54 protein-coding genes, 1 other RNA gene and 1 pseudogene (2 of these 56 running past the window's edge) are annotated in these 56,049 nt (G+C 64.2%); 38 read left to right on the top strand and 18 right to left on the bottom strand.

Annotated features, from left to right (window positions below; all coding sequences use genetic code 11):
- Positions 1–142, top strand: the 3' portion of a protein-coding gene (locus tag PVU19_RS19310) for an ion transporter (RefSeq protein ID WP_050661329.1). The gene continues 650 nt to the left of window position 1, outside the view; the window shows 142 of its 792 coding nt (coding positions 651–792); its start codon lies beyond the left edge, outside the window; the stop codon is at positions 140–142.
- Here the strand turns inward: PVU19_RS19310 and PVU19_RS19305 are convergent.
- A complete protein-coding gene (locus PVU19_RS19305; RefSeq protein ID WP_050661424.1) occupies positions 127–1,092 on the bottom strand; it encodes a GlxA family transcriptional regulator in 966 nt (321 codons plus the stop codon). The genes PVU19_RS19310 and PVU19_RS19305 overlap by 16 nt on opposite strands.
- Positions 1,093–1,179: 87 nt before the next feature.
- On the opposite strand from PVU19_RS19305, the gene PVU19_RS19300 reads away from it, so the two are divergent.
- From PVU19_RS19300 to PVU19_RS19245, 12 genes are all read left to right on the top strand, one after another.
- Positions 1,180–2,430 carry a sarcosine oxidase subunit beta family protein gene (locus PVU19_RS19300; protein WP_050661330.1) on the top strand — a complete coding sequence of 417 codons (1,251 nt, stop codon included), beginning with the start codon at positions 1,180–1,182 and terminating at the stop codon, positions 2,428–2,430.
- A gap of 49 nt (positions 2,431–2,479) precedes the next feature.
- On the top strand, positions 2,480–2,767 hold the full coding sequence (locus PVU19_RS19295) for a sarcosine oxidase subunit delta (protein WP_050661331.1): 288 nt from the start codon (positions 2,480–2,482) through the stop codon (positions 2,765–2,767).
- Positions 2,764–5,697, top strand: a complete 2,934-nt coding sequence (locus PVU19_RS19290; protein WP_050661332.1) for a sarcosine oxidase subunit alpha family protein — start codon at positions 2,764–2,766, stop codon at positions 5,695–5,697. Before PVU19_RS19295 ends, PVU19_RS19290 begins: the two co-directional genes overlap by 4 nt.
- Entirely contained in the window at positions 5,690–6,256 is a 567-nt protein-coding gene (locus tag PVU19_RS19285) for a sarcosine oxidase subunit gamma (RefSeq protein WP_050661333.1), read from the top strand. The genes PVU19_RS19290 and PVU19_RS19285 overlap by 8 nt, the downstream gene beginning before the upstream one ends.
- Positions 6,257–6,325: 69 nt before the next feature.
- A complete protein-coding gene (gene pheS, locus PVU19_RS19280) occupies positions 6,326–7,399 on the top strand; it encodes a phenylalanine--tRNA ligase subunit alpha (protein WP_050661334.1) in 1,074 nt (357 codons plus the stop codon).
- A gap of 256 nt (positions 7,400–7,655) precedes the next feature.
- The gene (locus PVU19_RS19275; protein WP_050661335.1) at positions 7,656–8,072 is read left to right on the top strand and encodes a BLUF domain-containing protein; all 417 of its coding nucleotides are present in this window, start codon (positions 7,656–7,658) and stop codon (positions 8,070–8,072) included.
- A gap of 275 nt (positions 8,073–8,347) precedes the next feature.
- Positions 8,348–9,478: a TRAP transporter substrate-binding protein gene (locus PVU19_RS19270; RefSeq protein WP_050661425.1), complete on the top strand. Its 1,131-nt coding sequence runs from the start codon at positions 8,348–8,350 to the stop codon at positions 9,476–9,478.
- A 78-nt stretch (positions 9,479–9,556) separates the two neighbouring features.
- Positions 9,557–10,141: a TRAP transporter small permease subunit gene (locus PVU19_RS19265; RefSeq protein ID WP_050661336.1), complete on the top strand. Its 585-nt coding sequence runs from the start codon at positions 9,557–9,559 to the stop codon at positions 10,139–10,141.
- Positions 10,138–11,559, top strand: coding sequence for a TRAP transporter large permease (locus PVU19_RS19260; protein WP_050661337.1), 1,422 nt, complete (start codon positions 10,138–10,140; stop codon positions 11,557–11,559). The genes PVU19_RS19265 and PVU19_RS19260 overlap by 4 nt, the downstream gene beginning before the upstream one ends.
- Complete coding sequence (locus tag PVU19_RS19255) at positions 11,549–12,892, top strand: amidase (RefSeq protein ID WP_050661338.1); 1,344 nt, start codon at positions 11,549–11,551, stop codon at positions 12,890–12,892. Before PVU19_RS19260 ends, PVU19_RS19255 begins: the two co-directional genes overlap by 11 nt.
- A gap of 15 nt (positions 12,893–12,907) precedes the next feature.
- A complete protein-coding gene (locus PVU19_RS19250; RefSeq protein ID WP_162838250.1) occupies positions 12,908–13,066 on the top strand; it encodes a hypothetical protein in 159 nt (52 codons plus the stop codon).
- Between the two features lie 3 nt (positions 13,067–13,069).
- A complete protein-coding gene (locus tag PVU19_RS19245; protein WP_050661339.1) occupies positions 13,070–14,032 on the top strand; it encodes a 2-hydroxyacid dehydrogenase in 963 nt (320 codons plus the stop codon).
- 9 nt (positions 14,033–14,041) lie between these two features.
- On the opposite strand, the gene PVU19_RS19240 is transcribed toward PVU19_RS19245, so the two are convergent.
- Complete coding sequence (locus PVU19_RS19240) at positions 14,042–14,992, bottom strand: GlxA family transcriptional regulator (RefSeq protein WP_050661426.1); 951 nt, start codon at positions 14,990–14,992, stop codon at positions 14,042–14,044.
- Positions 14,993–15,119: 127 nt separating this feature from the next.
- On the opposite strand from PVU19_RS19240, the gene PVU19_RS19235 reads away from it, so the two are divergent.
- The 5 genes from PVU19_RS19235 to PVU19_RS19215 are packed head-to-tail and all read left to right on the top strand — an operon-like array spanning position 15,120 to position 20,354.
- Positions 15,120–15,824: a GntR family transcriptional regulator gene (locus PVU19_RS19235; RefSeq protein WP_050661340.1), complete on the top strand. Its 705-nt coding sequence runs from the start codon at positions 15,120–15,122 to the stop codon at positions 15,822–15,824.
- Between the two features lie 8 nt (positions 15,825–15,832).
- Positions 15,833–16,750 carry a dihydrodipicolinate synthase family protein gene (locus tag PVU19_RS19230; protein ID WP_050661341.1) on the top strand — a complete coding sequence of 306 codons (918 nt, stop codon included), beginning with the start codon at positions 15,833–15,835 and terminating at the stop codon, positions 16,748–16,750.
- Positions 16,751–16,753: 3 nt separating this feature from the next.
- Positions 16,754–18,250: an aldehyde dehydrogenase gene (locus tag PVU19_RS19225; RefSeq protein WP_050661342.1), complete on the top strand. Its 1,497-nt coding sequence runs from the start codon at positions 16,754–16,756 to the stop codon at positions 18,248–18,250.
- Positions 18,250–19,017, top strand: coding sequence for an NAD(P)-binding domain-containing protein (locus PVU19_RS19220; protein ID WP_050661343.1), 768 nt, complete (start codon positions 18,250–18,252; stop codon positions 19,015–19,017). Before PVU19_RS19225 ends, PVU19_RS19220 begins: the two co-directional genes overlap by 1 nt.
- Positions 19,014–20,354 (top strand): NAD(P)/FAD-dependent oxidoreductase, encoded by a 1,341-nt coding sequence (locus PVU19_RS19215; protein WP_050661344.1) that lies wholly within the window; start codon positions 19,014–19,016, stop codon positions 20,352–20,354. The genes PVU19_RS19220 and PVU19_RS19215 overlap by 4 nt, the downstream gene beginning before the upstream one ends.
- 92 nt (positions 20,355–20,446) lie before the next feature.
- Here PVU19_RS19215 and PVU19_RS19210 read toward each other — a convergent pair whose 3' ends face one another.
- Complete coding sequence (locus PVU19_RS19210) at positions 20,447–22,000, bottom strand: trimethylamine methyltransferase family protein (RefSeq protein ID WP_050661345.1); 1,554 nt, start codon at positions 21,998–22,000, stop codon at positions 20,447–20,449.
- A 315-nt stretch (positions 22,001–22,315) separates the two neighbouring features.
- Here PVU19_RS19210 and rbfA point away from each other — a divergent pair, with 315 nt between their 5' ends.
- Genes rbfA through PVU19_RS19190 form a run of 4 tightly spaced genes read left to right on the top strand, consistent with a single transcriptional unit; the run spans position 22,316 to position 24,955 of the window.
- On the top strand, positions 22,316–22,711 hold the full coding sequence (gene rbfA, locus PVU19_RS19205) for a 30S ribosome-binding factor RbfA (protein ID WP_050661346.1): 396 nt from the start codon (positions 22,316–22,318) through the stop codon (positions 22,709–22,711).
- Complete coding sequence (locus PVU19_RS19200; protein WP_050661347.1) at positions 22,698–23,447, top strand: phosphodiester glycosidase family protein; 750 nt, start codon at positions 22,698–22,700, stop codon at positions 23,445–23,447. The genes rbfA and PVU19_RS19200 overlap by 14 nt, the downstream gene beginning before the upstream one ends.
- Before the next feature lie 36 nt (positions 23,448–23,483).
- Positions 23,484–24,389 carry a tRNA pseudouridine(55) synthase TruB gene (gene truB / locus PVU19_RS19195; protein WP_050661348.1) on the top strand — a complete coding sequence of 302 codons (906 nt, stop codon included), beginning with the start codon at positions 23,484–23,486 and terminating at the stop codon, positions 24,387–24,389.
- Positions 24,386–24,955, top strand: a complete 570-nt coding sequence (locus PVU19_RS19190; protein WP_050661349.1) for a DUF1643 domain-containing protein — start codon at positions 24,386–24,388, stop codon at positions 24,953–24,955. Before truB ends, PVU19_RS19190 begins: the two co-directional genes overlap by 4 nt.
- A 9-nt stretch (positions 24,956–24,964) precedes the next feature.
- Here PVU19_RS19190 and PVU19_RS19185 read toward each other — a convergent pair whose 3' ends face one another.
- The 6 genes from PVU19_RS19185 to PVU19_RS19160 all read right to left on the bottom strand — a co-directional run bounded on the left by PVU19_RS19185 (position 24,965) and on the right by PVU19_RS19160 (position 31,469).
- Positions 24,965–25,807 carry a dienelactone hydrolase family protein gene (locus tag PVU19_RS19185; protein ID WP_160316344.1) on the bottom strand — a complete coding sequence of 281 codons (843 nt, stop codon included), beginning with the start codon at positions 25,805–25,807 and terminating at the stop codon, positions 24,965–24,967.
- A gap of 147 nt (positions 25,808–25,954) precedes the next feature.
- Positions 25,955–27,412, bottom strand: a complete 1,458-nt coding sequence (locus tag PVU19_RS19180) for a DegQ family serine endoprotease (RefSeq protein WP_050661351.1) — start codon at positions 27,410–27,412, stop codon at positions 25,955–25,957.
- A 174-nt stretch (positions 27,413–27,586) separates the two neighbouring features.
- Positions 27,587–28,153, bottom strand: coding sequence for a PqiC family protein (locus PVU19_RS19175; RefSeq protein ID WP_050661352.1), 567 nt, complete (start codon positions 28,151–28,153; stop codon positions 27,587–27,589).
- A 3-nt stretch (positions 28,154–28,156) separates the two neighbouring features.
- Positions 28,157–30,223 (bottom strand): PqiB family protein, encoded by a 2,067-nt coding sequence (locus PVU19_RS19170; RefSeq protein WP_050661353.1) that lies wholly within the window; start codon positions 30,221–30,223, stop codon positions 28,157–28,159.
- Entirely contained in the window at positions 30,220–30,873 is a 654-nt protein-coding gene (locus tag PVU19_RS19165) for a paraquat-inducible protein A (RefSeq protein WP_050661354.1), read from the bottom strand. The genes PVU19_RS19170 and PVU19_RS19165 overlap by 4 nt, the downstream gene beginning before the upstream one ends.
- Positions 30,852–31,469 carry a paraquat-inducible protein A gene (locus tag PVU19_RS19160; protein ID WP_050661355.1) on the bottom strand — a complete coding sequence of 206 codons (618 nt, stop codon included), beginning with the start codon at positions 31,467–31,469 and terminating at the stop codon, positions 30,852–30,854. The genes PVU19_RS19165 and PVU19_RS19160 overlap by 22 nt, the downstream gene beginning before the upstream one ends.
- Before the next feature lie 309 nt (positions 31,470–31,778).
- Here PVU19_RS19160 and PVU19_RS19155 point away from each other — a divergent pair, with 309 nt between their 5' ends.
- From PVU19_RS19155 to PVU19_RS19130, 6 genes are all read left to right on the top strand, one after another.
- Entirely contained in the window at positions 31,779–32,279 is a 501-nt protein-coding gene (locus PVU19_RS19155; RefSeq protein ID WP_050661356.1) for a type III secretion system chaperone family protein, read from the top strand.
- A 44-nt stretch (positions 32,280–32,323) separates the two neighbouring features.
- Positions 32,324–33,139 carry a pyrroline-5-carboxylate reductase gene (gene proC / locus PVU19_RS19150; RefSeq protein WP_050661357.1) on the top strand — a complete coding sequence of 272 codons (816 nt, stop codon included), beginning with the start codon at positions 32,324–32,326 and terminating at the stop codon, positions 33,137–33,139.
- Positions 33,132–33,470, top strand: a complete 339-nt coding sequence (locus PVU19_RS19145) for a tRNA-binding protein (protein ID WP_050661358.1) — start codon at positions 33,132–33,134, stop codon at positions 33,468–33,470. Before proC ends, PVU19_RS19145 begins: the two co-directional genes overlap by 8 nt.
- Positions 33,467–34,423 (top strand): 2-hydroxyacid dehydrogenase, encoded by a 957-nt coding sequence (locus tag PVU19_RS19140; protein WP_074785047.1) that lies wholly within the window; start codon positions 33,467–33,469, stop codon positions 34,421–34,423. The genes PVU19_RS19145 and PVU19_RS19140 overlap by 4 nt, the downstream gene beginning before the upstream one ends.
- Positions 34,424–34,550: 127 nt before the next feature.
- The gene (locus PVU19_RS19135) at positions 34,551–35,681 is read left to right on the top strand and encodes a beta-ketoacyl-ACP synthase III (protein WP_050661359.1); all 1,131 of its coding nucleotides are present in this window, start codon (positions 34,551–34,553) and stop codon (positions 35,679–35,681) included.
- 116 nt (positions 35,682–35,797) lie between these two features.
- Positions 35,798–36,256: a hypothetical protein gene (locus tag PVU19_RS19130; protein ID WP_050661360.1), complete on the top strand. Its 459-nt coding sequence runs from the start codon at positions 35,798–35,800 to the stop codon at positions 36,254–36,256.
- Between the two features lie 6 nt (positions 36,257–36,262).
- Here PVU19_RS19130 and PVU19_RS19125 read toward each other — a convergent pair whose 3' ends face one another.
- The 4 genes from PVU19_RS19125 to PVU19_RS19110 form a co-directional block, all read right to left on the bottom strand.
- A complete protein-coding gene (locus tag PVU19_RS19125) occupies positions 36,263–36,592 on the bottom strand; it encodes a DUF1294 domain-containing protein (RefSeq protein ID WP_050661361.1) in 330 nt (109 codons plus the stop codon).
- 51 nt (positions 36,593–36,643) lie between these two features.
- Positions 36,644–37,237, bottom strand: coding sequence for a recombination mediator RecR (gene recR / locus PVU19_RS19120; RefSeq protein ID WP_050661362.1), 594 nt, complete (start codon positions 37,235–37,237; stop codon positions 36,644–36,646).
- Between the two features lie 70 nt (positions 37,238–37,307).
- On the bottom strand, positions 37,308–37,652 hold the full coding sequence (locus tag PVU19_RS19115) for a YbaB/EbfC family nucleoid-associated protein (RefSeq protein ID WP_050661363.1): 345 nt from the start codon (positions 37,650–37,652) through the stop codon (positions 37,308–37,310).
- A 100-nt stretch (positions 37,653–37,752) separates the two neighbouring features.
- Entirely contained in the window at positions 37,753–39,519 is a 1,767-nt protein-coding gene (locus PVU19_RS19110) for a DNA polymerase III subunit gamma/tau (RefSeq protein WP_050661364.1), read from the bottom strand.
- Between the two features lie 147 nt (positions 39,520–39,666).
- Here PVU19_RS19110 and PVU19_RS19105 point away from each other — a divergent pair, with 147 nt between their 5' ends.
- Entirely contained in the window at positions 39,667–40,149 is a 483-nt protein-coding gene (locus tag PVU19_RS19105) for a protein-tyrosine phosphatase family protein (protein WP_050661365.1), read from the top strand.
- 23 nt (positions 40,150–40,172) lie between these two features.
- Here the strand turns inward: PVU19_RS19105 and ffs are convergent.
- An RNA gene (gene ffs, locus PVU19_RS19100) (signal recognition particle sRNA small type) lies at positions 40,173–40,269 on the bottom strand.
- A gap of 247 nt (positions 40,270–40,516) precedes the next feature.
- Positions 40,517–42,151: pseudogene (locus PVU19_RS19425) on the bottom strand (bifunctional 2',3'-cyclic-nucleotide 2'-phosphodiesterase/3'-nucleotidase); the annotation flags it as partial.
- 316 nt (positions 42,152–42,467) lie between these two features.
- Here PVU19_RS19425 and nudC point away from each other — a divergent pair.
- Both nudC and PVU19_RS19075 read left to right on the top strand, forming a co-directional pair.
- The gene (gene nudC / locus PVU19_RS19080; RefSeq protein ID WP_050661367.1) at positions 42,468–43,439 is read left to right on the top strand and encodes an NAD(+) diphosphatase; all 972 of its coding nucleotides are present in this window, start codon (positions 42,468–42,470) and stop codon (positions 43,437–43,439) included.
- 54 nt (positions 43,440–43,493) lie between these two features.
- Positions 43,494–43,961 carry an SRPBCC family protein gene (locus PVU19_RS19075; RefSeq protein ID WP_050661368.1) on the top strand — a complete coding sequence of 156 codons (468 nt, stop codon included), beginning with the start codon at positions 43,494–43,496 and terminating at the stop codon, positions 43,959–43,961.
- Between the two features lie 16 nt (positions 43,962–43,977).
- On the opposite strand, the gene PVU19_RS19070 is transcribed toward PVU19_RS19075, so the two are convergent.
- Positions 43,978–44,673, bottom strand: a complete 696-nt coding sequence (locus PVU19_RS19070; RefSeq protein ID WP_050661428.1) for a GntR family transcriptional regulator — start codon at positions 44,671–44,673, stop codon at positions 43,978–43,980.
- 152 nt (positions 44,674–44,825) lie between these two features.
- Here PVU19_RS19070 and PVU19_RS19065 point away from each other — a divergent pair, with 152 nt between their 5' ends.
- A complete protein-coding gene (locus PVU19_RS19065; RefSeq protein WP_050661369.1) occupies positions 44,826–46,256 on the top strand; it encodes an NCS1 family nucleobase:cation symporter-1 in 1,431 nt (476 codons plus the stop codon).
- 57 nt (positions 46,257–46,313) lie between these two features.
- Here PVU19_RS19065 and PVU19_RS19060 read toward each other — a convergent pair whose 3' ends face one another.
- On the bottom strand, positions 46,314–47,156 hold the full coding sequence (locus PVU19_RS19060) for a prephenate dehydratase (protein WP_050661370.1): 843 nt from the start codon (positions 47,154–47,156) through the stop codon (positions 46,314–46,316).
- Positions 47,157–47,275: 119 nt separating this feature from the next.
- Between PVU19_RS19060 and PVU19_RS19055 the strand changes: the two genes are divergently transcribed.
- From PVU19_RS19055 to PVU19_RS19035, 5 genes are all read left to right on the top strand, one after another.
- Entirely contained in the window at positions 47,276–48,460 is a 1,185-nt protein-coding gene (locus PVU19_RS19055; protein ID WP_274789839.1) for a c-type cytochrome, read from the top strand.
- A gap of 160 nt (positions 48,461–48,620) precedes the next feature.
- Positions 48,621–50,561 (top strand): extracellular solute-binding protein, encoded by a 1,941-nt coding sequence (locus PVU19_RS19050; RefSeq protein WP_152911577.1) that lies wholly within the window; start codon positions 48,621–48,623, stop codon positions 50,559–50,561.
- Positions 50,562–50,579: 18 nt separating this feature from the next.
- The gene (locus PVU19_RS19045) at positions 50,580–51,674 is read left to right on the top strand and encodes a microcin C ABC transporter permease YejB (RefSeq protein WP_050661373.1); all 1,095 of its coding nucleotides are present in this window, start codon (positions 50,580–50,582) and stop codon (positions 51,672–51,674) included.
- Between the two features lie 7 nt (positions 51,675–51,681).
- Complete coding sequence (locus tag PVU19_RS19040; protein ID WP_162838251.1) at positions 51,682–52,788, top strand: ABC transporter permease; 1,107 nt, start codon at positions 51,682–51,684, stop codon at positions 52,786–52,788.
- On the top strand, positions 52,785–54,389 hold the full coding sequence (locus PVU19_RS19035) for an ABC transporter ATP-binding protein (protein WP_050661375.1): 1,605 nt from the start codon (positions 52,785–52,787) through the stop codon (positions 54,387–54,389). The genes PVU19_RS19040 and PVU19_RS19035 overlap by 4 nt, the downstream gene beginning before the upstream one ends.
- Here PVU19_RS19035 and hemN read toward each other — a convergent pair.
- A complete protein-coding gene (gene hemN, locus PVU19_RS19030) occupies positions 54,386–55,741 on the bottom strand; it encodes an oxygen-independent coproporphyrinogen III oxidase (protein ID WP_050661376.1) in 1,356 nt (451 codons plus the stop codon). The two genes, PVU19_RS19035 and hemN, sit on opposite strands and share 4 nt — an antisense overlap.
- Positions 55,742–55,813: 72 nt before the next feature.
- Here hemN and fnrL point away from each other — a divergent pair, with 72 nt between their 5' ends.
- Positions 55,814–56,049, top strand: the 5' portion of a protein-coding gene (fnrL, locus tag PVU19_RS19025) for a transcriptional regulator FnrL (RefSeq protein ID WP_050661377.1). 511 nt of this gene lie beyond the right edge of the window; 236 of the gene's 747 nt are visible here — the first part of the coding sequence; the start codon lies at positions 55,814–55,816; its stop codon lies beyond the right edge, outside the window.

The raw sequence follows: 56,049 nt of genomic DNA, 5'->3' as shown, positions 1-56,049 counted from the left end.
CGGTCTCATCGTCAACTCGATGCAGGACGCGCATCACGCCGAGGACGCGGAAAAGACCGACACCTACCGCGACGAGGTGCTGACGCGACTGGGGGACCTTGAGGCGCTCATTCGTGAGCGGCGCGATCAGGACGAGCGATAGCGCGACGGCGGCTGCCCGTATTCCGCGCGGTAGGCGCGCGAGAAATGCGACGAACTGGCAAAGCCGGTGGCAAGCGCCACCTCGGTCAGTGACAGGGCCGAATTGCGCAACAGGTTGCGCGCCTTTTCGAGCCTGAGGCGACGGTAATAGCCATGGGTGGTCTGGCCAAGATGCTGCCGGAACACCCGGTTGAGCTGTCGCGGCGAGAGCCGGGCGATCTGCGCCAGATAAGGCAGAGATAGCGGATCGGCGATATTGCCCTCCATCGCCTCGACCGCATCGAGAATTGCCGGGCTCTGGGTGCCGACACGCTCCACCAGGCTTGAGCGTTGCGGGCCGGTGGGCGGGCGGATTTCGGTATGCATGAACCAGTCGCTGACCTCACGCGCGAATGCGCGGCCGTGATGGCTGGCGATGAGTGCGTGCATCATGTCCATTGGCGCGGTGCCGCCCGCGCAGGTCATCCGGTCGCGGTCGATGACATAGAGCGTGCGCTCGATGCGCAGATCGGGCGCGACCTCGGCCAGGGCTGTGGCATATTCCCAATGCACGGTCATCCGCCTGTCGCCCATAAGCCCGGCGCGCGCCAGGATGATCGGCCCGCCCGAGACACCACCCAGCACCACGCCCGCCCGCGCCTGACGGGCGAGCCACGGGGTAAGGGCGCGGGCCGGGTAGGTGGCCGGGTCGCCCCCCGCCACGATAAAGAGATGATCGAGGTGGAGATCGTCAGCGAGCGTCGCCTCGGGCCTGACCTGTGCCGCGCCGGAACTGCACACCGGGTCAGGCGTCGGGGCGATATGGATCACCTCGTAGAGCGTGCGCCCCGCCAGCAGGTTGGCGGCGCGCAAGGGTTCGACCGTGGCGGCGTGCGACATCAGCGCGAAACCGGGGATCGGCAGGATGCCGATTCGCTGCGGGCCGGGGGTGTGTCGGGCAGGTTTGTCCATATTCATCATCTAAATGACTGTTTGGGGCAAGTATAGCCCCCGCAGATCGGCCATGATCACGCCAGAGCGAGCCACAGGACAGACCCGATGCGCTATTCCGCCTTGAAAATCCTCCGCGAGGGGCTGACCGGCAACAAGGGCTGGACACCCGCCTGGCGCGACCCGGAGCCGAAACCCGAATACGACATCGTCATCATCGGCGGCGGCGGGCATGGTCTGGCCACCGCCTATTACCTCGCCAAGGAGTTCGGGCTGCGCAATATCGCGGTGCTGGAAAAGGGCTGGATCGGGTCGGGCAATGTCGGGCGCAACACCACGATCATCCGCTCCAACTACCTGCTGCCCGGGAACGAGCCGTTCTACGAGATGTCGCTCAAGCTGTGGGAGGGGCTGGAGCAGGATTTCAACTACAACGCGATGGTCAGCCAACGCTCGATCCTGAACCTCATCCATTCGGATGCGCAGCGCGATGCCTTCGTGCGGCGGGCCAACGCGATGTTTCTGGCCGGGGCCGATGCGGAACTGGCCGATGCCGATCAGTTGCGCGCGGAACTCCCGTTTCTCGATTTCGACAATGCCCGCTTTCCGATCAAGGGGGGCCTCTATCAGCGGCGCGGCGGCACGGTGCGGCATGACGCGGTGGCCTGGGGCTATGCGCGCGGTGCCGATGCGCGGGGCGTCGACATCATCCAGAATTGCGAGGTCACCGGGTTCGACATCGAAAACGGCAAATGCCGGGGTGTCGAGACGACGCGCGGGGCCATTCGCGCGCGAAAGGTAGGGGTTTGCGTGGCGGGCTCCTCCGGCCGGGTGATGGCGCTGGCGGGGATGCGCCTGCCTATTGAGTCGCACGTTCTGCAGGCCTTCGTCACCGAGGGGCTGAAGCCTGTGCTTCCGGGCGTCATCACGTTTGGGGCGGGGCATTTCTATGTGAGCCAGTCGGACAAGGGCGGGCTGGTCTTTGGCGGCGATATCGACGGCTACAACTCCTACGCGCAGCGCGGCAACCTGCCGGTGGTCGAGGACGTGGCCGAGGGCGGCATGGCGATCATGCCGATGATCGGGCGGGCGCGGCTGTTGCGCAGCTGGGGCGGGATCATGGACATGTCGATGGACGGCTCGCCCTTCATCGACCGCACCCATATCGACGGGCTCTATTTCAACGGTGGCTGGTGTTACGGCGGCTTCAAGGCGACCCCGGCGAGCGGGTTGTGCTATGCCCATCTGCTGGCCAAGGACGCGCCGCATCCTGTGGCGACGGAAATGCGCCTCGACCGGTTCGCGCGCGGGCATCTGATCGACGAAAAGGGCATGGGCAACCAGCCCAACCTGCATTGAGGGCGCGCGCCATGCTTCATCTTGCCAAAAATATTCAAGGGGCACCGGCATGATCATCAAACACCCGCTTTTGGGCCCGCGCGATGCCGCCGAATTCGTCTACCTGGGCGATGCCGCGCTGATCGACCGGCCCGACTGGCAGGCAGAGGACGCCGCCGAGGCCTTTCACGCCTATGGGTACCTGCGCGATAACCCGGCGGGGGCGCATCAAGAGCTTTGGTATCACGAGCAGGGCGACCGGTCCTGGCTGGTTGTGACGCGCGACACGGTGAGCCACGAGATCACGGCGGTGGAATTGGCCCGCGACGTGGCGCGTGCCCGGGGACGGGGTCGATGAGCCAGATCCATCGCATCAAGGGCGGGCTGATCGACCGCGCGACAGAGATCAGCTTTACCTTCAACGGCAAGGCGATGCGCGGGCATCCGGGTGACACGCTGGCCTCGGCGCTTCTGGCCAATGGGCAGCGGCTGGTGGGGCGGTCGTTCAAGTATCACCGCCCGCGCGGCATTTTCACCGCCGGGTCGGAAGAGCCCAACGCGCTGGTGGAGCTGCGCAAGGGGGCCGCGCAAGAGCCCAATACCCGCGCCACGGTGGCCGAACTCTTCGACGGGTTGAGCGCGCGCAGCCAGAACCATCGCGGATCGCTCGAATTCGATCTGATGGCGGTGACGGATTTGTTGTCGCCGTTCCTGTCAGCGGGATTCTATTACAAGACCTTCATGTGGCCGCGCGCCTTTTGGGAAAAGCTGTATGAGCCTGCGATTCGCGCCTCTGCCGGTCTCGGGCGGCTATCGATGGAGGAGGATCCCGACACTTACGACAAGGGCTATCTGCATTGCGACCTGCTGGTGATCGGCGCGGGGCCTGCCGGGCTGATGGCAGCGCGGGCGGCGGCGCGGGCGGGCGCGCGGGTGATCGTGGCGGACGAGGATTTCGTCCTGGGCGGGCGGCTCAATGCCGAGACGCTGGAGGTGGACGGCGCAGCCGGGGCCGATTGGGCCGCCGGTGTCGTGGCCGAACTGGCGGCGATGGAAAACGTGCGCCTGATGCCGCGCAGCACGGTCTACGGGGCCTATGATCACGGGGTTTACGGCGTGCTGGAGCGCTGCACCGATCATCTGGCGTCCAGTGGCGGCAAGCCCCGGCAGGTGCTGTGGCGCGTCTATTCCCGGCACGCGGTGCTGGCGGCTGGCGCGACGGAACGCCTGATCGCCTTTGGCAACAACGACCGGCCCGGCGTGATGCTGGCCGGGGCGGTGCGCGCCTACGCCAATCGCTGGGGCGTGGCCCCGGGGCGGCGCGTCGCGGTCTTTACCAATAACGACGACGGCTGGCGGACCGCCGCAGACCTTGCTGCCAAGGGCGTCGAGGTGCCCGCCGTGATCGACACGCGCGATGCGCCCGCCGTCTGCGATGTGCCCGGCGCGCGTCATGTGCGCGGTGCGGCGGTGATGGACACGAAAGGGCGCAAGGGGCTGCGGCAGATCACGCTGACCGACGGGCAGATGATCGACGTCGATTGCCTCGCCGTGTCGGGCGGCTGGAACCCGAATGTGCACCTGACCTGCCATCAGCGCGGGCGGCCGGAGTGGCGCGACGATCTGGCGGCGTTTGTGCCGGGGCGCGATCTGCCGCTCGGCATGGTGGTGGCGGGCGCCGCCAATGGCGCGATGACGCTGGCGGCGGCGCTGCGCGAGGGCCGCGCGGTGGCGGAGCGTCTGGGCTATGCCGACAAGGGCGATCTGCCCCGCGCCGAGGACGAGCCGCGCGACTGCGCGCCGGTGTGGCATGTGCCGCAGAGCCGGGCGCGCGCCTGGCTCGACCTGCAGAACGACGTGACCGTCAAGGACGTGAAGCAGGCGCATCAGGAAGGCTTTCGCGCGGTCGAGCATCTCAAGCGCTACACCACGCTGGGCATGGCCACTGATCAGGGCAAGACGGCGAATATCCCGGCGCTTGCGATCATGGCAGACTGCACCGGCCGGACCATCCCCGAGACCGGCACGACGATCTTTCGTCCGCCCTATACGCCGGTGCCCATCGGCGCGCTGGCGGGCCGTGCGCGGGGCCGCGATTTTCGGCCCTATCGCCTGACGCCGTCGCATCGCTGGGCCGAGGCCAATGGCGCAACCTTTGTCGAGGTGGGCAACTGGCTGCGGGCGCAATGGTTCGCGCGGGAGGGCGAAAAGGGCTGGCGCGATTCGGTGGATCGCGAGGTGCTTATGACGCGCGGGTCGGTCGGCATCTGCGACGTGACCACGCTGGGCAAGATCGACATTCAGGGACGTGACGCGGGGGAGTTTCTGAACCGGGTCTATTGCAACGGGTTTGCCACGCTGGCGGTGGGCAAGGTGCGCTACGGGCTGATGCTGCGCGAAGACGGGATCGCCTATGACGATGGCACCACCGCGCGGCTGGGCGAGCATCATTACGTGATGACCACCACCACTGCCAATGCTGTGACGGTGTTCCGGCGGCTGGAGTTTGCGCGGCAATGCCTGTGGCCCGATCTGGATGTGCATCTTATTTCCACCACTGACGGCTGGGCGCAATTCGCCGTCGCCGGGCCGAACGCGCGCAACCTGTTGCGCAAGGTGGTGGACGAGGCGCATGACTTGTCGAACGAGGCGTTTCCCTTCATGGCCTGCGGTGAGGTCACGGTCTGCGGCGGGATGCCCGCGCGGCTGTTTCGGATCTCCTTTTCAGGCGAGTTGGCCTATGAGGTCGCGGTGCCCGCGCGCGATGGCAATGCCATGATGGACGTGCTGATGGAGGCGGGCGCGGAGTTCGACGCCGTGCCCTACGGCACCGAGGCGCTGGGCGTGATGCGGATCGAAAAGGGGCATGCGGCGGGCAATGAGCTGAACGGTCAGACCACGGCGCATAACCTCGGGATGGGGCGGATGGTCAGCCGCAAGAAGGACTGCATCGGCAACGTGCTGTCGCAACGCCCCGAGATGCTGCGCGAGGATGCGGTCAAGCTGGTGGGGTTCCGCCCGATGGATCGCGCGACGGGGCTGATTGCCGGGTCGCATTTCATCGGGCAGGGGGATGCCGCGACGATGGAGAACGATCAGGGCTGGATGTCCTCGGTCGCCTATTCGCCCAGCCTCGGGCATTCCATCGGGCTGGGCTTTCTCAAGCGGGGGGATGCGCGGATGGGCGAAATCCTGCGCGCAGTGAGCCCGGTGCATGGCAGGGAGATGGAGGTCGAGGTGGTCTCGGCGCATTTCATCGACCCGGACGGGGAGCGGTTGCGTGGCTGAGTATACCTTGCAGGCAGAGCCGCCATTGGCGGGCACGGAGATGGAGATTGCGGGCGTGCGACTCTGGGCGCCCGCCGATCTGGCGCTGGTGTCGCTGGCGCTGCCTTTGGGGGGCGAAGCGGCGGCAGAGCAGGCAGTTAAGGACGCCTATGGGCTGGATTTTCCCGAGATCGGCCGGTCGGCTCTGGCCGGGGACGGCACGCGGCTTATCCGGCTGGCCCCGGATCTGGCCTTTGCGCTCTTTATCCATGCGACACCCGATGCCGAGCGTGTAGTGGCGGAGCGGTTGAAGGGTGCGGTCTATACCACCGATCAGACCGATGTCTGGGTGGCGCTGGCCCTTTCGGGCCCGAATACACGCCGCGCGTTGGAGCGGATTTGCCCGATTGACCTGCACCCGGAGGTGTTTGGCGTGGGTCACGCCGCGCGCACGGTTATGGAGCATCTGGGCGTCTTGATCCTGCGCACGGGGGAGGATGACTACCTACTTTTGTCGGCGAGTTCCTCGGCCAAATCCTTCCTGCATGCGGTCGAGGTGTCGCTGCGCAATATCGCGTGACCGCCCCACATGCTTGCACGCACGCGCAAGGCGCGGTAACTCGCCCCTGACATCAGCGGGATAAGAGCCATGAACGATCTGCGGGACAAATATCTGACGGCGATTGCCAATGCGGGCGACGAGTCCGCGCTCGAGGATCTGCGGCTCCAGGCCGTGGGCAAGAAGGGCGAGATCAGCCTGAAGATGCGCGAGCTGGGCAAGATGACGCCCGAGGAGCGGCAGGTGGCGGGCCCGGCGCTCAATGCCTTGAAGGACGAGATCAATTCGGCACTGGCGGCCAAGAAAGAGGCGCTGGGCGATGCCGCGCTCGATGAGCGGCTGCGGGGCGAATGGCTGGACGTGACGCTGCCGGGGCGGCCGCGCAGGCAGGGCACCATCCATCCGGTGTCTCAGGTGACCGAAGAGGTCACGGCGATCTTTGCCGATATGGGCTTTGCCGTGGCCGAGGGGCCGCAGATCGAGAGCGACTGGTACAATTTCGACGCGCTGAACATTCCCGGCCACCACCCGGCGCGGGCCGAGATGGACACGTTCTATACGCATCGCGCGGACGGGGATGACCGGCCGCCGCATGTGTTGCGGACCCATACAAGCCCGGTGCAGATCCGCACTATGCAGGCCGAGGGCGCGCCCATTCGGGTGATTGCGCCGGGCCGTGTTTACCGCGCGGATTACGACCAGACCCACACGCCGATGTTCCATCAGGTCGAGGGGCTGGCGATTGACCGCGATATCTCGATGGCCAATCTCAAATGGGTGCTGGAGGAGTTCGTCAAGGCGTTCTTCGAGGTGGATGACGTGGAACTGCGGTTCCGCGCCTCGCATTTCCCGTTCACCGAACCCTCGGCCGAGGTGGATATCCGGTGTTCGTGGGAAGGTGGCACGCTCAAGGTGGGCGAGGGTGATGACTGGCTGGAAATCCTAGGCTCCGGCATGGTGCATCCGAAGGTGCTTGAGGCCGGGAATATCGACCCGAACGAGTGGCAGGGCTTTGCCTTCGGGATGGGGATCGACCGGATCGCGATGCTGAAATACGGGATACCGGATTTGCGGGCGTTCTTTGATTCAGACCTGCGCTGGCTGCGGCATTACGGGTTCGCGAGTTTGGACGTGCCGACGTTGCATGGTGGGTTGTCGCGGTAACTCAAGCCGCGCCATCGTATGTCCGCGGGCAGGCGATCCGACGGTCGTGCAAAGCACTTTATATCAGCCAAATCCGTGAAAGCCCTCATCGACGTGCTTACTTTGACAAATCGCCTGTCCGGGGGGCGGACATGCGATGGCGCGGCGGGCTTCGCCCTCGATTCCGCGCTTGGTTTGCTAATGTGTGGCGGTTCTCTTTCTCGCATCGACAGGCCGCCGCAACCCCTCTAGGCTCTGCTTGAAAGGGAGTCGCCTCATGTCGCTGACCCAGCTTGTTTATGCCTCGCGGCCCTTCGGGTTCGATCAGGCGACGCTCTCGGCGATCCTGATGGATGCGCGACGGGCCAATGCGCGGGACGATATCACCGGCGCGCTGATCGCGCGGCATGATCTCTACCTGCAACTGCTGGAAGGGCCGCGCGACAAGGTCGAGGCGGCCTATCAGCGTATCCGCCATGACGACCGTCATGTCGAGGTCACGCGGCTGGTGGAGCGGACCATAGAGACCCGGCTGTTTCCCGGCTGGGCGATGCGCGACGATCCGGCGCAAAGCTGGGTCTGGAGCATCGAGGATGTGCGGGGCGGCGCGATCGAGCGGACGGACGTGGCCGAGGTGCTGGGGTTCTTCCAGCGTCTCGCGGATCAGGGCGTGGTGCCGACGCGCGAGGCATGACGCCGGGCGGTGGACTAATTGCAGCTTATGCGAGAAATAATTGAAGATTTCACCAGCCAAGGCTGTGTATGCTGGGCGCGAATTGGGGTGAAAACCCAGGAAAACCGCTGAATCAGGGCCTTTGGTCAGATTATCTTACCAGAATACTTGTTTTTGCATCGCCAATCCTTACGATGGCCTGCGTGTGGTAGGCATTCAGCACCGAATCGCCTTTGCAACTGACGTGCGCCTGCCATCCGACACGATTGATGCATACGCATAAATGGGAGGATAACATGACAGATAAGGCGAAGTTTGACCGCCGTTCGTTCCTGCGCCGCGCAGCGGTAGGGGGACCGGTGGCGGCTGCGAGCACGCTCGCGGCACCGGCGGTATTGGCGCAAGCGCCGATCGTGCTGAAAATGCAGACATCCTGGGGTGCCGGGAACATCTGGCAGGAATTCGCACAGGACTATGCCGACCGGGTGGAGGAAATGTCCGGTGGCCGTCTCAAGATCGACGTGCTGCCCGCGGGCGCCGTCGTGGCCGCGTTCCAGGTGCTCGATGCCGTGAATGACGGTGTTCTCGACATCGCGCATTCGGTGCCGGTCTACTGGTACGGCAAGAACAAGGCCGCCTCGCTCTTTGGCACCGGCCCGGTGTTCGGCGGTTCGGCCACCACGATGCTGAGCTGGTTCTACGAAGGTGGCGGCAAGGCGCTCTATGACGAGCTGACCCAGGATATCCTGGGCATGGATGTCGATGGCTATCTCGGCTTCCCGATGTTCGCGCAGCCCTTCGGCTGGTTCAAGGACGAGGTGAACACCGCCGAAGACCTCAACGGCTTCAAGTATCGCACCGTGGGCCTTGCGGCGGACCTGCTGCAGAGCATGGGCATGTCGGTGGCACAGCTTCCGGGTGGCGAGATCGTCCCCGCGATGGAGCGTGGCGTGATCGACGCGTTCGAGTTCAACAACCCGTCCTCGGACAAGGATTTCGGCGCGCATGACGTGGCGAAGAACTACTACCTGTCCTCCTACCACCAGGCATCGGAAAGCTTCGAGTTCCTGTTCTCCAAATTCACCATGGAAGAGCTGGACCCCGATCTGCGCGCGATCCTGAAATACGGCGTCGAGGCCGTGTCGACCGCGAACACCGCCAAGGCGATGCGTCGTTACTCGGCCGACCTCAAGTGGCTGCAGGAAGAGGCCGGTGTCACCGTGCACCGCACCTCGGAAAACATCCTGGCGGCACAGCTCGACGCATGGGACAAGCTGATCCCGGAACTGGAGCAGGATCCGTTCATGAAGAAGACCCTCGACAGCCAGCGTGCCTGGGTCGAGCAGGTCACCTTCTATGAGCTGATGAACGCGCCTGATCTGGAGCTGGCCTACGATCACTATTTCCCGGGCAAGCTCAAGCTCTGAGTTCGGGCAAAGACCTGATTGAAACAGGCCCCGGCGCAGAAAACGCCGGGGCCGCTTTCCAACTAACGGGGGCATCTCGTGATCGGTTTCATACGCTTCGCTGACAGCCTGTCGGCCTGGTTTGGCAAGGCTTTCGCCTGGCTCATCATCCTGATGTCGGTGGGCACCGGCTATGAGGTGGTCTCGCGCTATCTCTTCAATGCGCCGACGGCCTGGGCGCTCGATGTGTCCTTCATCATGTACGGCACGCTGTTCATGATGGGTGGTGCCTATACGCTGTCGCGTGGCGGGCATGTGCGGGGTGATTTCCTTTATCGCCTGTGGCAGCCGCGCAACCAGGCCAAGATCGACCTGGTGCTCTATATCCTGTTCTTCTTTCCGGGCGTCACCGCGTTGATCTTTGCAGGCTGGAAATATGCCGCAAAGTCCTGGTCCTATGGCGAGGTGTCGGTCAACAGCCCGGCGGGCGTGCCTATCTACCAGTTCAAAACGGTGATCGTCGCTGCCGGTATTCTGCTGTTCATTCAGGGGCTGGCGCAGGTGTGTCGCTGCATCCATTGCATGCGCACAAATGAATGGCTCCCCGCTGACGAGGATGTCTTCGAGACCGAAGACCTGTTGATGCAAAAGGCCGCCGAGGCCGAAAAGGACGCACATCCATGACCGATCCGCAAATCGCCCTGATGATGCTGGGCCTGTTCATCGTCTTCGTGTTTCTGGGCTTTCCGATTGCCTTCACGCTCATGGCCATGGGCATCGGCTTTGGCTATTATGCCTATTTCGAAGAGCGCCGGATGTGGCGCGAGTTCAACCGTCTCGATGAAACGGTGGCCACCACATGGGATCAATGGTCAACCTGGATTGAGGGATTCTTCAATAACCGAATATTCGATCTATTCGTGAACCAGACATTCACGGTGATGTCGAACGAGGTTCTGACCGCCGTGCCGCTGTTTTTGTTCATGGGCTATATCGTCGAACGCGCGAATATCGTGGACCGGCTGTTCTCGACGCTGAACGTCGCGGCCAAGAACATGCCCGGCTCGATGGGTGTGGCCGCATTGATCACCTGTGCACTGTTTGCGACCGCCACCGGCATCGTCGGCGCGGTTGTCACGCTGATGGGCCTGCTGGCGCTGCCAGCGATGCTCAAGGCGCGGTATGATCCGTCGTTCGCCTCCGGCATCATCTGCGCAGGTGGCACGCTGGGCATTCTCATTCCGCCCTCGATCATGCTGATCGTCTATGCGGCGGCCTCGAACGTGTCGATCGTGCGGCTTTACGCGGCGGCGCTCTTGCCCGGGCTGGTTCTGGTCGGGCTTTACCTGACCTACGTGATCGGGCGCGCGATCATTCAGCCCTCGGTCGCGCCAAAACCCAGCAAGGAAGAAGTACCCGACATCCCGATGACCAAGCTCATCCTGATGATCGTGACCTCCTTCGTGCCGCTCGCGTTTCTCATCATGGCGGTGCTCGGCTCGATCCTGTTTGGTCTGGCGACGCCGACAGAAGCGGCCTCGATCGGCGCGCTTGGCGGGATCTTCCTCGCCTTCGTCTACCGCGCGATGACATGGCAGCGGATGCGCGAAAGCGTCTATCTCACGGTGCGCACCACGGCGATGGTCTGCTGGCTCTTTGTCGGCTCCTACACCTTTTCGGCGGTGTTCTCCTATCTGGGCGGCGAGCATATCATCTCGGAATTCGTGCAGGGGCTGGATCTGAGCCCGCTGGAATTCCTGCTTCTGGCACAGCTGATCATCTTCCTGCTCGGCTGGCCGCTGGAATGGTCCGAGATCATCATTATCTTCGTGCCGATCTTCCTGCCGCTCCTGCAGTTCTTCGAGGTCGATCCGCTGTTCTTCGGCATCCTCGTGGCGCTGAACCTGCAAACCAGCTTTCTGACGCCACCGATGGCGATGTCGGCCTATTACCTCAAGGGGATCGCGCCACCGGAGATCAAGCTGACGCAGATCTTCTCGGGCGTGATGCCGTTCCTGTTCTGCGTCTTCATCTCCATGGCGCTGATGTACATCTATCCGCAGATCGTCTTCTATCTGCCGGAGCTGATGTATGGCGGATAAGATCGACATGCTGAGCCTGGACGCTTGCGCCTTGCGCGAGCGTCTGGCCTCGGGCGCGATCAAGGCTGTTGAACTGATCGAGGCTTGCATCGCCCGTATCGAGGCGCGTGAACCCGAGGTGCAGGCCTGGGCGTGGTTCGATCCCGACTTTGCCCGCCATCAGGCCAAGGCGCTTGATGCGCATCGGCAGGCGGGGCGGCCGGTCGGTCCGTTGCACGGGGTGCCGGTGGCGCTCAAGGACGTGATCGACACCGCGAAGATACCGACCGAGAACGGTTGCGCGCTGGATCAGGGGCGCGTGCCGATCAAGGATGCGGCCGTGGTCGAACGGCTGCGAGCGGCAGGTGCGGTGATCATGGGCAAGACGGTCACGACCGAACTGGCCTTCATGCAGGCGGGCAAGACCCGCAATCCGCATAACCCCGCGCATACGCCCGGCGGCTCGTCCTCGGGGTCTGCGGCGGCGGTGGCCGACGGGATGGTTCCGCTGGCCGTTGGCACGCAAACCGGTGGGTCGGTGATCCGGCCTGCGTCTTTCTGCGGCGTGACCGGGTTCAAGCCCAGCTTTGGCGCGATCCCGCGCAGCGGCGTGCTGATGCAATCGCCAACGCTCGACACCGTGGGGGTGTTTGCCCGCACGCCTGCCGATGCGGCGCTCCTTTCGGAGGTGCTGTTCGGGCATGATGCGGGGGACACGGCCACAGCACCGCAGCCCACCCCGGCCTTGCTGAACACCGCGCAGTCGAAACCACTGGTGAAGCCGGTCTTTGCATTTGTGAAACCGCCGGGCTGGGACGAGGCTGACCCGCAGTTGCACGCCGCCTTCGACGAACTGGCCGAGGCGCTAGGCGAGCAGGTGTTCGAGGCCCCGCTGCCCAAGGCGTTCGAGGAGGCCGCCGAGGTGCGCGAGCGCATCAATTTCGCGGAAATGGCACGCTATTACTACCGCTATGGCAAGCAGATCGACGCGCTCGGCCCCCGCACGCAGGAGGCACTGACCAAGGGCAACGCGATTCTCGCGCGAGATTATCTTGCGGCGCTTGACTGGCCGGATGTGCTCTATGCCGGGCTCGACGAGATATTCGAGCGCTGCGACGCGATCTTGTGCCCCGCCGCCACCGGACCCGCGCCCGAGGGGCTGGAGTTTACCGGCGACGCGATCTTCAACGGGCTTTGGACACTGACCGGCGTGCCCGCCGTGACGGTGCCTGCCTTCACCGCCGAGAACGGCCTGCCGATGGGTGTGCAGTTGGTCGCCGCGCGCGGCCAAGACGCACGGCTCTTGCGCACGGCGAACTGGTTTCAATCCTGGCTGCTCGAGGCCGGGGAATGACGAAAGGATGATGACATGAACAGGCTATTGGCGCTTTTCGCCTTCGTGGTGCTGGCCGCGTTTCTCTATATCCTCGCCAGCGAGATCGGCGAGACCGACCTGTGGATCGTGACGGTGTTCGCCGCCGGGCTCGCGGCCTATGATTTCATAACCTCCAGCAAAAACAAGAGCTGAGCCATGTCCAAGAAGGTGATCTGGATTCCGCGCCGCCTGTCGGATGCGACGCTGGAGCGTGCGCGCCGCGATTATGAGGTGATCGTGAACGAGGCGGATACACCCGGCAGTGCCGAGGATATCGTCGCGATGAGTGCGAAGGTGGATGGGATCATCCCCTGCCATTCCGAGCATTTCAGCGCGGATGTGGTGGCGCAGCTTGATCCCCGGTTGAAGATCGTGGCGAACCATTCGGTGGGTGTCGATCACTGCGATCTCGACGCGCTGAAAGGCGCAGGCGTGGTGGTGACGAACACGCCCGATGTGCTGTCGGATGCCACCGCCGAGATCGCCATGCTGCTGATGCTGGGCGCGGCGCGCCACGCGGTGCGCGGCGATCGGCTGGTGCGGCAGGGCGAGTGGGACAGCTGGTCGCCTTCCTTCATGGTGGGCAAGCAGATGACGGGCGCACGGCTGGGCATCGTGGGGATGGGTCGGGTCGGTCGCGCCTTTGCTGAAAAGGCGCGCGGCTTCGGTATGGAAATCCATTACCACAACCGCTCGCGGCTTGCGCCGGATGTCGAGCAGGGCGCTGTTTTTCATGAGGACGTGGAGAGCCTTCTTGAGGTTGCCGATTTCCTGTCGCTGCATTGCCCGGCGACGCCCGACACGGTCGATTTGCTGAACGCTGAGCGTATCGCCAAGCTGCCCAAGGGTGCGGTCGTGGTGAATACCGCGCGCGGCGCGCTGGTCGATGAAGACGCGCTTTTGGCCGGGATCGAATCGGGCCACATCGCCGCCGCTGGGCTCGATTGCTTCAAGGTCGAGCCGGGCGGTAACCCGGCCTTCGCGGCGCATGAGAACATCTTCATGCTGCCCCATATCGGCAGCGCCACGCGCGCGACGCGCGACGCGATGGGGTTTCGCGCGCTCGACAATCTCGACGCGTTCTTCGCGGGGCATGAGCCGGGTGACCGTCTGGTCTGAGGTACTGGGTCAGCTCAACCGTCCGCGCTGCTGCATCGGGGCCACGCCATAGGCCGCGCGGTAGACGCGGGAGAAATGGCCGGAACTCTCGAACCCGCAGGCCAGTGCGATCTCGATCACCGACGCCTCGGTCTGGATCAGCAGGTGGCGCGCGCGCTCGAGGCGCAGGTCCATGAAATATTTCTTGGGCGAGGTGTTGAGGAACTTGCCGAAGAGCCGCTCCAACTGACGTGTTGAAATGCCGATCTCGGCGGCGATCTGCGCGGGGCTGAGCGGCTCCTCGATGGTCTCGCGCATGCGCTGGATGGCACGGGTCAGGTGGACGTTGCGGATACCGTTGCGAGATTGCAGCGAGACGCGCTGTGCCGCCGTCGCCTCGCGCGCGGCGCTATAGACCATCTGGTCGGCCACCGCCATCGACAGGTCCGCGCCATGATCGCGCTCGATGAGGTGAAGCATCAGATCCGCCGTTGCAGTGCCGCCTGAGGCGGTGAGGTGCCGCTCGTCGGCCACGAACACGTTGCGCACGAGATTTACCTCGGGAAAGCGCTCCATGAAACTGTCGTGGAATTCCCAGTGGATCGCCGCCTTCATGCCGTTGAGGAACCCGTCCTCGGCCAGGATCCACGCGCCCGAACACAGCGCCCCGATGGGCGTGCCGTGCCGTGCCTCGCGGCGCAGCACGGTCATCAGCGGCTTGGTCAGATGTGCGCGCATGTTGATCCCTGAAAGGAGGAACAAGCGGTCGCATTTGGGCAGGGTTTCCAGCCCGTGATGCACCAGCGTGACCGAGCCGTTGGAGCAGGTCGCACTCTTTCCGTCCTCTGACGCGAAGGACCAGCGATAGAGCGTCTCGCCGCTCAGGAGGTTGGCGATGCGCAAAGGCTCCACCGCGCAGGAAAATGCGAGATGCGAGAATTCCTCGACCAGAACAAAGGTGAAATGCTGTGGTGCGATCATGGCATGTCCATCGGCGGCTGTGACCTGTCTGGCGATGATCTTATGAAAACACAAGAATTATTCATTGCGTATACAAATTGTATATTATAGAAAGCAAGGTGAAATTCACGCCAGAGGAGGCCCGGACATGGCCGCCAAAGACCGCAAGACCACGCTTGCGACGCATCTCAGACACGCGATTCTCACCACTGCGCTCCGGCCCGGTGACGATCTCGACGAGGCCGCGCTCTGCGCCGAGTTCGACCTGTCGCGCACCCCGGTACGAGAGGTGTTCCGCGAATTGGCGGGGCTTGGCTATATCGACCTGCGCGACAATCGCGGGCCGCGAGTCGCGGACCTGTCGCATACCACGCTGCGCGATTTCTTCCTTGCCGCCCCGATGATCTACGGGGCGATCCTGCGGCTTGCCGCGCACAACGCCTCCGAGGTCCAGATCGCGGCACTGCGCGCCGCACAGGAAAGGTTCCGCGCCGCGCTGCGCACCGGTGCCACCGCTGACCGCACGCTCGCCAATAACCGCTTTCACGAGATCACCGGCGAGATGGCGGGCAATATCTATCTCCTGCCGTCGTTCCACCGGTTGCTGATCGACCATGCGCGCATTTCAATGACCTTTTACCGCCCGGAAAACACCACCATGGCCGATAACGTGGCTGAGGCCAGCCGTCAGCATGACGCGATCATCGCGGCCATCGCGGCGCGGGACGAGGCGCAGGCCGCGCAACTGGCCGAGGATCACTGGAACCTGTCGCGCCACGAGATCGAACGCTTCGTGATGCCTACGGCTCTTGATGTGCCGATGGGCCGCCTCACCCGCTCCAGCTCCGCATGAGGACCGCCATGACGCCACTCTTTCGCTTTGACGGAATCTATACCCCGGTCATCACCCCCTATTACCCCGATGGCACGGTGAACCGTGACGCCTTGGGTGAGGTGATCGAGCACCTGATCGCCAGCGGTGTGCATGGGATCATCACCGGCGGCTCGACCGGTGAGAACTATGCCCAGACCGTGGCTGAGCGGGTGGAATTGGCGCGGCTCACGCACGGTATGATCCGGGGGCGTGTGCCGCTGGTGATGGGCACGGGCGCGATGCTGACCAGTGACTCCATCGCCTTGGCGCAAGCTGCGCGCGAGATCGGGGCGGATGTGATCCTGCTGGCCTCACCGCCTTATGCCGTGCCCACGGACCGCGAGAATGCGCTCAACGCGCTGGCCATCGACCGGGCGGCGGACCTGCCGGTGATGCTCTATAACTATCCCGGCCGCACCGGCACGATGATGGGCGAGGAGTTTCTCGACAGGGTAGGACGTAGTCGCAATTTCTGCGGCATCAAGGAAAGTTCCGGCGATATCAACCGGGTGCATCTGCTGGCCCGCGATTACCCACATATCCAGATGGGCTGTGGCATGGACGATCAGGCGTTGGAATTCTTTGCCTGGGGCGCGCCGTTCTGGGTCTGCGGCGGATCAAATTTCCTGCCCGCCGAGCATGTGGCGCTTTATCAGGCCTGCGTGGTCGAGGGTGATTTCGCCAAGGGGCGGCGCATCATGTCGGCCATGTTGCCGCTGATGCATGTGCTGGAGCAGGGCGGCAAGTTCATCCAGACGATCAAGCATGGCGTGACCACGAGCGGCATCGACGCAGGCGAGGTGCGCGCCCCGCTGAAAGGCCTGAACAAGGACGACAAGCGCGCATTGGCACAAGTGGTGCGCGTGCTGAAAACCACCATCGCAACCATCACGGCGGAGGGCTGAGATATGAGCTTGCTGACACGCGACGAATATGCGGCCATTGCCGCCACGCTTGACCTGCCCACGGGGGCGTTCATCGACGGCGGCTACCGCCCGGCGATCTCGGGCAAGACATTTGCCACGCTGAACCCCGCCACTGGCGAGACACTGGCCGAGATCGCCGCCTGCGGCGCCGAGGACGTGGATTTTGCCGTGACCAAGGCGCGCGCGGCGTTTGACGATGGCCGCTGGTCGCGCCTGCACCCCTCTGTGCGCAAGGAGGTGCTGATCCGGTTTGCCAAGCTGATGACCCGCAATGCGCGGGAACTGGCGGTTATGGAGAGCCTCGATTCGGGCAAGACGATCTACGATTGCGAGACGGTGGATGTGCCCGAGACGATCCATTGCCTGAAATGGCACGCCGAGGCGGTCGACAAGATCTACGATCAGGTTGCCCCTGCCTCGGACGATCACATCGCCATGGTGCTGCGTGAACCCATCGGCGTGGTGGGCCTTGTTCTGCCGTGGAATTTCCCGTTGCTGATGCTGGCGTGGAAGATCGGCCCGGCGCTTGCGGCGGGCTGTTCGGTGATCGTGAAACCGGCGGAGGAGACCAGTCTCACGGCGTTGCGGGTGGCTGAACTGGCGCATGAGGCCGGACTGCCGCGCGGGGTGCTCAATGTGCTGCCCGGCAGCGGGCCGGAGGTGGGCGAGCCCTTGGGCCGTCACATGGATGTCGACATGGTCAGCTTCACCGGCTCCACCGTGACCGGCAAGCGGTTCCTCGGCTATTCAGCGCAATCGAACGCCAAGGAAATCGTGCTCGAGATGGGCGGCAAGAACCCCGCCATCGTCATGGACGACGCCGAGAACCTCGACCGTGTCGCGGCGCATATCGTGCAGGGCGCGTTTTGGAACATGGGCGAGAATTGCTCGGCAACCTCGCGGCTCATCGTGCATCGCGACGTCAGGGAGGCGCTCTTGTCACGGATCGAGGCGCATGCCCGCGAATGGGTGGTGGGCGACCCGCTCGATCCCGAGACTCGCGTCGGCGCGCTGGTGAGCGAGGGGCATTTTGCCAAGGTCTGCGGCTATCTCGATCAGGCGGAGAGTATCGTGTTCGGCGGCAAGGCTGAAAAGGGCTTTGTCGAGCCGACGGTGGTGATGCTGCCGGGCAACGATCACCCGCTGGCGCGCGAGGAAATCTTCGGCCCCGTGCTGAGCGTGATAGAGGTGAGCAGCTTTGACGAAGCCATTTCGGTGGCCAATGACACCGATTACGGCCTCTGCGCGGCGCTCTTCACCGCCAATGCCAAGCGCGCGCTGCGCGGCGCGCGGATGCTGCGGGCGGGGACCGTGACGGTCAACAGCTTTGGCGAGGGCGATATCTCGACGCCCTTTGGTGGCTACAGGCAATCAGGCTTTGGCGGGCGCGACAACGGGCTGCACGCCCATGATCAGTATACCCAGGTGAAAACCATCTGGCTCGATCTGGCGGATGATGCGGATGAGGCGGTGTCCTGATGGCGCGGATCGGATTTCTCGGCACGGGTGCCATCGCCGAGGCGATGGTGCGCGGGTTGGACGGTGCCGGGCACGACATCCTCGTGTCCGAACGCAACGCGGCGACGGCGCAGCGGCTCGCCGGTGACTTTGCCGGAGTGTCTGTTGCTACCAATGCAGAGGTGGTCGCGCAGTCGGATATCGTGATCCTGTGCCTGATGTCCGGCATCGCCGAGCGGGTACTGCCGGACCTGCCGTTCCGCGCCGATCACAAGGTGATCTCGGTGATGGCCGACATGCCGCGTGACAGGCTGGCGGCGCTGATCCCGGATGTTGCCGATCTGAGCCTGACCATCCCCCTGCCGTCCATCGCGACGGGCGGCTGCCCGCTGCCGGTCTGGCCGGATACCGGCAGCGTGCGGGCGGTGTTCGGCGCCCGCAACCCGGTGATCGCCGTCGAGAGCGAGGCGGCGCTCAACGCGCATTTCGGGGCCTGCGCCGTGTCGCTTCCGGTGATGGCGTTGCTGCGTACCGGGGTCGACTGGCTCGCCGCGCAGACCGGGGACCGGACCGGCGCCGAGATTTACGTGACCGCGATGTTCGGGGCCTATTTTGCGGCGATGCGCAAGGATGGGTCCGGCGGCATCGACACGCTGATGGCCGATCTGGGCACCGAAGGTGGTCTGAACGACAGCCTGCGCAACACCATGGTGCAGGCCGGTGCCCCCGATGCGCTTCTGGAGGGCCTCGACGGTCTGCGGGAGCGTTTGGGATTGCCACCGGCATGAACGCGCACCGCGCCAGACGGCTGCCCGCGCATCTTGGGCCAGCGGCGTGGAACGCTATCCTCGGGCCACAGGGGGCCGCGCATCCACTGGAGGGTGACGCCACCGCCGACTTCGCGGTGATCGGTGCGGGCTTTGCCGGGCTGTCCGCGGCGCGGCGGCTGACCCAGCTTGCGCCCGGCGCGCGCATCGCGCTGCTGGAGGCGGGCCGTGTGGCCGAGGGGGCGGCGGGGCGCAACTCGGGCTTCATGATCGACCTGCCGCATGACTTGACCAGTGAGGATTATGCCGGGGCGGGCGATGACCGGGCGATGATTGCGCTCAACCGCATGGCGCAGGATTTCGGGCGTGCGGCCGTGGAGGAATACGGCATCGCGCCCGCGTATTTCGACCCGGCTGGCAAGGTCAACGGCGCGGCGAGCGCGGCCGCGCATGCTCATAACGAAAGCTACGCACGCCACCTCACGAGCCTCGGGGAACCGTCCGAGATGCTCGACGCGCAGGCGATGCAGGCGCTGACCGGCAGCGCGCATTACCGCTCGGGCCTCTACACCCCCGGCACGGTGATGTTGCAGCCCGCGGGCTATGTGCGCGGGCTGGCGGACGGGCTGCGGCGCGCCGGTGTGGCGCTGCATGAGCAGAGCCCCGTCACCGCCCTCACCCGGCAGGGCGGGGCGTGGCAGGTCGAGACACCCAAGGGGCGGCTGAGCGCGGGCAAGGTGATATTGACGGTGAATGGTCATCTCGAAAGCTTCGGCATCGCGCGCGGACGGCTGATGCAGGTGTTTCTCTTTGCCACCATGACGCCCGAGCTTGATGCAGAGACGCTTGCCCGCCTTGGCGGTCAGCCGCGTTGGGGGATTACGCCGTCGGACCCGATGGGCACCACCCTGCGCCGCATCGACAGCGCGCAGGGCGGCGACCGGATCGTGACCCGCACCTGTGCTGTGCTGCGGCCCGGCATGGTGGCAACCCGTGCCGACATGACCCGCGCCGCCCGCGTCATGCAGCGCAAGTTCGATCAGCGGTTTCCGCAGCTTTCGGGCATGCGGATGGAACACGCCTGGGCGGGACATCTGTGCCTGAGCCTCAATGGGGTGTCGGTGATGCGCGAGATCGAGCCGGGGCTATATGCGGGTTGCGTGCAGAACGGTCTCGGCACCGCGCGGGGCACGCTGACGGGCATGGGCGCGGCAGAGCTTGCCTGTGGTGAGACCAGCGCCATCACCCGCCATTTCACCGACCATGCAGAGCCCAAGCGCCTGCCGCCGCAACCCTTTGCCGAGATCGGGGCCAATGCGGTGCTGCGCTGGAAGGAATGGCGCGCGGGCGCGGAGTGAAAGAGGGGGCGCTGCCCCCGCCGCGCCTTCGGCGCGTCTCCCCCGGAATATTTCAGGCAAGATGAAGCCCCGAAAACGGCCCGGTGAGGGGCTTAATACTCCTGGTTGAGCGCGTCGGCGGCGGGGATTTCGCGTTCGCGCCGCGCGATATAGTCGAGCAGCGCCTCGTTCAGGCCCGCGTCGAGTGTCGGTTCCTCATAGGCGTCGAGCAGGCGGCGGGCGTGGATGAGGGCGCGTTCGGTGGTCTCTTTTGATCCGTCCGCGGCCCATTGCTCGATCGAGTTGTTGTCGAAGAGGTCGGGCATGAAGAAGGCGGTCTGGAAATTCTCCTGCGTGTGCGGATGGCCGAGGTAATGCCCGCCGGGTCCGACATCGGGGATCGCTGCGAGCGCGGCGTCGAAATCGCCCCAGTACGGGCCGGAGGCCATGCGATGCGCCATGGCGCATTGCTCGGCATCCACCACGAACTTGGCGACGGAGCAGTGCATCCCCGCCTCGTTCCAGCCAGCTGAATGCCAGATATAATTGGCACCGGCATGGATCACCGCCGAGAGGGTCGTCGCACTCTCATAGCCCGCCTGTGCATCAAAGGTCTTGGCCCCGCCCAGCGTGTTGGAGGTGCGCCACGGCACGCCGTAGAACCGGGCCATCTGGCCGATCATGAAATTCATCAGGGAAATCTCGGGCGTGCCCGCCATCGGCGCGCCGGACCGCATCGATACGGTCGAGAGATAATGCCCGTAGATTGCCGGGCAGCCGCGCCGGATCAGCTGTGTGTAGGCCAATGCGCTCAGCGCCTCGGCATTGAGCTGCGCCACGGTGGCGGGGACGGAGGCAGGCGTATTCGCCCCGCCAAGGACAAAGGGCGAGCAGAGCACCGGCTGATTGCGTCGGCAAAACGCGCGCATCGCGCCCAGCATCGTTTCGTCCCAGACCAGCGGGGAGTTGCCGTTGCAATTGCCTGTGGTGACCGGGTGCTCCTCCATGAATGCCTCGCCAAAGAGGATCGCGCACATCTCCATCACGTCCTCGGCATTCCTGGGACTGGTGGTCATCCCCATGAAGGTCTTGTCCGAGTGTTTCATCGACGAATAGGTGATCCGCAGGTGCCGCTGGCTGATCGGGTGATCGTAGGGCTCCACGATGTGATGCGCCGATGAATGGAGCGCGGGCATCATGTGGCTCAGCTTGTGGAACATCGCCAGATCGTCAAGCGTGGGGTTGCGGCGCACATCGTCTAGGTCACGCAGATAAGGCGCGCCGGTCATCGGCACGAAGATCGAATGCGGCCCGCCGAGGCGGACGTTCTTTTGCGGATCGCGGGCGTGATAGGTGAAATCCGCAGGGATCGTGGCAATGAGGTCGCGCACGAGGCCACGGTCGGGATGGACACGCTCGCCCACGACCTTGACCCCTGCGCGCCTCCAATCCGCAAGCGCGATCTCGTCGCGAAAGACCACACCGACGTTTTCGAGGATGTCCATGGAGGCCGCATCAATGCGCGCGATCTGGTCGGGGTCCATCACCTCGCAGGTGGGCAGGGCGCGGGTCAGTCCGGGGAGCATGTCGACGTTCGGCGCGCTGCGGATGCTGCGCCTTGCGGCACGGCCCCCGGCGCGGGCGCGGGGCTTGGTCAAGACTGTCATGGCGGGTCTCCTTCCAGTCCAGTCTGCGAGGGACCGAGGCTCTTGACGTGCAGGTTTGCGATATCCTCTTGCAAAATACGACATCCCGGAGACGTCACAGCCATAGTCCGGCTGCCGTTGTAGGGACTGCGCGTTTGCGGCGCACGGAAAAGGAAACTGCTCCGGACACGACCCCGAAACTTCTTTCTTGAATGCGGCGGGCGTGGTTCGGCACAGACCACGCCACACCCCGGCAAGCAAATGCGCCTCTCCTCAAACATTATCTCTGGATATTCTATGCTTGGAATGTCGCGTGTCAGAGCTTAGATGCGTCACATGGCAAAGAACAAGTTCAATGACGGGCCCGGCCCTTCGCAGCGTCAACTCCGGGTTGGCGAACTCATCCGGCGGACCTTGTCGGATGTCCTCATGCGGGGTGACATCCATGACCCGGATCTCAACCGTCTGTCGGTGACAGTGGGCGAGGTGCGCACCTCGCCCGATCTCAAGATCGCGACCGCCTATGTCATGCCATTGGGCGGCAGCGGGCAGGGTGAGGTGATCGAACTGCTGGCCCGCAACAAGGCCGAGCTGCGCCGGATCATCGGGCGCAAGGCGGGGCTCAAGTTCACCCCCGATCTGCGGTTTCGGCTTGATGAGACCTTCGATCAGATCGACGAGACGCGCAGGCTGTTTTCGCAGGACGAGGTGCGCCGGGATGTGGAGGACTAGGCTCTGCGCCGCCCTCGGGGCTTGTCTGTTGGCGGCCCCTGCGGTGGCGGAGTGCCGGGCGGAGCAGGTCGAGGGGAAGGGCTATGTGATCTGCGCGGTCGATGCCGCCGCCGATCTGCGGCTCTTTCTGAACGATCCCGAGACCGGCACGCTGCTTGGCAGTTTTGCCGGGGTCGATGGGCATCTGGCGCAGGCGGGCGAACGTCTGGCCTTTGCGATGAATGCGGGGATGTACCACGGTGATCGTCGCCCGGTGGGTCTCTATATCGAGGACGGGCTGGAAATCGCGCCGCTGGTCACCCGCGAGGGGCCCGGCAATTTCGGGCTGTTGCCCAATGGCGTCTTTTGCCTGCGCGACGGGCGCGCGGAGGTGATCGAGACGCTGCGCTATGCGCAGGAGCGGCCCCAGTGTCGTTATGCCAGCCAGTCGGGGCCGATGCTGGTGATCGACGGCGCGCTGCATCCGCGGTTCCTCATAGACAGCGACAGCCGCTATGTCCGCAACGGTGTGGGCACCTCTGACGATGGGCGCGCGTGGTTCGTGTTTTCCGATGCGCCGGTGAATTTCCATCGCTTCGGGCGGGTGTTCCGCGATCATCTGGGTGCCAAGCAGGCGCTCTATTTCGATGGTAAGGTGTCGCGGCTTTATGCGCCCGGGCTGGGCCGCAATGATCTGGGGTTTCCGCTGGGGCCGATGGTGGGGCTTGTGGTTGACGCCGACACCCCGCTGGATTAGCCCTGCGCTTCGTTCAAAAGCAGGAAAAGGCCGCAAATGGCACGCAAACGCAAGGGGCGCGACGTAAACGGGTGGCTGGTGGTCGACAAGCCTGCGGGCATGACCTCGACCAGCGTGGTGAACAAGGTCAAATGGGCGCTTCAGGCGAAAAAGGCGGGCCATGCCGGCACGCTCGACCCCGAGGCGACGGGGGTTCTGGCGGTGGCGCTTGGCGAGGCGACCAAGACCGTTCCCTACATCACCGACGCGCTCAAGGCCTATGAGTTCACTGTCCGTCTTGGGCAGGCCACCAATACCGACGATGCCGAGGGCGAGGTGATCGCCAGCAGCGACGCGCGCCCCACGGATGACGAGATCAAGGCTGCGCTGGGGGCGTTCGTCGGCGATATCATGCAGGTGCCGCCGCAATATTCCGCCGTCAAGATCGACGGGCAGCGCGCCTATAAGCTGGCCCGCGAGGGCGAGACATTCGAGGTTGCTGCGCGGCCGCTCTGGGTCGAGGAACTGCTGCTCCTGGACCGGCCGGATTCCGATCACGCAGTGCTGGAGATGGTCTGCGGCAAGGGCGGTTATGTGCGCTCGGTTGCGCGGGATCTGGGCGCAGTGTTGGGGTGTCACGGGCATGTCGTGGCGCTGCGGCGGGTCTGGTCGGGGCCGTTCGAGGCCGAACACGGGCTGAGCATCGAGCAGATCGAGGCGATGGCGCAGTCTGTTGATCTAGACGCATATCTGCGCCCGCTGGAAGAAGGGCTGAGCGACCTGCCCATGGTCACCGCCACGCCGGAGGGCGCGGCGCGGCTGCGCAACGGCAACCCCGGCATGGTGATTGCGAATGACGTGGAATATGGCGAGGAATGCTGGGCCGCGCAGGATGGGCGCGCGGTGGCCGTGGGCCGGTTCAAGGCGGGCGAATTGCACCCGAGCCGGGTGTTCAACCAATGACCGGCAACGCCCCCGATCACCTGCACGATCCGGGCGGCAAGGTGCGGCTGCGCCTGCCCGACGGGGTGATCGGCGGGGCGACGTTTTCGGACTGTGGACGATATCGGCAGGCGCTGACCCGTGATTGGACTGCTGCGGGCGAGGCCCCGCGCGCGGTACTTTTCGTGGGGATGAACCCGTCGGTGGCGGGGGCCGAGGTCTCGGACCCCACCTGCCACCGGGAATTGATGTTCGCCCGCGACTGGGGCTTTACCCGCTATCTCAAGGGCAATGTTCTGGATTGGCGGGCCACCTCGCCGCGTGACCTGCCGCACGATCCGGCCCTTGCGTGCAGTGCGGCGAATATCCCCGCGCTGGTGGCGATGGCGCAGGAGGCGGAGTGCGTGGTGATGGCCTATGGCAAGCTGCATGCGCGCTACGCGGAGGTGGTGGGCGGTGTCCTGCGCGCGGTTGCCGAGACCGGTCGCCCGCTCAAATGCCTGGGGCTGAACAAGGACGGATCGGCCAAGCATCCGCTCTATCTGCGCAAAGATACCGCGTTGATGGATTTCCCCGCGCTGGCCTGACGTCGTGGGTCAGAAGGGATCATCAAGGTTGTCGAACCAGCCCCAGGCATCGGCGGCGAGGTTGGGGCCGATTTCGTAGAACCAGTGGGTGTGATCGGGGATGAGGTGCAGTTCGGTGTCATGCCCTGCCGCCGCGAGCGCCGCCGCTGCCGCCTGCGCGCCTTCTACCGAGAAGATGTGATCGTGCTCGCCGAGATAGAGGCGCAGCGGGGGTGCCTTGGGCGTGGGGCGATACTGGTCAGGGGGGCCATAGCCGCCATGCAGTGCTGCCGCGCGCCAGGGACCGATGCCGCGATTGACGAGAAGTGCGGCGTAGCTTGCCCCGGCCGAGTGGCCGAAGAGGTAAACCTGCGCGCGGTCGATGGCGCGCGTCGCGGCGACGGTGTCGAGCATGGCCGCGATGCGCGGTGCCGTGATGTCCTGTGCCGCCCATGTCTCGCCCGGCGCATCCGGGGCGATCAGCACCACCGAGCGCGTGCGCCCGACCCGCTGCCACATGTCGAGCATCGACAGCCCGTCACGATTGGCGCCGTGCAACAGCACGACCACCGGCGCCGCCGCATCGCCGGATGGCAAGAGGGCGTGCCAGGACAGGCCGTCGCTTTGATACCGGGTGCTCTGCCGTGCGATCTCGGCAGACGGGCTGTAGTCGAACTTTTCCGGAGCCGCGGGTGTGAGAAAGCCACGTGGCCGTTCGATCAGCGTGCCGGGACGTATCTCGGGGGCCGTTGCTGCGGGGTGTTCCGGGGCGGGGGCCGCCTGTTCGGTCCCTGATGTCGTCAACAGCGCCGCGAGGACAAGCGCGAGCGCGCCACCGACGATTCCGATCAGCAAAACACGCAAAACTCTCATCTGACACTCCGGGAAACCAATTTGGTTGCGCTGCCTTGATAGCCAATCCTTCAGGTTGTGAGAAGCCTGCATCGCGGGGCTGTCATTGCCCGGACATGAAAAGGGGCACCGTCGAGGGTGCCCCTTTGAAGATTTATACGCCCGGCGTTAACTGTCTTCGAGTGTCAGCGCGACGAAGCGCGGCTCACCGGCGCGGCGGATCAGCAGCAGGAGCGATTTGCGCCCTGCCTCGCGGGCCTCGGCGATGCGGTCGTCGAGATCGCTGATCGAGGCGATCTTCTGTTGCCCGGCCTCGGTGATCACGTCACCGGCGCGCAGGCCCTTTTCATAGGCCTCCGACAACTCGTCCACATCCGTCACGACCAGCCCGGTCGTATCGCTGTCGAGTTCCAGCTGGGCGCGCAACTCGTCATCAAGCGGCTGAATGGTCAGACCGAAGATGTCCTTTTGCTGCGGTTCCTCGGACGGATCCTCGCCGGGCTGGGCCACCGGGATCGCGTTCTCGGCCTCTTCGCGGCGGCCAAGCGTGACCTTGAGTGTCGTGGTCTTGCCGTCGCGGAACACGACCACACGCACGGTCTTGCCCACGGCGGTGTTGCCGACCTGACGCACGAGGCTGCGGGTATCCTCGACCTCCTTGCCGTCGAAGGACACGATCACGTCACCGGCCAGCATGCCGGATTCGGCGGCGGGGCCTTCGGGCACGTCGGTGACCAGCGCGCCTGCAGCCTCTTCGAGGCCCATGGCCTCGGCCACGTCATCGGTCACGTCCTGAATGCGCACACCCAGCCAGCCACGCCGTGTTTCGCCGTACTCCTGAAGCTGATCAACCACGCGCTTGACCACGTTCGAGGCCATCGAAAAGCCGATCCCGATCGAGCCGCCGGTGGGGCTGAGGATGGCGGTGTTGACGCCTACGACCTCGCCATCGAGGTTGAAGAGCGGGCCGCCCGAGTTGCCACGGTTAATCGCCGCGTCGGTCTGGATGTAGTCGTCATAGGTGCCCGAGAGCGCGCGGTTGCGGGCCGAGACGATCCCCGCCGACAGCGAGAAGCCCTGTCCGAGCGGGTTGCCCATGGCGAGCACCCAGTCACCAACGCGCGCGGTGTCGCTGTCACCGAAATTGACGAAGGGAAGCGACTTGTCGGCCTTGACTTTCAAGAGCGCGATATCGGTCTTGGGGTCGGTGCCGACCACCTCTGCCGCAAGCGTTTCGCCCGAGAAGAACTCGATGCTGATCTCGTCGGCGGATTCGATGACGTGGTTGTTGGTCACAACGAACCCGTCCTCGGAAATCACGAAACCAGAGCCGAGCGCCGAAGAGCGGCGCGGGCGGTCGCCTTCGCCCATGCGGTCGCGGAATTGCTCGAAGAAGTCCTCGAAGGGCGAGCCTTCGGGCACCATCGGCGAGGGGCCGGTGCCGCGCTCGACCACGGTCGAGGTGGTGATGTTGACGACTGAAGGGCTGACCTTGTCGGCCAGATCGGCAAAGCTCTCTGGGCGCGCCTGCGCCGCAATCGCCTGTGCCAGCAGAAGGCCCACAACCAGGGCCATCAGCCAGAGCGACCTCAGCGGCGTCGCCCGGGATCGTGTGTCGGATATCATCGGGAGGTTCACGCCAATATCTCCTTTGGTTCGTGTCAAACGGGGCGCGCCGCGCGCGCTGTCCTTGGGTACAGATGTAGGTGCCTCGGGCCGGATCGCAAAGGGCGCAACCTCAAGTCACATTCATGTGACTGCTTTGGCGCGCGGAAATCAAGCATTGCCGGGTGCCAAAGTTCACTTCAGACCCCGCTGCACCACATCCAGCGCCAGATCGCGGACCAGCCGCGCCCGCGCATCCGCCAGATCGGCGGGTGTTCGCTCACCGGCGATGGGCGTGGTCAAGTCAAAGAGACGCGCGCGGTCGCGGCCCTCTTCGGTGGCGACAAAATACTGCCCCGAGAACTGAAACGTGCCATCGGCGCGCGCCAGCATGTCCTCGACGCGAATCTCGACTTCTGCCGCCGCCGGATCGAGAAACGGCCAGGGTTCAGAGGCGACGCGCGCGCCGGTGATCCCTGTCAGATGTCGCGCCAGTTCCAATGTCATCGCGCGGCTTGGGTCGTCGGCCCACAAGAGCCCGCCATTGTCGCGCAGGCGCCCGGTTTCGTCGGCGGTAAAGATCGCTTCGCCCGCCGCATAGGTCGGCAGCGAGACGTTACGCAGGGCAACCGTGGCATAGGCGATGCGCTGCTTTTCCGTGGCTTGCGCGCGGGGCACGGCGATGCGCTCTTCGGGCACCGAGGCGCAGGCGGCCAGCAGGGGCAGGGCGGCGAGGCAGATGATAGAGAGGGATTTGAACATGGCTCAGCGTCCTCGGATCAGGGAATTGGGATTGCGCTCGATGGCGCGGGCAAGCGAGGCGACCGCCTTGGCGGCGGCTTCGACCTCGCGCAGGGCGGCGCGGGCGTCGCGCCCGACCCCGCCCTGTGCCTGATAGCCTTCAAGCGTGGTATTGGCGCGTGCCAGAACGCCGCGCGCCTCGGCGATGAGGCCGGGCAGGTCGCCTCCGGCCTCGGCGAAGGTGTCGGCCGCGCTACGGGCGGAATCGAGCGCGGCGACGGCATTGTCGACGACGCCGCCCGCGCGCAATTCTTCCAGCACGAGGGCCAGTTCGCCAAGCGTGGCATTGAGTTGGCCGGGCAGGGCGCGGGTGTCGTCCTGTCCGATCAGGCGTTCGGCACTCGCCAGCAGCGCCGAAAGATCGGACGCAAGCACATCGAGTTCGACCTCGCCCGCGCGGGCGGCGACCGCATCGAGCCGGTCGATGAGTTGCGGCAGGCCTTCGGTCGCGCTGCCGACGCTGCGCGCGGCCCCTGCCGCCTCATCGAGAAGGCTGGAAACGCGGGCCGCAAGCGCCTGCTCGTTGATCTGCGCGATCAGGGTTTCCAGTTCCGCCAATGTTGTATCGAGCCGGGCGGGCAGGGCCTGTGCCTCGGTCAGAAGCGCGTTCACATTGCCCGGCACGGCGCGGGTGTCGTCACTGGCGATCAGCGTGTTGGCGTTCTGCATGAGAGTGATGGCCTGTGCCATCACCTCCTCGACCGGCAGGGCGTTGATGCGCTCGAACACGCCTTCGGCGGTGGCGGAGACGTCTGCGATCTCGCTGTCGGTGGTGGGCAGGACGGGTGGCGCGCCCTCGGTCTCGGTGATCTGCGCCTCGGGGGCGTTCGGCACCTCGACCAGTTCTACCTTGAGCCCGCCGGTGAGGATCGACGCGGTGGCAAGGCGCGCACGCAGGCCTTCGGCCACCCGCGCGCGCAGGAAATCGAGCGCGTTGTCGGTGCCATTCTCGCCAGCAAGGCCAAGCCGCCCGGGGCGGATCGCCAATGTGACGGCAAGGCGCACGTTTCCATCCCCGAACTGCGCCTCGTCGACCAGGCCGTTGAGCGCCTCGACCTCGCCGATGCGCAGCCCGTTCAATTCGACCGGCGCGCCGGTGGACAGGCCGGTGATGTTCTCGTCAAAAAGCACCGAAAGCGTCAGCGCCTCGCCCTCGTTGCGGGAAAAGATGCTGGACTGCGCCGCCGATTGCTCGGCGAAGACGGTAAAGCGCGCGCCGGGATCGACGGAGGTGCCACCCGACAGCATGGTATCGAAGGTGATGCCGCCCGAGACCAGCGAGGCGATGGACGAGAAATCGACCGCAGCGCCGCCCGGCCCGAAGGAAAACGAGAACCCTGAGGCATCCCAGAACCGCGTCGCGCTATTGATCAGGCGGTCATGCGGGGCGTAGATCACTGCCTCGGCCTCGGCGGTGCTGCCCTCGTCTGAAATGACCGGTTTGCCGATGCGCCCCACTTCGATCCCGCGATAGAGGATCGGCGCATTCTCGGTCAGAGCGGCGCCGCCCGAGGCGCGCAGCGTCAGGCGCAGCCCCGGGGTGCCCAGCCGCTCCAGAGGGGCATCGGCCAGCCCTTCAAAGCGCGTGGTCGCCGGGCCCGGCTCATTGTCCCACAGCCCTTCGATAAAGACGCCCGACAGCACCGTGTCTAGACCCGAGACACCTTGCGTCGTGACCTGCGGACGCACCACCCAGAAGCGCGCGTCGCTGTCCACGTAAGGTGCCACGGCTTCATCCAGCCGCACCTTGACCAGCACCTGCCCGAGACCTTGGGCAAAGCCCACCTCTTCGACCAGCCCGACCTTGACGTCGCGGTAGCGCACCTCGGTGCTGCCCGCGCGCACGCCGCTTGCGTTCTCAAATCCGATCTCGATCAGCGGTCCGCGATCAGCGTAGTTCTGCCAGGCGATGACAAGAACCACGACGAGGGCCACAAGCGGTACGATCCAGACAATCGACAGACGTTGCCAGACCGGCCGACCGGCCGGGGAGACCGGGGCCTCGGGTGGGGATGTGGTCTCGTCACTCACGCGATACGCTCCTTCGGGTTGCGGGCAGGGCGCGCGCCCTCGGCGCTGTCCCAGATCAGGCGGCTGTCGAAGCTTTGCGCCGACAGCATGGTGAATATGACAGATAGGGCGAAGAACAGGCTTGCCCGTCCCGGCGTGATCGTGGCCAGCGCCTGAAGCTGCACCAGCGCGGACAGGATGGCCACCACGAAGACGTCGATCATCGACCAGCGCCCGATATATTCCACCACCTCGTAGAGCCGGTGCCGCCACGCCTCGGAGATTTGCGGCCCGCGCCGGACCCCGATGGCGAGACCGGCGAGCACCACGAACTTGCCCACCGGGATCAGGACGCTGGCGATCAGGATGATCGCCGCCACCCCCCAGTTGCCATGTCTTGCCAGATCGACCGCGCCGCCGACGATGGTGTCGCTTTGCGTACTGACCAGGGTGCGGGTTTCCAGCATCGGATAGATATTGGCCGGGATATAGCAGGCCAGCCCGACCAGCCACCAGGCCCAGACCTTTTGCAGCGACATCGCATCGCGCGACTGCAAGCGGCTGCCGCAGCGCGGACAGCGCGCGGTGCCTGCGGGCGAGGGGCGGGTACAGCGGGTGCAGCCGACAAGCCCCTGTTCCCGCGCGGTGTTCACTCCTTCAGGGAGGTCCATATCGAATACCTGCACATCAATCGGTCACTCGCCACCACGATCACCACGAGCGCGGCAAAGAGCCAGGCCGCAGGGCCAAAGAACACCTCGGCCAGATCGCTCAGCTTGACAAGGGCCACGGCACAGCCAAGCGCGAAAATTTCCGCCATCGACCAAGGCAAAAGCTCCTCCGAGAAGCGGAACGCGGCCTTTGCATGGGGTGCGGGCGGCCGGTCGCGGATGATCGGGGCGAGCACGTAGATCAGCAGGATCAGCCGCAGCGCCGGGATGATCACGATGAACAGGAGCACCGCCACGGCCAGCACCGACAGCAGCCCCGAAAAGGCAAAGGCGGTATCGAGCACCGAAGCCTCGTGCCGGACCCCGCCCGCGCCGATGGCGAGAAACGGAAACACCGTCGCCGCCGCGATCAGGATCAGCACGGTGAGGGCGAGCGCGATCAGTTGCTTGCCCGCTTTGCGCCGGGGCGCGATGAGCACGGTATGACAGCGTGCACAATAGGCCCGTTCGCGCGCCGCCACGGCGGGCGCCCGATAGACCAGATCGCAGGTCGGGCAGACGATCAGATCGTCCAGGTCATCCGTTGCGTCGCGCATTGGTCCCTTTCATCCGGAGGACGGGCCTGTCCCGGCAAGCGTCAAGAGTGGGGGAAGCGGGGGCGGAACTCAACCCCCGGCCCCCGAACGAGTGGCACCATGTCGCCTTCTGCAGGTGTCTCTGCTTGAGGCATCAGCGAATTCATCCACAACATATTGCAGGTATCCCCAACAAATTGCTTTACAGGCCGAAAGAATGCCCGCACCATATCTTGTATGGGCGGCGGGAATGGCCCCCGCCCGTAGAGCAGGCACCTAGCATTGGGGGTGCGTAGCCATCCCCCGCGCTACAGCAAATGAGGCGGCGCCATGGCACTTTCCGAAAGCTTCTTTCAAGAAGATCTCCATCCTATTGATATTGTTGAGCATATCGCTGAGCATCACGAGTGGGATTTCGACCGGATCGGCGACGATCAGATTGCCATGGCGGTCGAGGGCCAATGGCGCACCTATTCACTGACCCTCGCCTGGTCGCACCATGACGAAACCCTGCGTCTGGTGTGCACCTTCGACATGGAACCGCCCGAGGACAAGTTGCCTGCGCTCTATGAAATTCTCAATGAAATCAACGACCAATGCTGGTCGGGCGCGTTTACATGGTGGGGCGAGCAAAAGCTGATGGTCTATCGCTACGGCCTTGTGATGGCCGGATCGCAGGCCCCCTCGCCCGAGCAGATCGACGTCCTGCTGAGCGCTGCCGTGCTGAGCGCCGAGCGCTATTACCCGGCGTTCCAACTGGCGATCTGGGGCGATCAGACCCCGCAGGAAGCCATGCAAGTCGCCATTGCAGAGGCGTACGGCCGCGCGTAACACTGACCCCCGCGAAACGGTTTAATCAGACGCGGGGGATCACCATGACCATGGATCACGTGGCCGAGAAAGGTCTTGTTTTACTGGGCTGCGGCAAGATGGGCAGCGCCATGTTGCAGGGCTGGCTGGGGGACGGATTGCCGCCCGCCTCGGTCTGGGTGATCGACCCGAACCCGTCGGACTGGCTGCGCGGCACCGGTGTGCATATCAACGCTGATCTGCCCGACGTGCCCGCCATCGTGCTGGTCGCGGTCAAGCCGCAGATGATGGGCGACGCCCTGCCGGTGATGCGCGACCGGGGCAATGGCGACACGCTTTTCGTCTCGGTCGCCGCCGGCACGCCGATCTCCGCGTTTCAGCAGGCGCTTGGGGGGCAGACCCCGATCGTGCGGGCGATGCCCAACACCCCCGCCGCCGTCGGGCGCGGCATCACCGCGATCATCGGCAATGCCCATGCCACGCCTGAGCAACTCGATCTGGCCGACATGCTGTTGCAGGCGGTGGGGCAGGTGGTGCGGCTGGAGGATGAGGGTCAGATGGACGCGGTCACCGGCCTCTCAGGCTCTGGTCCGGCCTATGTTTTTCACATGATCGAATGCATGGCGCGGGCAGGCGAGGCGCAGGGGCTGGCGCCCGATCTGGCGATGCAACTGGCGCAGGCGACCGTGGCGGGGGCCGGGGCGCTGGCTGAGGCGGCGGATGAGACGCCCGCGCAACTGCGCCAGAACGTCACCAGCCCCAACGGCACCACGCAGGCGGGGCTTGAGGTGCTGATGCACGAGGACACCGGCCTGCCGCCGCTGATGGCGCGCACGGTGGCGGCGGCTGCGGACCGTTCGCGGGAATTGCGCAATGGCTGAGATCACGTTCGACGACTTTCTCAAGGTCGATATCCGGGTCGGCCGTGTCACCCGGGCGGAGCCTTACCCCGAGGCGCGCAAGCCCGCGATCAAGCTCTGGGTGGATTTCGGCCCCGATCTTGGCGAGAAGAAATCGAGCGCGCAGATCACAGCGCATTATGAGCCCGAGGCGCTGATCGGCCAACAGGTGCTGGCAGTCGTCAACTTCCCGCCCCGTCAGATCGGCAAGTTTCTGTCCGAAGTGCTGGTTCTGGGGCTGAGCGATAGCAAGGGCGACATCGTTCTGATACGCCCTGACGTGGACGTTCCCATCGGAGAGAGACTGCATTGAAACGGATCCTGATCACCCGGCCCATGCCCGCCCGCGTCGCCGAGGCCGCGCGCGCGCATTTCGACGTGGAGATGCGCGATGACAACACGCCGCTGAAGCCCGGGCAGATGCGCGGGGCGCTTGCGCTTTACGACGGTATCCTGCCGACGCTTGGCGATATGTTCAGCGCGGATGTGTTCACCGAGGCCGAGGGCAGCCGCTGCCGGATTCTGGCGAATTTCGGGGTGGGCTATAATCATATCGACGCCGACGCTGCGCGGTCTGTGGGTATTGCGGTCACCAACACGCCCGGCGCCGTAACCGATGCGACCGCCGATATCGCGATGACGCTGATCCTGATGAGCGCGCGCCGCGCGGGCGAGGGAGAACGGCTGGTGCGCGCGGGCAAATGGCCCGGCTGGAACCCGACGCAGATGCTGGGGCTGCATGTCACCGGCAAGACAGTGGGCATCATCGGCATGGGCCGCATCGGGCAGGCCATCGCGCGGCGCTGTCATTTCGGCTTTGGCATGGAGGTTGTCTATTACAACCGCTCGGACAAGCAGATGGAGTTCGAGGCGCGGCAATTGCCACGGATCGAGGACGTGGCGGCCGAGGCGGATATCGTCGTCATCGCGCTGCCCGGCGGGGCCGAGACCAAGCATATCATCAATGCAGAGGTGCTAGCGGCGATGAAGCCGACGGGGCATCTCGTCAATATCGCGCGCGGTGACGTGGTGGACGAGGCGGCCTTGATCGCGGCCTTGAAAGACGGGCGCATCGCGGGGGCCGGGCTTGATGTCTACGAGCGCGAGCCGGAGGTGCCGGACGCGCTCAAGGCGATGGAGAACGTGACACTGCTGCCGCATCTGGGGACCGCCGCGCTGGACGTGCGCGAGGCGATGGGGCTGATGGCGGTGGACAACCTGCGTGCCTTTTTCGACGGGGAAACCCCGCCCAATCAGGTGAACTGAGCCGCAGCCGGTGTTTTTGAGTATTTTTGCCAAGAAGAAACTACGATTGCCCGATTTCGCGCCACGTCGTGCTTGACGGGGGCGGGAGGACGCGTTGATCTGGCCGGAACTTTGAGGAGAACGGATTATGGCTCAGCCCGCGATAACGGGATCGGGTGTGTTCACGCCCGCCGAGGTGATCAGTAACGAGGAACTGGTCGAGGCCTTCAACGCCTATGCCGAGCAGTTCAACGCGGCCCATGCCGACGCCATCGTCGCGGGTGAGGTTGAGGCCAAGGGCCTGTCCTCGCCGGAGTTCATTCACAACGCCTCGGGGATCGAGCGGCGTCATGTGATGGACAAGAGCGGTGTTCTCGATCCTGAGGTGATGCATCCGCGCTTGCGTCAGCGGCGTGATGACGAGCCGGGGATCATGGCGGAAATGGCGCTTGATGCCTGTGGCAAGGCGCTGGCGCAGGCGGGGCGCGAGGGGTCGGAGATCGACTTGATCATCTGCGCCGCCTCGAACCACGAGCGGCCCTATCCGGCGATTGCCATCGAGATACAGGAGTTGCTGGGCGCGGGCGGCTTTGCCTTTGACATGAACGTCGCCTGTTCCTCGGCCACCTTCGGCATTCAGGCGGCGGCGGATATGATCCGCGCGGGCAGCGCGCGGCGTGCCATAGTGGTCAATCCTGAGATCTGCTCGGGTCACCTGGAATGGCGCGACCGGGATTGTCATTTCATTTTCGGCGATGTTTGCACCGCCGTGGTGATCGAGCCGGCAGAGGACGCGAAAGGCGCGCATTTTCTGATCCATTCGACGCGCTGCGCGACCAAGTTCTCGAACAACATCCGCAACAACAACGGCTTTCTGCGGCGCACGCGTCCGGATGGCGTGGCCGACCGGCGCGACATGCAATTCATGCAGGAGGGACGAAAGGTGTTCAAAGAGGTTCTGCCGATGGTCTCGGCGCATATTCTGGGGCATCTGGAGGGCGAAGGTGTCGAGGCGGACGACCTGCGCCGCCTGTGGCTGCATCAGGCCAACAAGACGATGAACGATTTCATCGGGCGCAAGGTGATGGGGCGTGTGCCCGAGGCGGGCGAGCAGCCGAATATCCTTCAGGATTATGCCAACACGTCGTCGGCGGGATCGATCATCGCGTTTTCGCAGTATTCGGGCGATCTCGAACCCGGCGACAGGGGGCTGATCTGTTCGTTTGGCGCGGGCTATTCGGTGGGCTCGGTGCTGGTGGAACGGGCCGGGCCCGTGTGACGGCCGCCCCCCGCAAGCCTGCGGAATAATTTGCAAATGACATTGCGGGGCAAAGTCAGTAAGGAAAAATCAGGTTTTGGGTGCCCCGGCGGTTCGGGGGGAATTGAGGGTCGGGTATGTCGAAGATGCGAAGCTATCTGAAAAAGCACACCGAGGCGCTCGTGAAGGATGTGGGTATCGAGGCGGCGTGCAAGCTGACCGGGAAATCCAAGGCCACGCTTGGCCGCTATTATTCCGATCACGAGGAACATTCGGATCGTTTCATTCCGGTCGATGCGGTGGCGGCACTGGAAGAGGCATCCAGCTATCCGCATGTGACCAGTGCCCTTGCCGAGTTGAAGGGTATTCATCTCAGCCTGAGCGCAGAGCGGCGCAACGCCAATGAGAAGGCCAATGTGAACAGCGACGTGATCGCGTTGTCACAGCGTTTCGCGATGCTGATGGCCGAATATCAGCAGAGCATCGAAGATGGCCGTATCACCATGAACGAGGCCAAGCGCCTGTTGCGCGAGACGACGCAATTGCAGCAGGTTCTGATCGAGATGAAACTGCACCTTCAGGAAGAGGTCACCTGAGCGGTTTCATCCGAAAAGTGCCGCCGAGGCGTCATGCAGCATGGCCACCACCGAGCCACGGAAGCCTGGCAGCACGAGGGCCGACAAGAACCCCAGATGCAGCACGATGATCGCGTTCAGCGAGGTGCGGAACGGCTCCTTGCGGGTCTTGTGGCGGAACAGGCCCTGCCCTGTCTTGGCCCCGAAAGAACCGCCGACGAGGCAAAGTGTGAGCATCGTGCTCTCGGGCACGCGCCAGCGTCTGTGAATCGCGCACTGCTTGTCCCACCAGAACAGGCCAAGCGTGACGAGGTTGAGCCCGACAAGGTAGACAAGGGCGAGGGTCAGCGGAGACATGGCAATGTTTTCAGGTATTTGAGTGTGTCAGATGCCGCGTGGTGCGGCGGCTCAGAGGCTTTTGCGCGCCGAGAGTGCCGCGCTGATGGTGCCATCGTCGAGATAATCCAACTCGCCGCCAATGGGAACACCCTGCGCGAGAGATGTGAGCGTAACCCTGCCGTCAAGTTGATCGGCGATGTAATGCGCCGTGGTCTGGCCGTCCACCGTGGCGTTGAGGGCGAGGATCACCTCGCTGATCTCTTCGGTCTCGACCCGTTCCACGAGTTTCGGGATGCGCAGCGTCTCGGGCCCGATCTGATCGAGCGCCGAAAGCGTGCCGCCAAGGACGTGATAGCGCCCCTTGAAGGCCTGCCCGCGCTCCATCGCCCATAGGTCGGCCACGTCTTCGACCACGCAGATCTGGCCGTTGGCGCGTTTTGGCGAGGCGCAGATGTCGCAGGTCTCCATCGTGCCGATATTGCCGCAGGCGGCGCATTCGCGCGCGGTGGCGGCGACGGACTGCATGAGATCCGCTAATGGCGTGAGCAGCAGCGCGCGCTTGCGGATCATGTGCAGAACCGCGCGCCGCGCCGACCGGGGTCCAAGCCCCGGCAGGCGCGCCATCATGTCGATCAGGGCGTCTATGTCGCGGGTGCTGTTCAATCGTCACATCCGTGTCGTGGGCTGCCGCGCGTCGTGCGCGCGTATCTTCGGAAAGATGGGTCGCAGGGTATCAGAACGGCAGTTTCATGTCCTTGGGCAGGCCCATGCCTTCGGTCAGCTTGCTCATCTCTTCCTGAGCGCGGTCGCTGGCCTTGGATTGCGCATCCTTGATGGCGGCGAGGATCAAGTCCTCGACCACTTCCTTGTCGTCGGAATTGAAGATCGACGGGTCGATATCTAGGCCCTTGAGCTCGCCCTTGGCGGTGCAGGTCGCCTTGACGAGGCCCGCGCCGCTTTCGCCCTCGACCATGATGTTGTGCATCTCTTCCTGAAGATCGGCCATCTTCTGCTGCATTTCCTGCGCTTTTTTCATCATTCCGGCCATATCGCCGATCTGGCCCAAACCCTTGAACATGAAATGATCTCCTCTGGATCGTGGCCCGTTATGGGGCCGGGAAAGATTCTGCCGTCTTTAAGCATATTGGCATGGCAAAGGCGACAGGCAAGCGGCGGGATCAGTCCTCCTCGAAGGGATCCCATTCATCCTCGACCTCGGGCAGGGCCTCAACCCCGGCGTCGGTGGTGATGTCACGGGCGGTCTTGATCTCCTTGATCGCGGCCTTGGGGAAGGCGTCGAACACCGCGCGCACCAGCGGGTGCGATTTTGCTTCGGATTCAAGTGCATCCTGTTCGGCATGGCGCGTTTCGCGGATCGTGGGCGTCGTGGCGGAATTCACCAGCGTGACGGCCCAGCGGTTGCCGGTCCAGCGTTGCAGCGCGCCGCCCAGACGCTGCGCAAGGTCCTGCGGCGCGTCGGGTGTCGGCGTGAACTCGATCCGCCCGGGGCGGTAGGCGGCGAGGCGCAGGCAGCCTTCGACCTCGATCAGCAGCTTGGCGTCGCGATTGGTGCGGATGAGGTCGAGCACATGCTCGAAGGTGGGGTAATGGGCAAGCGCCGCCTCCGTATCCTGCGCAAGCGCCGTGACCGGCCCCGCACCTCTTGCGCTCGGGCCCGAGGGGCCGGAATGGGTGGGGCGGGGCATGGCGCTGCCCTGCGCCGACGTGCTTTGGCCCTGCGCCTGCGGTCTCGCGCCACCGCCGCCCGGGGGCGGCGGCGGGCTGTCCTGCAGGCGGCGCACGAGGTCTTCGGGCGTGGGCAGGTCGGCGACATGGGTCAGGCGGATGATCGCCATCTCGGCGGCCATCATCGAATTGGGGGCGTCGGCCACCTCGTCGAGGGCCTTCAGGAGCATCTGCCACATGCGGGTCAGGATACGCATCGGCAGGGCTGCGGCCATCTCCTGCCCACGGGTACGCTCATCCGGGCCGACGGTGGGGTCGTTGGCAGCGTCGGGCGTGATCTTGACCACGGAAATCCAATGGGTGATCTCCGACAGATCGCGCAGCACGGCCAATGGATCAGCCCCTTCCGCATATTGCGCGCCAAGTTCCGAGAGTGCACCTGCCGCGTCGCCCCTCATGATCATGTCGAAGAGATCGAGCACCCGGCCCCGATCGGCCAGCCCCAGCATGGCGCGGACCTGATCGGCCCCGGTTTCGCCCGCGCCATGGCTGATCGCCTGATCCAGAAGCGAGGTTGCATCGCGTGCCGAGCCTTCGGCGGCGCGGGTGATGAGGGCGAGCGCATCGTCGGTGATCTGCGCGCTTTCCTTGTCCGAGATGCGGCGTAGCAGGCTGATCATCACCTCGGGCTCGATCCGGCGCAGGTCGAACCGTTGGCAGCGCGACAGGACGGTAACCGGGACCTTGCGGATCTCGGTGGTGGCGAAGATGAACTTCACATGGGCGGGCGGCTCTTCCAGCGTCTTAAGCAGCGCGTTGAACGCGCCCGTCGAGAGCATGTGCACCTCGTCGATGATGTAGACCTTGTAGCGCGCCGAGGCGGCCCGGTAGTGAACGGAATCGATGATTTCGCGGATATTGGCGACACCGGTATTGGAGGCCGCGTCCATCTCCAGCACGTCGACATGGCGGCCCTCCATGATCGCGCGGCAATGTTCGCACTCGCCGCAGGGATCGGTCGTCGGGCCGCCCGCGCCGTCAGTGCCGATGCAGTTCATCCCCTTGGCGATGATCCGCGCGGTGGTGGTTTTGCCGGTGCCGCGAATGCCGGTCATGATGAAGGCCTGCGCGATGCGGTCGGCCTGAAAGGCGTTCTTTAGCGTGCGCACCATCGCATCCTGCCCGACCAGATCGGCAAAGGTTTCTGGCCGGTATTTGCGGGCCAGAACCTGATAGCCGGTATCGGGGGTGTCGGACATGCGCGGTGCCTTTCGGATTCGTAGGTCTGGGGCAAGGTAAAGCGGGGCAGGCGGGGCGTCCACCTTGCTTTTTGCGCGCGGCGTGGCAAAGCTGTGTGCGTTCGAGTTGGGGGTGGTGATGACTGATGCTGTGCAAGAGGTGGTAACGTGACGGGCTTCGTGATCCATGCCCTGCACGTGGGCGGCGGTACGCTGGCGCTTGCGCCGCTGCCCGGTGTTGCGGGGGATTATGCGTGCGACCTCAGCCATATACGTGACTGGAAACCGGCGCTGGTCATCAGCCTGACCGAGGCGGCGGAACGTGCGGTGGCCGGGGCGTCCGGGTTCGGTGCGGACCTACAGGATACCGGCACCCGATGGATTGCCTTTCCGGTGCCGGATTTCGGCGTGCCGAGCCCTGATCAACACATGGATTGGCGTACCGCCAGCCAGGCGGCCCGCGCCGCGCTGCAGGGCGGCGGGCGGGTGCTGATCCAGTGCCGGGGCGGGTGTGGCCGATCCGGGATGGTTGCGTTGCGCCTGATGATCGAAACCGGAGAGGCCCCTGATGCCGCGCTGGGCCGCTTACGGTCGGTGCGGCCGTGTGCCGTCGAGACCGAGGCGCAGATGGCCTGGGCGCTGCGCGGCTAAGGCCGCGCTGATGCCGGGGAAAGGGTGAGAGGTTGGACAACGACCCAAGCGTGGCTCGTTACGGCTGCTTCCTTCCGGATCTGACCGGGTTGGCGAGGTGCCTGCCCGCGCCAACCTCTCGAGGGGCGACATAGTCGTCCGGATCGGGATTCGCAAGGGAGGTCGATTCCTCCTTTGAAAAGAGCGGAACGCGCAAGCGCAACACGCCCGTGTCGATCAGACCGAGATCAGTGGCCCCGAGCGCCGCGATCTCTTGCGGATGGGCACGCAGGCCCGGCCCGGTTGCGATTTCGGCCCATGTCTCGGGCAGGTCGGCAAAGTGCCATGTGTCACGGGCCTGTGGGGTGAGGGTGCCGAGCCCGGCCACATGGTCGGCGATCAGATCGCGGATCGGGCGGCTGCCATGATGGACTGCGCCTTGTGCTGCGAGGGCCTGAAAAGGCCCCCCGCCCCACGCGCGATAGGTATTGGTCGCGACAATGAAGCGGTCCTGATCTCGCACGAGGCGGCCTGCGTGACGCAGCTCGCGGATGCGCTGCGCCTTTGGATTGATCAGCGTGCCGGTCAGGTCGTATCGCGGCGGCTGTGCGAGGTCGATCCGGTAGCTGAGCCCGTCGATCACGTCGAAATGATGCCCCGGCACGTGCGGGTCGAACAGCGGCTGCGACACTCGGCCGGGCGTGATCTGGTTAAAACAGATCGCGGCGCGTTCCAGCCAGTCGCGCAGGTCCGCGCCTGTGACGAGTAGCCCGCAAAGCATGTTTGGAAAGCCGTAGAGATCGGCGATGTTGCCAAGGCGCAGCGGCCCTGCAGCGATGTCGGAGTAATGACCGGACCCGCCGCGTCCGCCGGTCTTGAACGGGGCCGCGGCCGAGAGCAGGGGAAGCTCGCCATGCGGCGTGTCCCGAAGTGCCGCTTCGAGAGCTGTGCGCTGCGCGTCATTGATAAGCTGCGTGGCCGGGTCGTTGCGCGCAAGCGCGAGATAACTGTGCAGCGGGGCCGTCGTCACGCCGAGCACCTGATCCGTGAGACGCCGGGTATGGGCATGTGCGCGTGCCAGCGCGGCGATGAGGGTCGAGCTGGGCACGGCGTCAGCCGCCGATTTGAGCATTGCGCTGTAATCTGCGATGCGCCACGCGCCCGCAACGCGGGTCAGTTCGAGGTCGAACTGACCGAGATGCGATCCGGCAAACCCCGGCTTGAGGCACGGCGTGCCGTGCAAAGTAGATCGCTCGATATCGGCCCCCGGTGTATTCCGGTGGTCGGGGCCGGGAAATATCCTGTGACTGTGGCCCGCGCAAATCACGTCGATGCCCGGGATGCGGGAAAGCGCGCGGGCGGCATTTTCCATCATCGGTCGCTCAGGGCCGTCCTCGATACCGCTATGGGCCAGGGCGATGATCACGTCGGCCCCTGCGGCACGGATCACGGGAATCCATGCGCGCGCCGTTTCGAGCATGTCGCGCGCCTGCAGACGGCCTGAGAGGTGGGCGTGGTCCCACTTGGTGATCTGGGGTGGGGTCAGGCCGAGCACACCGATACGCACCCGCCGCAGCGCACCTGCCCTGTCGCGCAGATCGCGGGTCAGGATCACGTAGGGGGGAAGAAATGTCTCGTCTTCGTCCGGGCGTGCGCCGGGCTTGGTCACAGCATTGGCGCAGGTCAGCGGAAAGGTCGCCTGTTGCAGCGCTTCTTGTAGCCAGTCGAGGCCGAAGTTGAATTCGTGATTGCCGAGCGTGCCGGCGTCATAGCCCATCAGGTTCATCGCGCGCAGCACCGGATGACGCCCGCGCCAGCCCTGTCCGGGCTGTGCGGTCAGATCGCTAAGCGCGGTGCCCTGAAGAAAATCGCCATTGTCGAGCAGGATGCAGTTTTCTGCGCCCGCCTCGTCACGCGCCTGACGGACAAGGGTCGCGATACGGGCGAGGCCACAGGGCTGATCCGGCAGTTGCGTGAAGTAATCGAAGGGGAGGATGTGGCCATGCACATCCGTCGTGACCATCACGCGCAAGCATACCGTCGCATCGGTGGTTTCGGAGTCGAGCGGGTCTGGAATATCCTGAGTCAAATTCAACGGCTACATGGTTGCACGGGTAAAGGAATTGATCGGAAAACCCCCGATCACGTCACACACACAACAGTCACACCTCTAAAGTCTATAGGTTTAATAGTCGTCACTGCAATATACCAAGGGTTGAATATATCGTGTGTTGCCGCGTGATCAGTCACGGAGCCGGAGCGACATCGGCTTGTCTTCCGGGGCTGTGACGTGAAATTGGAGTCAGGCGAACCGACGGGGATAAGGGCAGGGGAACGGAATGCGACGGGCAGAACAGGTGACATTCGGAGGATCGGGACTGGACCGTGCGGACGATCTGCGGGGGGATGCCGGTGCGATCACGGCTGCGGTGGCCGAGGGGCGGGCGCGTTCGGTCGTTTTGTGGCGGGGCAAGCCGCTGATGGTCGCTGACGGGCTGGATCGACTGGTCTACGTTGCGGCCGATCATCCGGTGCTGGCGCTTTATCACGTGCCGCCGATCCTGTTGGGCCGCGACGAGAGCGGCGACCTGATCCTTGCGCATGACATTTCCGCCTGGGTGCCGCCGGGTCTGGCCCCGGATCAGCTCGACACCTTTCTCGATGCGACCGAGCAAGTTCATCCCGACCTGCCCGAGGGCAGCGCCTTTGCCGAGTTGCGGCGCGTGATGTCGCATCTCGGCCCGCGCGAGGCAGAGCTTGCCGCGACCGCCAAGGCGGTCTTTGGCTGGCACGTCACGCATCGCTTTTGTGCGCGCTGCGGCAACGAAAGCCGGATGATCCGCGCGGGATGGCAGCGCGCCTGCGATCACTGCGGCGGACAGCATTTTCCGCGCACTGATCCGGTGGTCATCATGTTGATCACGCGCGGGAATTCGGTGCTGATGGGCCGGTCGCCGGGCTGGCCCGAGGGCATGTATTCGTTACTGGCGGGCTTTATCGAGCCGGGTGAGACGATCGAGGCCGCCGTGCGCCGCGAGGTCTGGGAAGAGGCGGGCGTGCGGGTCGGTCATGTCGGCTATCTGGCGAGCCAGCCCTGGCCCTTTCCGGCGTCCTTGATGTTCGGCTGTCACGGTGCGGCGCTGAGCCACGAGATCACCATCGACCCGCATGAAATCGAAGACGCCCGCTGGATGAGCCGCGAGGAAATCCTGAGCGCCTTCGCGGGCGAGAACCCGGATGTCCTGCCTGCCCGAAAGGGGGCGATTGCGCATTTCCTGTTGCAGAACTGGCTTGCCGATACGCTGGATTGAGGCGACACTGCGGGCAAGGCTTTGGCGGGTAGAGTACAGGCAGGAAAGCAGGTCATGCAGTTCAGCAGCAAGGAAGACATCGAGGCCCCCATCGACGCGGTGTTTCGGGAAATCACCGATTTTCAATCCTTCGAGCGCTCTGCACTGCGGCGCGGGGCCGAAGTGCGGCGCACGGATACGCGCGACGAACCCTGCGTTGGCATGAGTTGGCACGCGCGGTTCATGCTGCGCGGGCGTCGGCGTGAAGTGGATATCGACCTTGTCGAGTATGATGTGCCGAACGGCATTGCGATCGAGGCGCGGACGTCGGCTCTTTTGGGGCACATGCGGGTTGACCTTGTGGCGCTGTCGCGTGGCCGGACGCGGCTTTCGGTCGATCTGGCCCTCGAGCCGCGCAGCATCTCGGGGCGGTTGATGGTGCAGTCGCTCAAACTGGCGCGCAACAACCTGACCAAGCGGTTCCGTCTGCGGGTCGCGGATTATGCTGTGGATCTGGAAGACCGCTACAAGCGGACGGCGTGATCCGGGTGGATGTGGATCAGTCGAGATAGACGCCCCACCAGCGTAGGGTGTGGCGCAAGTGCTCGCGGATTTCGGACATTGCGCGCGGTGTATCACGCGCCTCGATCGCGTCGAGGATCGCGAGATGTTCCCGCATCGCTGAGGCAATGCGGTCGGCCAGAAAAGGCCGGGTGTTCTGGATGACGGCGATGCGGTCGCGGTTTTCGGCATATAGCCGTTGTGCAAGCCCCGAATCCAGCCCGCGAGCCAGCGCATCGTGCAGGGAAAGATCGGTTCGTATGGCAACGTCGGGCAAACCCGCGGTCATCGTGGTCGCTGCGGCGTCGTGCAGGCGCTCGTGCTCGGCCCGCAGCGTGGCAAGCGGAAAGTCGGCTCCGGACTCGATGATCCGTCGTGCGCCTTCACAGTCGAACATGGCACGCAATTCGAGGCATTCGCGGGTGGTCTCGGGTCCGGCATCCATTACCGTGATCCCACGCTTGGGCAGGATGCGGAGCAGGCCGCTTGCCTCGGCGCGTTTGACGGCCTCGCGGGTGGCGGCCATCGGCAGGCCAAGCTCCTCGACCAGCATCGGCATCGACAGAAAGCTGCCGCTGGCCAGACCGCCGTTGCGCAGTCGCGCGAGCAGGGCCTGATGGGCCTGGTCGGTCAGGCCGTCGCCCTTGTCGGAGCGAGGGGAAGTGGTCGTGGAGGCGGCGCGAGTATCTTGCAATCCTTGAAAGTCCTTTTTCAAATCACGCATTATCAAACCCTAACATAATATCTAACATTTTAGATGCAATGTAAGATGCGCGATCTCAGCCGCCAGTCAAACACGTGCGATGGGCTACATCGCCATGCGCGGCCATAACAGGGAGTTTTGAGATGCAGACGGTGACACTCGACGGACAGGCCGCGCAAGGCGGCGACGACACACTCGACCCGGTAAGCCCGGATCAGAAAACATGGGGGTGGTTCGCCATCTTCAACGTCTGGGCCAATGATATCCAGTCGCTGTTCGGTTATTCATTGGTGGCCTCGCTGTTCATTTCCTACGGGGTGAGCGGCTGGACGGCCTTTGCTGCGCTCATTTGCGCGGGGCTGTTCGTAATGTTCCTCGTGAACCTGTCGGGGGCCGCGGGCGAGAAGTACGGCATTCCCTATCCGGTCTTCGCGCGGGCCAGCATGGGCACGGCGGGGGCCATGCTGCCGGCGGTATTGCGCTCCACGGTGGCGGTGTTCTGGTACGGGGTGCAGGTCTACTTTGCCTCGACCGCACTAGCCCTGCTGATACGGTCGGTCACGGGCATCACCGGCGGGGCCGAGGTCTTGGGTCTGACCGGCATTGACTGGCTCTCGTTCGTGCTGGTGTGGGCCTTTCACATCGTGATTTTCTGGCGTGGCATGGGTTGGGTCGAGACCTTTCTCAACATCGCGGGGCCCTTCGTCTACGCAGTGATGATCGGCCTTCTGGCCGTGCTTTGGGTGAAATCCGATGGCCAACTTTTGTCGCAGGCGCAGACGATCTTTGCCAACCCGGACGCGACCTGGGCCACGGAATTCAACGGGTTCATCGCCATAATCGGCACGATGGTGGCCTATTTCGCCGCCGTGATGATCAATTTCAGCGATTTCTCGCGCTATGCCCGGGACAAGCGCGCGATGGTCGTGGGCAACCTCGTGGGGCTGCCGTTCAACATGATCCTCTTTTCGGCGCTGGCCCTTCTGACGACGGCGGGGGCGGCCGTTGTCTATGGCGAGGCGATCATCAACCCGACCGAGATCGTGGGCCGCACCGACAGCGTGCTTCTGGGCGTGATCGCGGCGATCACCTTTTTCGCGGCGACCGTGGGCATCAATCTGGTGGCCAATTTCATCCCGGCGGTGAACGGCATCGCTAGCCTTGCGCCCTCGAAGATCAGTTTCCGCAAGGCCGGGCTGATCACCTCGGTCTTTGCCCTGGTGATCGGCGGGTTCTGGACCAGCTTTATCAGCGAATTTGGCATTAGCGGGTTCGTCAACACACTTGGCGCAACGCTGGCCCCGATCTACGGGATCATGATCGTGGATTACTATCTGCTGCGCAAGGAGGCGCTGAAGCGCGATGATCTTTATGACATGGAGGGCGGCACCTATCACTACAGTGGCGGCTGGAACCGCAATGCGTTGCTGGCATTCGGTATCGCGGCAGTGTTCTCGGTGGCAACGGTCTGGGTGCCTGCCTTGGGCCAGCTTTCGGGCTATGCCTGGGTGATCGGGGCTATTCTGGGCGGGATCATCTACTTTGTCCGCTGCCGGGCATCGCACCTGGTGTGATCCGCGCGCGCGAGACAGGCGAAGCCCGGCCCGGTGCCGGGCTTCGTCGTTTTGGCGTCAGTTTTCCTCGTGGCGGCGCGGATCGGCGGGGTAGACGCCGAGGATGGTGATATCCGAGGTGAAGTAATCCAGCTCATCCAGCGCGCGGGCGACGGCGGGCTCGTCCGGGTGGCCCTCGATATCGGCATAGAACTGCACGACATTGAAATTGCCGCCCACCATGTAGCTTTCCAGCTTGGTCATGTTGACGCCATTGGTGGCAAAGCCGCCAAGCGCCTTGTAAAGCCCTGCCGGGATCGAGCGCAGGCGAAAGACCAGCGTGGTCATCATCCCGTTCTCGCCGCGTTCCGCAAAATCGGGCTCGCGGGCCATCACCAGAAAGCGGGTAGTGTTGGTGCCCTCGTCCTCGATATGTTGGGCGATCACGTCGAGGCCGTAGATATCGCCCGCCAGTTCACTGGCCAGCGCGGCCAGTTCCGGACGGCCCTCTTCGGCCACGTGGCGGGCCGATCCTGCTGTGTCGGCTCCGGTCACGCGGTGGATGCCGTGACGTTCCAGGAAGGCGCGGCACTGACCCAGAAGCATGGTGTGGCTCATCGCGGTCTCGATCTGATCGAGCCGCACACCGGGCAGTGCGAGCAGGTTGATATGCACCCGCACAAACGCCTCACCCACGATATGCAGCCCCGATTCGGGCAGCAGGTGGTGGATGTCGGCGACCCGCCCGAAGGTCGAGTTTTCGACCGGCAGCATGGCCAGATCCGCGCGTCCCTCGCGCACCGCGGCGATCGCGTCCTCGAAGGTGCGGCAGGGCAGCGGCTCCATCCGCGGGTAGGTCTCGACGCAGGCCTGATGCGAGTAGGCGCCCGGCTCTCCCTGAAAGGCGATGCGGTTTGTCATGCGTTTTTTCCGTAATTTCGGCCCGGAAGGGCGTTTGGTCGCGGAAACTACACCTTGCGCGGCGGTAGGGGAAGCGGATAGATACGCGCCCAAGCGACAGAGCAAACGGAAGCGAGCCAATGTTCGACACAATGACACTGACCAAGACCGCCGGGGCGTTTTGCGGGGCCCTGCTGATTTTCATGTTGGGCAACTGGGCGGCCGAGTCGATCTATTCCATGGGCGGCGGGCACGGTGAGGACCACGCGCAGGGTTATGTGATCGACACCGGCGAGGATGAAGCCGCCGAAGAGGTTGCTGACGAAGCCCCGGACATGGCCGCGATCTTTGCCTCTGCGGATGCCTCCAAGGGCGAGCGCGTGTTCAACAAGTGCAAGGCCTGCCACGTGCTGGAGGATGGCGCGAATGGTGTCGGCCCGCATCTTTATGACGTGGTCGGTCGTGACGTTGGTGCCGTGGATGGCTTCGGCTATTCGGGCGCGCTGAGCGAGGCGGCGGATGTGTGGACCGCCGAAGAACTTTATGCCTTCCTCGAGAATCCTGCAGGGTATGCACCGGGCACCAGCATGGGCTTTGCCGGTCTGGGCAAGTCCGAGGATCGTGCCAACGTGATCGCTTACCTTGATCAAGCCGATGGCGAGACGGATATCGCAATTGAGGCCGCAGCCGAGGCGCCGACAGAAGAGGCCGCCAGCGAGGAAGCCGCTTCAGAGGAGGCCGCCAGCGAAGAGGCGCCAGCCGAGGAAACCGCAACCGAAGAGGCGCCAGCCGAGGAAACCGCAACCGAAGAGGCGCCAGCCGAGGAAACCGCAACCGAAGAGGCACCAGCCGAGGAAGCTACGACCGAAGAGGAAGCACCTGCGGAGGAAACTGCTAACGAAGAGGAAGCACCTGCAGAGGAAGCAGCGGCCGAGGAAGCGCCTGCCGAAGAGGCCGCCTCTGAGGCGACCGAGAGCGCTGATGCAGGCGGGTCTGAATTTGCCGCCATGGTTGCCTCCGCCGATGCGGGCAACGGCGAGCGTCTCTATCGTCGCTGCCAGGCCTGCCACAAGCTCGAGGATGGCGCGAATGGCGTCGGGCCGCATCTCTACGGCGTCGTGGGTCGCGACATCGCCGGGGTCGACGGGTTCAACTATTCCGACGCGCTTTCGGGGGTCGATGGGGCCTGGACGCTTGACCAACTCAGCGCCTGGATCGAGAACCCGCGCGAATTCGCACCGGGCAACCGGATGGGCTTTGCCGGGCTCAAGGACGAGCAGGACCGCGCCGATCTGATGGCCTATCTGCAGACCATCGGGAACTGAGCCGGACACAATACCGTGAGAATGGCCGCTTCCCGATCAGGGGGCGGCCTTTTTCATGGGGGCGGATCATCGGCGCTTGAACAAGCTGCCCCCCCTCCTTAGCTTGCCTGCAAAGGATCAAGCGCCAGATAGAAAATAGGTGCGACAGCAGGAGGATGACATGACCGGACAGCAAGCCCCGGCCAAGGCCCCGAGTTTCGACATTTTCGCGATCTGGCGCGGGTTGGTCCTGTTCACGGGACTGTGTATCGCCGCGCTGATGGCGCAGGTCGCCATGGCGGATGAGCATGAGAAGGTGATCACCTCGCATGGCTATTCGTTCTTCGGCGATCTTAAATATCCTGCCGATTACGAGCATTTCGATTACGTGAACCCGGACGCGCCCAAGGGCGGTGAAATCTCGCTCTATGCCCCCGGCACGTTCGATTCGATGAACCCCTATTCGCGCAAGGGGCGCGCCGGGCGGCTCTCGTGGATGGTTTATGAGAGCCTCTTGGGCGGGTCCGAGGCCACCGGAGAGCCGCTGCCGGGGGATCGCTATAACGAAAGCTACGGGCTGTTGGCGGAACGCCTCGAATATGACGAGGGCAAGACCTGGGTGATCTTCCACATGCGGCCCGAGGCGCGGTTCGCCGATGGCACGCCGGTCACCGCGCAGGATGTCGTGTTCTCGCACAATCTCTTTCTGGAGCAGGGGCTGCGATCTTATGCTGAAGCGGTCAAGCGCCGGGTGCTGAGCGCCGAGGCGCTGGACGATCACCGGGTCAAGTTCACCTTTGCCGAGGGCATCTCGCGCCGCTCGCTCATTGATCAGGTCGGGGGAACGCCGGTCTTTCCGCGCAAATGGTACGAGGAAACCGGCGCGCGGCTCGATGAGCCCCGGCTGGAAGCGGCGCCGGGGTCAGGCCCCTATCAGGTCAAAAGTTCCGAGGTGAACCGCAATATCGTCTATGAGCGCAACCCTGATTACTGGGGCTGGCATCTGCCGATCAACAAGGGGCGGCATAATTTCGACCGTATCCGGATCGAGTATTTCGCCGATGACAATGCCGCCTTCGAGGCATTCAAGGCGGGCATCTACACGTTCCGCCCTGAGGGAAATTCCAAGACCTGGGCGACGGGCTATGACTTTCCTGCGGCCAATCAGGGCCATGTGGTGAAAGAAGAGTTGCCCGACGGTCTGCCGCCGACACCGTCGGGCTTTGTCTTCAACCTCGGGCGCGAGGTGTTGAAGGACAAGCGGGTGCGCCGCGCGATTGCGCTCGGCTTCAATTTTGAGTGGACCAACCAATCGCTGCAATACGGCCTCTTCAAGCAGCGCCATTCATTTGTACAGGACACGCCCTTGCAGGCCGAGGGCGTGCCGGACGGTGCGGAGCTTGAGCTGCTGAAATCACTTGGCGATCTGGTGCCGGAAGACATGCTGACCGAGCCTGCCGTGATGGCGCACGAGTCCAATGGCGACCGGCTGAATGACCGGCGCAACCTGCGGCGTGCGATGAAACTGCTAGACGAGGCGGGCTGGGCCGTGGGTGACGATGGCAAGCGGCGCAATGCGGATGGCGAGTTGCTGAGCATCGAGATCCCGATTTCGGCGTCTGGTTCGGCCACCATGTCGGCGGTGGTCGAAAGTTTCGTGTCGAACCTGCAACTGATGGGCATCGACGCGCGGTTCGACAAGATCGACGCGGCGCAATATACCGCCCGCGAGCGGGATCGCGATTACGATCTGATCTTTGACAGCTACGTGGCGTTTCTCGAGGCGGGCACCGGCCTGCATCAGCGCTATGGCAGTCAGGAGGCCGCGTTCAGCCTGTTCAACCCGGCGGGGCTGGCGAGCCCGATGGTCGATGCGATCATCGACCTTGCACTCGAGTCGGGCAGCAAGGAGGAGCAAGACGTCGCGCTGACCGCTTTGGACCGGGCGCTGCGGCATGAGTTCTTCATGATCCCGACCTGGTATCTCGACAAGAGCTGGGTCGCCTATTGGGACATGTATGACTATCCCGAACCGCTGCCTGCCTATGCCACCGGCGTGCTCGATTTCTGGTGGTATGACGCCGAAAAGGCGCAGGCGCTGAAAGACGCGGGCGCGCTTTGATCCAGGAGATCCACTGAGATGGGGGCCTATATCCTGCGGCGGCTGTTGCTGATCGTGCCGACGCTCTTTGGCATCATGGTCATCAACTTTGCGTTGGTGCAATTCGTGCCGGGTGGCCCGGTCGAGCAGATGATCGCCAACATGCAGGGGCAGGGCAATGTGTTCGAGAGTTTCTCGGGCTCGGGCTCTGACACCGGGCAGGACATGGTGGGTGCGGCCGGAGGTAATGAGCAATATGTCGGCGCGCGCGGGCTGCCGCCGGAACTGATCGCGGAACTGGAGGAACAATTCGGCCTCGACAAGCCGCCGCTGGAGCGGTTCGTCAATATGATGTGGAACTACATGCGCTTCGATTTCGGCGAGAGCTATTTCCGCAAGATCGACGTGCTGGATCTGGTGCTGGAAAAGATGCCGGTCTCGATCACGCTTGGCCTGTGGTCCACGGTGATTGCCTATCTGGTCTCGATCCCGCTCGGAATTCGCAAGGCGGTGCAGGACGGATCGAAGTTTGATACATGGACCAGCGGGCTGATCATCGTGGCCTATGCGATCCCGGCGTTTCTGTTCGCGATTATGCTGCTGGTGCTCTTCGCGGGAGGAAGTTACTTTCAGATCTTCCCGCTGCGCGGTCTCACCTCGGACAATTTCGAGCAGTTGAGCCTGTTTGGTAAAATCGCCGATTACCTCTGGCACATCGCGCTACCGGTCATCGCCTCGACCATCTCGGCCTTTGCCACGCTGACGCTGCTGACCAAGAACAGCTTTCTCGATGAGATCAAGAAACACTACGTGATGACCGCCCGCGCCAAGGGGCTGGGTGAGGGCCGGGTGCTCTACGGTCATGTGTTCCGCAACGCCATGCTGATCGTGATCGCGGGCTTTCCGGCGGTGTTCATCGGGGTGTTCTTCGGCGGCTCTGTCCTGATCGAGACGATCTTTTCGCTCGACGGTCTGGGGCGGCTCGGGTTTGAGGCGGCGGTGGGTCGCGATTACCCGGTGATGTTTGGCACGCTGTTCCTGTTTGGTCTCATTGGCCTTGTGGTCGGTATCCTGTCGGACCTGATGTATGTGCTGGTCGATCCGCGCATTGATTTCGAGAAGCGGGAGGGCTGAGCGCGTGATCCGCCTGTCCCCTCTCAATCAACGCCGCTGGCGCAATTTCCGGCGCAACGGGCGGGCGTTCTGGTCGCTGATCCTGTTTTCGGTGATCTTCACCGTCACGCTCTTTGCCGAGTTCGTGGCAAATGACAAACCGATCCTTGTGCAGTATCGCGGCGATTTCTACGCGCCGATTTTCCGGTTCTACCCGGAGACGGCCTTTGGTGGCGATTTCCAGACCGAGGCGATTTATCGTGACCCCGAGGTGCAATGCCTGATCGCCTCCGGTGGGCTCGATATATGTTTCGACGACCCGGAGGCCGTGATCGCGGATGCCGAGGACGGGGTGGTCGAGGGCGAGGAGATCATGGCAGGCTGGGCGATCTGGCCGCCGATCCCATATAGCTATGACACCACCGTGGACCGGCCCGGTGCTGCCCCCCTGCCGCCCAATGAGCAGAACTGGCTGGGCACCGATGACACCAAGCGCGACGTGCTGGCGCGGGTGATCTACGGGTTTCGCCTGTCGGTGATGTTCACGCTGATCGTGACGCTGCTGTCGTCAGTGATCGGAGTTTTCGCAGGTGCCGTGCAAGGCTATTTCGGCGGGCGGACAGACCTGATCTTTCAGCGGATCATCGAGATCTGGGCGTCTACCCCGCAGCTATACGTGATCATCATCCTCTTCGCGATCCTGCCGCGAAGTTTCTGGCTGTTGGTGGTGATCACGGTGCTCTTCGGCTGGATGGCATTGGTGGGCGTGGTGCGGGCCGAATTCCTGCGTGCGCGCAACCTCGAATACGTGCGGGCGGCCAAGGCGCTTGGCGTCAGCAACATTACCATCATGTTCCGCCACATGCTGCCCAATGCGATGGTGGCGACGCTCACCATGCTGCCGTTTGTTATCACCGGGACGATCTCGCTGCTGGCGGGGCTGGATTTCCTCGGCTTCGGATTGCCGTCCTCTTCGCCCTCGCTGGGGGAGTTGACGCTACAGGCCAAGCAGAACCTGCAGGCACCGTGGCTGGCCTTCACCGCGTTTTTCGCCTTTGCCATCATGCTGTCGCTGCTGGTGTTCATCTTCGAGGGCGTGCGCGACGCGTTCGATCCCAGAAAGACGTTTGAATGAGTGTGCTGACGGTCAGTGATCTGCGGGTGAGTTTCCGGCAGGACGGGCAATTGATCCCGGCGGTCAAGGGCGTGTCGTTCAGCGTCGACCGGGGCGAGACGGTGGCGCTGGTGGGCGAGTCTGGCTCTGGCAAATCGGTCACCGCGCTTTCGACCGTGTCGCTGTTGGGGGCCTCGGCGGAGGTGACGGGCAGCGTCACCTATGCGGGGCAGGAGATGATCGGCGCCGATGACAAGCGCCTGCGACAGGTGCGCGGCAACGATATCAGCTTTATCTTTCAGGAGCCGATGACCTCGCTCAACCCGCTCCACACGCTGGAAAAGCAGCTGCGCGAGAGCCTTGAGCTGCATCAGGCACTGACCGGCGATGCCGCGCAGGCACGGATCGTGGAGTTGCTGGAGCGGGTCGGAATTCGCGACGCGGCGAGCCGTCTGGGGGCCTATCCGCATCAGCTGTCGGGGGGGCAGCGGCAGCGCGTGATGATTGCCATGGCACTAGCGAACAAGCCCGACATCCTGATCGCGGATGAACCGACCACCGCGCTTGACGTGACCATTCAGGCGCAGATTTTGGAGTTGCTGGCCAATCTCAAGCGCGACGAGGGGATGGGGCTATTGTTCATCACCCATGATCTGGGCATCGTGCGGCGCATCGCCGACAAGGTCTGCGTGATGAAGGATGGCGAGATCGTCGAGGCGGGCAAGGTGGACGAGGTCTTTGCCGCGCCGAAACATGACTATACGCGCAAACTGCTGGGGGCGCAGGCTGTGGGCAAGCCCGCGCCGGTGCCCGAAGGGGCCGAGGTGGTGGCGGAGACGCAGGATTTGCGCGTGTGGTTTCCCATTCAGAAGGGGTTTCTCAAACGCACCGTCGGCCATGTGAAGGCCGTGAACTCGGCGACGCTCAAGGTCCGGGCGGGCGAGACGCTTGGCGTCGTGGGCGAGAGCGGCTCGGGCAAGACGACGCTGGCGCTGGCCATCATGCGGCTGATTGCGTCGCAGGGGCAGATCAGCTTTGTCGGTGAGGATGTGCATGGCTGGTCCACGCGGGATTTGCGAAAGCGCCGCGCGCAGATGCAGATCGTTTTTCAGGATCCGTTCGGCAGCCTGAGCCCGCGCATGACATGCGCGCAGATCATCGCCGAGGGGCTGGGCGTGCATGGCAATCCCGGCGGGCGGCCGCAGCGCGAACTGGTCGCCGAGGTGATGGAGGAGGTGGGTCTCAATCCCGCCACGATGGACCGGTATCCGCATGAGTTTTCCGGCGGGCAGCGGCAACGGATCGCGATTGCCCGGGCCATGATCCTGCGGCCCAAGCTGGTGGTGCTGGACGAGCCGACAAGTGCCTTGGACATGACGGTGCAGGTGCAGATCGTCGACCTGTTGCGCGATTTGCAGGTGAAATACGGGCTGGCCTATCTCTTTATCTCTCACGACCTGCACGTGGTACGCGCCATGAGTCACCGGGTGCTGGTGATGAAGGATGGCGATGTGGTGGAGGCGGGCGAGGCCGAGTCGATCTTTACCGCGCCACAGACCGAGTACGCGCGCACCCTGCTGGCCGCGTCGATGGAGGGTAAGGCCGAGGCCGAGGCCGGTTAGATTGCCGAACTGTGACCTTGTTCGTTCATCTCGTAGGTGTCGAACTGCCGGGCGATCATCCGGGTCAGGGGGCGGGCCTCTTGCGGGATGAAAAGACCGCTGTCATCAAGCTTCAAGTGGCCGGCATAGGCGCGCGCCACCTTCGAGAGCATGTCGTGCAGTGCCGCGCTTGAGATGTCGAAATCGCGGGTGATCTCGGCGGCGTCGATGCGGAATTCGCACATCAGCTGTTCGATCAGTCGTGACCGCAGCCTGTCGTCGTCCGAGAACACGTGCCCCCGCGCGGTCGAGAAACGCCCTTCGCGGATGGCCCCGGTATGGGCCCCCGTGGCAGGGGCGTTCTGCGCGTAACCTTGTGGAAAGCGCGAGATCGAAGAGGCCCCGAGCCCGATCAGAACCTCGGAGGTGTCGTCGGTATAGCCCTGGAAATTGCGGCGCAGGCGTCCGGCCTTTTGTGCCACGCTCAGACCGTCATCCTTGGTCGCGAAATGGTCGATGCCGATCTCGTCATAGCCATCCCAGAGAAACAGCCGACGGGCCGTTTCAAAGAGGGCGAGCCGTTCCTGCGGCGTGGGCAGGGCATCCGAGGGGATCATCTGCTGGCGCTTGGCCATCCACGGCACATGGGCATAACCATAGAGCGCGACCCGATCCGGGTTGAGCGACAGGAGTTTCTGCACACTCTCTGTGATCCGCGCCTTGGTCTGGTGCGGCAGGCCATAGAGGATATCGGCATTCAGGCTGGCCACGCCACGCGCGCGGATTTCCTCGGCGGCCCAACGGGTGATGTCATAGCCTTGCAGGCGTCCGATGCTCTTTTGAATCTCCTCGTCGAAATCCTGCACACCGATCGAGGCGCGGTTCATGCCCGCCGCGGCAAGCGCGTCGAGACGCGCACCGTCGATCTCATTGGGGTCGATCTCGACCGAAAACTCGGTGGTGTCGGTGAAGGGGGCGATATCGCGAATAGCTCCGGCCAACTCGCTCATCATGCCGGGTGACAGGAGCGTGGGCGTGCCGCCGCCCCAATGCAGCCGCGACAGGCGCACGTTCCTGGGCAGATGCGCGCCAAGCATGGCAATCTCGGTTTTCAGGGTTTCGAGATAGGCTTGCACCGGTTTGTCGCTCTGGGTGCCCTGGGTGCGGCAGGCGCAGAACCAGCAGAGCCGTCGGCAGAACGGCACATGTACGTAGAGAGATATCTCTGCGCCCTCTGGTATGGCCTTGATCCAACTGCTAAAATGCCCGGATCCCACAACGCGGTTGAAGTGGGGCGCGGTCGGGTAGCTGGTGTAGCGTGGCACTTTGGCGTCAAAAAGACCCAGTTTGCCTAGTTGAGTTTGCGTATCCATGTGCCTAGGATTAGGCGTGGCTCGGGGTCAAAGCCTTGACCCAGATCAAAATACGAAAAAAGTGACCCCTGAATGCTGAAAGAATCCGCCCCCATTGCGCCGCATGAATGTGCGGATTGTCCGATCCGCCACCGCGCGGTGTGCGCGCGGTGTGAATCGGACGAGTTGGAGCTGCTTGATCAGATCAAGTATTACCGCAGCTTCGAGGCCGGGCAGACGTTGATCTGGTCCGGTGACCATATGGATTTCGTGGGCTCGGTCGTCACCGGCATCGCGTCGCTGACCCAGACCATGGAGGATGGGCGCAC

Origin of the sequence: Roseovarius tolerans, from assembly GCF_028885395.1 — a bacterium.
In the GTDB taxonomy this organism is placed as follows: Bacteria; Pseudomonadota; Alphaproteobacteria; order Rhodobacterales; family Rhodobacteraceae; genus Roseovarius; species Roseovarius tolerans.
Note: the sequence above shows the minus strand (reverse complement) of the source record. Positions and strands in the feature narration are given on the sequence as shown.

What these genes read in the sequence shown, in the direction of transcription:
- PVU19_RS19305 (WP_050661424.1), bottom strand. Translation starts at nt 1,092, where the DNA reads ATGGACAAACCTGCCCGACACACCCCCGGCCCGCAGCGAATCGGCATC.
- PVU19_RS19300 (WP_050661330.1), top strand. Translation starts at nt 1,180, where the DNA reads ATGCGCTATTCCGCCTTGAAAATCCTCCGCGAGGGGCTGACCGGCAAC.
- PVU19_RS19295 (WP_050661331.1), top strand. Translation starts at nt 2,480, where the DNA reads ATGATCATCAAACACCCGCTTTTGGGCCCGCGCGATGCCGCCGAATTC.
- PVU19_RS19290 (WP_050661332.1), top strand. Translation starts at nt 2,764, where the DNA reads ATGAGCCAGATCCATCGCATCAAGGGCGGGCTGATCGACCGCGCGACA.
- pheS (WP_050661334.1), top strand. Translation starts at nt 6,326, where the DNA reads ATGAACGATCTGCGGGACAAATATCTGACGGCGATTGCCAATGCGGGC.
- PVU19_RS19275 (WP_050661335.1), top strand. Translation starts at nt 7,656, where the DNA reads ATGTCGCTGACCCAGCTTGTTTATGCCTCGCGGCCCTTCGGGTTCGAT.
- PVU19_RS19270 (WP_050661425.1), top strand. Translation starts at nt 8,348, where the DNA reads ATGACAGATAAGGCGAAGTTTGACCGCCGTTCGTTCCTGCGCCGCGCA.
- PVU19_RS19260 (WP_050661337.1), top strand. Translation starts at nt 10,138, where the DNA reads ATGACCGATCCGCAAATCGCCCTGATGATGCTGGGCCTGTTCATCGTC.
- PVU19_RS19255 (WP_050661338.1), top strand. Translation starts at nt 11,549, where the DNA reads ATGGCGGATAAGATCGACATGCTGAGCCTGGACGCTTGCGCCTTGCGC.
- PVU19_RS19250 (WP_162838250.1), top strand. Translation starts at nt 12,908, where the DNA reads ATGAACAGGCTATTGGCGCTTTTCGCCTTCGTGGTGCTGGCCGCGTTT.
- PVU19_RS19245 (WP_050661339.1), top strand. Translation starts at nt 13,070, where the DNA reads ATGTCCAAGAAGGTGATCTGGATTCCGCGCCGCCTGTCGGATGCGACG.
- PVU19_RS19240 (WP_050661426.1), bottom strand. Translation starts at nt 14,992, where the DNA reads ATGATCGCACCACAGCATTTCACCTTTGTTCTGGTCGAGGAATTCTCG.
- PVU19_RS19235 (WP_050661340.1), top strand. Translation starts at nt 15,120, where the DNA reads ATGGCCGCCAAAGACCGCAAGACCACGCTTGCGACGCATCTCAGACAC.
- PVU19_RS19230 (WP_050661341.1), top strand. Translation starts at nt 15,833, where the DNA reads ATGACGCCACTCTTTCGCTTTGACGGAATCTATACCCCGGTCATCACC.
- PVU19_RS19225 (WP_050661342.1), top strand. Translation starts at nt 16,754, where the DNA reads ATGAGCTTGCTGACACGCGACGAATATGCGGCCATTGCCGCCACGCTT.
- PVU19_RS19220 (WP_050661343.1), top strand. Translation starts at nt 18,250, where the DNA reads ATGGCGCGGATCGGATTTCTCGGCACGGGTGCCATCGCCGAGGCGATG.
- PVU19_RS19215 (WP_050661344.1), top strand. Translation starts at nt 19,014, where the DNA reads ATGAACGCGCACCGCGCCAGACGGCTGCCCGCGCATCTTGGGCCAGCG.
- PVU19_RS19210 (WP_050661345.1), bottom strand. Translation starts at nt 22,000, where the DNA reads ATGACAGTCTTGACCAAGCCCCGCGCCCGCGCCGGGGGCCGTGCCGCA.
- rbfA (WP_050661346.1), top strand. Translation starts at nt 22,316, where the DNA reads ATGGCAAAGAACAAGTTCAATGACGGGCCCGGCCCTTCGCAGCGTCAA.
- PVU19_RS19200 (WP_050661347.1), top strand. Translation starts at nt 22,698, where the DNA reads ATGTGGAGGACTAGGCTCTGCGCCGCCCTCGGGGCTTGTCTGTTGGCG.
- truB (WP_050661348.1), top strand. Translation starts at nt 23,484, where the DNA reads ATGGCACGCAAACGCAAGGGGCGCGACGTAAACGGGTGGCTGGTGGTC.
- PVU19_RS19190 (WP_050661349.1), top strand. Translation starts at nt 24,386, where the DNA reads ATGACCGGCAACGCCCCCGATCACCTGCACGATCCGGGCGGCAAGGTG.
- PVU19_RS19185 (WP_160316344.1), bottom strand. Translation starts at nt 25,807, where the DNA reads ATGAGAGTTTTGCGTGTTTTGCTGATCGGAATCGTCGGTGGCGCGCTC.
- PVU19_RS19180 (WP_050661351.1), bottom strand. Translation starts at nt 27,412, where the DNA reads ATGATATCCGACACACGATCCCGGGCGACGCCGCTGAGGTCGCTCTGG.
- PVU19_RS19175 (WP_050661352.1), bottom strand. Translation starts at nt 28,153, where the DNA reads ATGTTCAAATCCCTCTCTATCATCTGCCTCGCCGCCCTGCCCCTGCTG.
- PVU19_RS19165 (WP_050661354.1), bottom strand. Translation starts at nt 30,873, where the DNA reads ATGGACCTCCCTGAAGGAGTGAACACCGCGCGGGAACAGGGGCTTGTC.
- PVU19_RS19160 (WP_050661355.1), bottom strand. Translation starts at nt 31,469, where the DNA reads ATGCGCGACGCAACGGATGACCTGGACGATCTGATCGTCTGCCCGACC.
- PVU19_RS19155 (WP_050661356.1), top strand. Translation starts at nt 31,779, where the DNA reads ATGGCACTTTCCGAAAGCTTCTTTCAAGAAGATCTCCATCCTATTGAT.
- proC (WP_050661357.1), top strand. Translation starts at nt 32,324, where the DNA reads ATGACCATGGATCACGTGGCCGAGAAAGGTCTTGTTTTACTGGGCTGC.
- PVU19_RS19145 (WP_050661358.1), top strand. Translation starts at nt 33,132, where the DNA reads ATGGCTGAGATCACGTTCGACGACTTTCTCAAGGTCGATATCCGGGTC.
- PVU19_RS19135 (WP_050661359.1), top strand. Translation starts at nt 34,551, where the DNA reads ATGGCTCAGCCCGCGATAACGGGATCGGGTGTGTTCACGCCCGCCGAG.
- PVU19_RS19130 (WP_050661360.1), top strand. Translation starts at nt 35,798, where the DNA reads ATGTCGAAGATGCGAAGCTATCTGAAAAAGCACACCGAGGCGCTCGTG.
- PVU19_RS19125 (WP_050661361.1), bottom strand. Translation starts at nt 36,592, where the DNA reads ATGTCTCCGCTGACCCTCGCCCTTGTCTACCTTGTCGGGCTCAACCTC.
- PVU19_RS19115 (WP_050661363.1), bottom strand. Translation starts at nt 37,652, where the DNA reads ATGTTCAAGGGTTTGGGCCAGATCGGCGATATGGCCGGAATGATGAAA.
- PVU19_RS19110 (WP_050661364.1), bottom strand. Translation starts at nt 39,519, where the DNA reads ATGTCCGACACCCCCGATACCGGCTATCAGGTTCTGGCCCGCAAATAC.
- nudC (WP_050661367.1), top strand. Translation starts at nt 42,468, where the DNA reads ATGCGACGGGCAGAACAGGTGACATTCGGAGGATCGGGACTGGACCGT.
- PVU19_RS19075 (WP_050661368.1), top strand. Translation starts at nt 43,494, where the DNA reads ATGCAGTTCAGCAGCAAGGAAGACATCGAGGCCCCCATCGACGCGGTG.
- PVU19_RS19065 (WP_050661369.1), top strand. Translation starts at nt 44,826, where the DNA reads ATGCAGACGGTGACACTCGACGGACAGGCCGCGCAAGGCGGCGACGAC.
- PVU19_RS19060 (WP_050661370.1), bottom strand. Translation starts at nt 47,156, where the DNA reads ATGACAAACCGCATCGCCTTTCAGGGAGAGCCGGGCGCCTACTCGCAT.
- PVU19_RS19055 (WP_274789839.1), top strand. Translation starts at nt 47,276, where the DNA reads ATGTTCGACACAATGACACTGACCAAGACCGCCGGGGCGTTTTGCGGG.
- PVU19_RS19050 (WP_152911577.1), top strand. Translation starts at nt 48,621, where the DNA reads ATGACCGGACAGCAAGCCCCGGCCAAGGCCCCGAGTTTCGACATTTTC.
- PVU19_RS19045 (WP_050661373.1), top strand. Translation starts at nt 50,580, where the DNA reads ATGGGGGCCTATATCCTGCGGCGGCTGTTGCTGATCGTGCCGACGCTC.
- PVU19_RS19035 (WP_050661375.1), top strand. Translation starts at nt 52,785, where the DNA reads ATGAGTGTGCTGACGGTCAGTGATCTGCGGGTGAGTTTCCGGCAGGAC.
- hemN (WP_050661376.1), bottom strand. Translation starts at nt 55,741, where the DNA reads ATGGATACGCAAACTCAACTAGGCAAACTGGGTCTTTTTGACGCCAAA.